At 70.1% G+C, this 55991-nt stretch carries 49 protein-coding genes and 2 pseudogenes (1 of these 51 cut by a window edge); 23 read left to right on the plus strand and 28 right to left on the minus strand.

What is annotated here, in order from left to right:
- The 7 genes from AOZ49_RS06905 to AOZ49_RS06930 all read left to right on the plus strand — a co-directional run.
- The coding region (locus AOZ49_RS06905) for a tautomerase family protein (protein ID WP_082380347.1) at positions 1-179 on the plus strand (179 nt) is incomplete at its 5' end.
- A 305-nt stretch (positions 180-484) separates the two neighbouring features.
- Positions 485-1921, plus strand: coding sequence for a cytochrome ubiquinol oxidase subunit I (locus AOZ49_RS06910; protein WP_054474707.1), 1437 nt, complete (start codon positions 485-487; stop codon positions 1919-1921).
- Between the two features lie 4 nt (positions 1922-1925).
- On the plus strand, positions 1926-2933 hold the full coding sequence (cydB, locus tag AOZ49_RS06915; protein WP_054429041.1) for a cytochrome d ubiquinol oxidase subunit II: 1008 nt from the start codon (positions 1926-1928) through the stop codon (positions 2931-2933).
- On the plus strand, positions 2933-3073 hold the full coding sequence (locus AOZ49_RS31655) for a DUF2474 family protein (protein WP_006391468.1): 141 nt from the start codon (positions 2933-2935) through the stop codon (positions 3071-3073). The genes cydB and AOZ49_RS31655 overlap by 1 nt, the downstream gene beginning before the upstream one ends.
- Before the next feature lie 25 nt (positions 3074-3098).
- The gene (locus tag AOZ49_RS06920) at positions 3099-4508 is read left to right on the plus strand and encodes an aminotransferase-like domain-containing protein (protein WP_054429043.1); all 1410 of its coding nucleotides are present in this window, start codon (positions 3099-3101) and stop codon (positions 4506-4508) included.
- A 102-nt stretch (positions 4509-4610) separates the two neighbouring features.
- Positions 4611-5333 carry a hypothetical protein gene (locus AOZ49_RS06925; protein ID WP_054429045.1) on the plus strand — a complete coding sequence of 241 codons (723 nt, stop codon included), beginning with the start codon at positions 4611-4613 and terminating at the stop codon, positions 5331-5333.
- Between the two features lie 54 nt (positions 5334-5387).
- The gene (locus AOZ49_RS06930) at positions 5388-5864 is read left to right on the plus strand and encodes a hypothetical protein (RefSeq protein WP_054474708.1); all 477 of its coding nucleotides are present in this window, start codon (positions 5388-5390) and stop codon (positions 5862-5864) included.
- A 60-nt stretch (positions 5865-5924) separates the two neighbouring features.
- Here AOZ49_RS06930 and AOZ49_RS06935 read toward each other — a convergent pair whose 3' ends face one another.
- The 13 genes and pseudogenes from AOZ49_RS06935 to AOZ49_RS06995 all read right to left on the minus strand — a co-directional run bounded on the left by AOZ49_RS06935 (position 5925) and on the right by AOZ49_RS06995 (position 22265).
- Positions 5925-6902 carry a Bug family tripartite tricarboxylate transporter substrate binding protein gene (locus AOZ49_RS06935; RefSeq protein ID WP_054474709.1) on the minus strand — a complete coding sequence of 326 codons (978 nt, stop codon included), beginning with the start codon at positions 6900-6902 and terminating at the stop codon, positions 5925-5927.
- An 85-nt stretch (positions 6903-6987) separates the two neighbouring features.
- Positions 6988-8194 (minus strand): annotated as a pseudogene (gene tcuB / locus AOZ49_RS06940) (tricarballylate utilization 4Fe-4S protein TcuB).
- Positions 8181-9596: an FAD-dependent tricarballylate dehydrogenase TcuA gene (tcuA, locus tag AOZ49_RS06945; protein ID WP_054429052.1), complete on the minus strand. Its 1416-nt coding sequence runs from the start codon at positions 9594-9596 to the stop codon at positions 8181-8183. The pseudogene tcuB and the gene tcuA overlap by 14 nt, the downstream one beginning before the upstream one ends.
- Before the next feature lie 55 nt (positions 9597-9651).
- Entirely contained in the window at positions 9652-10629 is a 978-nt protein-coding gene (locus AOZ49_RS06950) for a LysR family transcriptional regulator (protein ID WP_054429056.1), read from the minus strand.
- A 72-nt stretch (positions 10630-10701) separates the two neighbouring features.
- On the minus strand, positions 10702-11601 hold the full coding sequence (locus AOZ49_RS06955; protein WP_054474710.1) for a c-type cytochrome: 900 nt from the start codon (positions 11599-11601) through the stop codon (positions 10702-10704).
- Complete coding sequence (locus AOZ49_RS06960; protein WP_054474711.1) at positions 11594-12946, minus strand: c-type cytochrome; 1353 nt, start codon at positions 12944-12946, stop codon at positions 11594-11596. The genes AOZ49_RS06955 and AOZ49_RS06960 overlap by 8 nt, the downstream gene beginning before the upstream one ends.
- A 253-nt stretch (positions 12947-13199) precedes the next feature.
- Positions 13200-13898 (minus strand): glutathione S-transferase N-terminal domain-containing protein, encoded by a 699-nt coding sequence (locus AOZ49_RS06965; protein ID WP_054429060.1) that lies wholly within the window; start codon positions 13896-13898, stop codon positions 13200-13202.
- 218 nt (positions 13899-14116) lie between these two features.
- Positions 14117-15790 (minus strand): HAL/PAL/TAL family ammonia-lyase, encoded by a 1674-nt coding sequence (hutH, locus tag AOZ49_RS06970; protein WP_054474712.1) that lies wholly within the window; start codon positions 15788-15790, stop codon positions 14117-14119.
- Between the two features lie 71 nt (positions 15791-15861).
- The gene (locus AOZ49_RS06975) at positions 15862-17010 is read right to left on the minus strand and encodes an MBL fold metallo-hydrolase (RefSeq protein WP_231690261.1); all 1149 of its coding nucleotides are present in this window, start codon (positions 17008-17010) and stop codon (positions 15862-15864) included.
- Positions 17003-18343, minus strand: a complete 1341-nt coding sequence (locus AOZ49_RS06980) for an MFS transporter (protein ID WP_082380348.1) — start codon at positions 18341-18343, stop codon at positions 17003-17005. Before AOZ49_RS06980 ends, AOZ49_RS06975 begins: the two co-directional genes overlap by 8 nt.
- A gap of 50 nt (positions 18344-18393) precedes the next feature.
- Positions 18394-20049, minus strand: coding sequence for a urocanate hydratase (locus AOZ49_RS06985; protein WP_054474715.1), 1656 nt, complete (start codon positions 20047-20049; stop codon positions 18394-18396).
- Between the two features lie 10 nt (positions 20050-20059).
- Positions 20060-21152, minus strand: a pseudogene (locus AOZ49_RS06990) (DUF917 domain-containing protein).
- 216 nt (positions 21153-21368) lie between these two features.
- Positions 21369-22265: a LysR family transcriptional regulator gene (locus tag AOZ49_RS06995; protein WP_054474716.1), complete on the minus strand. Its 897-nt coding sequence runs from the start codon at positions 22263-22265 to the stop codon at positions 21369-21371.
- 101 nt (positions 22266-22366) lie between these two features.
- Between AOZ49_RS06995 and AOZ49_RS07000 the strand changes: the two genes are divergently transcribed.
- Genes AOZ49_RS07000 through AOZ49_RS07015 form a run of 4 tightly spaced genes read left to right on the plus strand, consistent with a single transcriptional unit; the run spans position 22367 to position 26294 of the window.
- Entirely contained in the window at positions 22367-23722 is a 1356-nt protein-coding gene (locus AOZ49_RS07000; protein ID WP_054429069.1) for a dihydroorotase, read from the plus strand.
- A gap of 5 nt (positions 23723-23727) precedes the next feature.
- Entirely contained in the window at positions 23728-24990 is a 1263-nt protein-coding gene (locus tag AOZ49_RS07005) for a Zn-dependent hydrolase (protein ID WP_054474717.1), read from the plus strand.
- 18 nt (positions 24991-25008) lie between these two features.
- Positions 25009-25344 carry a thioredoxin family protein gene (locus tag AOZ49_RS07010; RefSeq protein ID WP_006394163.1) on the plus strand — a complete coding sequence of 112 codons (336 nt, stop codon included), beginning with the start codon at positions 25009-25011 and terminating at the stop codon, positions 25342-25344.
- Between the two features lie 5 nt (positions 25345-25349).
- Positions 25350-26294, plus strand: coding sequence for a DMT family transporter (locus AOZ49_RS07015; RefSeq protein WP_082380359.1), 945 nt, complete (start codon positions 25350-25352; stop codon positions 26292-26294).
- Between the two features lie 46 nt (positions 26295-26340).
- Here the strand turns inward: AOZ49_RS07015 and AOZ49_RS07020 are convergent, their stop codons facing one another.
- Entirely contained in the window at positions 26341-27228 is an 888-nt protein-coding gene (locus AOZ49_RS07020) for a DMT family transporter (RefSeq protein ID WP_054432271.1), read from the minus strand.
- On the minus strand, positions 27219-27953 hold the full coding sequence (locus tag AOZ49_RS07025) for a GNAT family N-acetyltransferase (protein ID WP_054432272.1): 735 nt from the start codon (positions 27951-27953) through the stop codon (positions 27219-27221). Before AOZ49_RS07025 ends, AOZ49_RS07020 begins: the two co-directional genes overlap by 10 nt.
- A gap of 150 nt (positions 27954-28103) precedes the next feature.
- Between AOZ49_RS07025 and AOZ49_RS07030 the strand changes: the two genes are divergently transcribed.
- Positions 28104-29597 carry a MocR-like pyridoxine biosynthesis transcription factor PdxR gene (locus tag AOZ49_RS07030; RefSeq protein ID WP_054474718.1) on the plus strand — a complete coding sequence of 498 codons (1494 nt, stop codon included), beginning with the start codon at positions 28104-28106 and terminating at the stop codon, positions 29595-29597.
- Between the two features lie 62 nt (positions 29598-29659).
- Here AOZ49_RS07030 and AOZ49_RS07035 read toward each other — a convergent pair whose 3' ends face one another.
- The gene (locus tag AOZ49_RS07035) at positions 29660-30292 is read right to left on the minus strand and encodes a LysE family translocator (protein ID WP_054432274.1); all 633 of its coding nucleotides are present in this window, start codon (positions 30290-30292) and stop codon (positions 29660-29662) included.
- 297 nt (positions 30293-30589) lie between these two features.
- On the opposite strand from AOZ49_RS07035, the gene AOZ49_RS07040 reads away from it, so the two are divergent.
- Positions 30590-31420 carry a DUF72 domain-containing protein gene (locus AOZ49_RS07040; protein WP_054474719.1) on the plus strand — a complete coding sequence of 277 codons (831 nt, stop codon included), beginning with the start codon at positions 30590-30592 and terminating at the stop codon, positions 31418-31420.
- A gap of 61 nt (positions 31421-31481) precedes the next feature.
- On the opposite strand, the gene gorA is transcribed toward AOZ49_RS07040, so the two are convergent.
- The gene (gorA, locus tag AOZ49_RS07045; RefSeq protein ID WP_054432276.1) at positions 31482-32840 is read right to left on the minus strand and encodes a glutathione-disulfide reductase; all 1359 of its coding nucleotides are present in this window, start codon (positions 32838-32840) and stop codon (positions 31482-31484) included.
- A gap of 179 nt (positions 32841-33019) precedes the next feature.
- On the opposite strand from gorA, the gene AOZ49_RS07050 reads away from it, so the two are divergent.
- Positions 33020-33643, plus strand: a complete 624-nt coding sequence (locus AOZ49_RS07050; protein WP_054474720.1) for a LysE family translocator — start codon at positions 33020-33022, stop codon at positions 33641-33643.
- 71 nt (positions 33644-33714) lie between these two features.
- Here the strand turns inward: AOZ49_RS07050 and aceE are convergent, their stop codons facing one another.
- From aceE to nirK, 3 genes are all read right to left on the minus strand, one after another.
- Entirely contained in the window at positions 33715-36375 is a 2661-nt protein-coding gene (aceE, locus tag AOZ49_RS07055; protein ID WP_054474721.1) for a pyruvate dehydrogenase (acetyl-transferring), homodimeric type, read from the minus strand.
- Positions 36376-36598: 223 nt separating this feature from the next.
- Entirely contained in the window at positions 36599-36925 is a 327-nt protein-coding gene (locus AOZ49_RS07060; RefSeq protein WP_054432279.1) for a c-type cytochrome, read from the minus strand.
- A 12-nt stretch (positions 36926-36937) separates the two neighbouring features.
- The gene (gene nirK / locus AOZ49_RS07065; RefSeq protein ID WP_054474722.1) at positions 36938-38020 is read right to left on the minus strand and encodes a copper-containing nitrite reductase; all 1083 of its coding nucleotides are present in this window, start codon (positions 38018-38020) and stop codon (positions 36938-36940) included.
- A gap of 184 nt (positions 38021-38204) precedes the next feature.
- On the opposite strand from nirK, the gene AOZ49_RS07070 reads away from it, so the two are divergent.
- A complete protein-coding gene (locus tag AOZ49_RS07070; RefSeq protein WP_054432280.1) occupies positions 38205-38978 on the plus strand; it encodes a Crp/Fnr family transcriptional regulator in 774 nt (257 codons plus the stop codon).
- A 12-nt stretch (positions 38979-38990) separates the two neighbouring features.
- Here AOZ49_RS07070 and AOZ49_RS07075 read toward each other — a convergent pair whose 3' ends face one another.
- Positions 38991-39815 (minus strand): formylglycine-generating enzyme family protein, encoded by an 825-nt coding sequence (locus AOZ49_RS07075; protein ID WP_054474723.1) that lies wholly within the window; start codon positions 39813-39815, stop codon positions 38991-38993.
- 203 nt (positions 39816-40018) lie between these two features.
- Positions 40019-42304 carry a nitric-oxide reductase large subunit gene (locus AOZ49_RS07080; RefSeq protein WP_054474724.1) on the minus strand — a complete coding sequence of 762 codons (2286 nt, stop codon included), beginning with the start codon at positions 42302-42304 and terminating at the stop codon, positions 40019-40021.
- A 224-nt stretch (positions 42305-42528) separates the two neighbouring features.
- Here AOZ49_RS07080 and AOZ49_RS07085 point away from each other — a divergent pair, with 224 nt between their 5' ends.
- Complete coding sequence (locus AOZ49_RS07085) at positions 42529-42984, plus strand: MarR family winged helix-turn-helix transcriptional regulator (RefSeq protein WP_054432283.1); 456 nt, start codon at positions 42529-42531, stop codon at positions 42982-42984.
- A gap of 21 nt (positions 42985-43005) precedes the next feature.
- The gene (locus AOZ49_RS07090; RefSeq protein WP_054474725.1) at positions 43006-43713 is read left to right on the plus strand and encodes an aspartate/glutamate racemase family protein; all 708 of its coding nucleotides are present in this window, start codon (positions 43006-43008) and stop codon (positions 43711-43713) included.
- A gap of 36 nt (positions 43714-43749) precedes the next feature.
- On the opposite strand, the gene AOZ49_RS07095 is transcribed toward AOZ49_RS07090, so the two are convergent.
- Positions 43750-44460 carry a Crp/Fnr family transcriptional regulator gene (locus tag AOZ49_RS07095; RefSeq protein ID WP_054432285.1) on the minus strand — a complete coding sequence of 237 codons (711 nt, stop codon included), beginning with the start codon at positions 44458-44460 and terminating at the stop codon, positions 43750-43752.
- A 195-nt stretch (positions 44461-44655) separates the two neighbouring features.
- Here AOZ49_RS07095 and AOZ49_RS07100 point away from each other — a divergent pair, with 195 nt between their 5' ends.
- From AOZ49_RS07100 to AOZ49_RS07120, 5 genes are all read left to right on the plus strand, one after another.
- Positions 44656-46293, plus strand: a complete 1638-nt coding sequence (locus tag AOZ49_RS07100; protein WP_054474726.1) for an acyl-CoA synthetase — start codon at positions 44656-44658, stop codon at positions 46291-46293.
- A gap of 28 nt (positions 46294-46321) precedes the next feature.
- Positions 46322-48091: an acyl-CoA dehydrogenase gene (locus AOZ49_RS07105; RefSeq protein WP_054474727.1), complete on the plus strand. Its 1770-nt coding sequence runs from the start codon at positions 46322-46324 to the stop codon at positions 48089-48091.
- Between the two features lie 218 nt (positions 48092-48309).
- The gene (locus tag AOZ49_RS07110; protein ID WP_054474728.1) at positions 48310-49323 is read left to right on the plus strand and encodes an ABC transporter substrate-binding protein; all 1014 of its coding nucleotides are present in this window, start codon (positions 48310-48312) and stop codon (positions 49321-49323) included.
- Positions 49320-50138: an ABC transporter permease gene (locus AOZ49_RS07115; protein WP_231690262.1), complete on the plus strand. Its 819-nt coding sequence runs from the start codon at positions 49320-49322 to the stop codon at positions 50136-50138. Before AOZ49_RS07110 ends, AOZ49_RS07115 begins: the two co-directional genes overlap by 4 nt.
- Positions 50126-50866: an ABC transporter ATP-binding protein gene (locus AOZ49_RS07120; RefSeq protein WP_054474729.1), complete on the plus strand. Its 741-nt coding sequence runs from the start codon at positions 50126-50128 to the stop codon at positions 50864-50866. The genes AOZ49_RS07115 and AOZ49_RS07120 overlap by 13 nt, the downstream gene beginning before the upstream one ends.
- Positions 50867-50887: 21 nt before the next feature.
- On the opposite strand, the gene AOZ49_RS07125 is transcribed toward AOZ49_RS07120, so the two are convergent.
- Positions 50888-52084, minus strand: a complete 1197-nt coding sequence (locus tag AOZ49_RS07125) for an MFS transporter (protein WP_054474730.1) — start codon at positions 52082-52084, stop codon at positions 50888-50890.
- 211 nt (positions 52085-52295) lie between these two features.
- Between AOZ49_RS07125 and AOZ49_RS07130 the strand changes: the two genes are divergently transcribed.
- Positions 52296-52754, plus strand: coding sequence for a winged helix-turn-helix transcriptional regulator (locus tag AOZ49_RS07130; protein ID WP_054432484.1), 459 nt, complete (start codon positions 52296-52298; stop codon positions 52752-52754).
- 72 nt (positions 52755-52826) lie between these two features.
- On the opposite strand, the gene AOZ49_RS07135 is transcribed toward AOZ49_RS07130, so the two are convergent.
- The 4 genes from AOZ49_RS07135 to AOZ49_RS07150 all read right to left on the minus strand — a co-directional run.
- Positions 52827-53783, minus strand: a complete 957-nt coding sequence (locus AOZ49_RS07135; RefSeq protein ID WP_054474809.1) for a pyridoxamine 5'-phosphate oxidase family protein — start codon at positions 53781-53783, stop codon at positions 52827-52829.
- Between the two features lie 141 nt (positions 53784-53924).
- Entirely contained in the window at positions 53925-54569 is a 645-nt protein-coding gene (locus AOZ49_RS07140) for a glutathione S-transferase family protein (protein ID WP_369815778.1), read from the minus strand.
- Between the two features lie 87 nt (positions 54570-54656).
- Entirely contained in the window at positions 54657-55544 is an 888-nt protein-coding gene (locus tag AOZ49_RS07145) for a LysR family transcriptional regulator (RefSeq protein WP_080684470.1), read from the minus strand.
- 1 nt (position 55545) lies between these two features.
- A protein-coding gene (locus AOZ49_RS07150) for a LysR substrate-binding domain-containing protein (protein WP_231690275.1) crosses the window boundary here: on the minus strand, positions 55546-55991 show its 3' end. The gene runs 520 nt beyond the window's last position; 446 of the gene's 966 nt are visible here — the last part of the coding sequence; its start codon lies off the right edge, out of view — the gene reads right to left on this strand; it ends in the stop codon at positions 55546-55548.

Below are 55991 nucleotides of genomic sequence, written 5' to 3' on the forward strand. Positions count from 1 at the left end.
CGCGCGAGCAGAAAGCCGAGCTGATCAAGGGCGCCACCGACCTGGTGGTGCGCGTGCTCGGCAAGGACCCGCAAGCCACGTTCGTGGTCATCGAGGAAGTCGACACAGACAGTTGGGGCGTCGGTGGCGAAACCGTCACGGCGCTGCACCAACGGCAACGCGCCGCGCCATCGACTTGAACGGTCCGACCTGGCGCCGGGTGCACTCTCCAGCCGGCCGGATCAAGCGGCGCAGCTTCATTGCTGCGCCGCTTTTTTTGTAACGCCATGATCTGGCCCTTTCATGCCGTTGACGCGGTTTCCCCTGTGGCGATGCGGTCCCGGATACACCCACGCCCCAAACTGATCCGCTTTTTTCAGCGTCGTCTGAATCTGTACTGCACAGCGCCGCCGGCCTATCTTGGCGCTACAGGCATCGGCCTGTCCGCGCGCGCCGCCCGTTGGCGGCAGGATCGCGCGGGCCTTGAAGTCAGGAATCACCCGCCATGGATAGCGACGCGTTACTGCTTGCCCGAATACAGTTCGGATTCACCATTTCCTTCCACATCATCTTTCCGGCCATCACCATCGGCCTGGCCAGCTACCTGGCCGTGCTCGAAGGCTGCTGGCTGCGCACCCGCAACACCGTCTACCGCGACCTCTACCACTTCTGGACCAAGATCTTCGCCGTCAACTTCGGCATGGGCGTGGTGTCCGGACTGGTGATGGCGTACCAGTTCGGCACCAATTGGAGCTTCTTTTCCGATTTCGCCGGCAGCGTCACCGGGCCCCTGCTGGCCTACGAAGTGCTGACCGCGTTTTTCCTGGAGGCCGGCTTTCTCGGCGTGATGCTGTTCGGCTGGTCGCGCGTGGGCCCGGGCCTGCACTTCTTCTCGACCATCATGGTGGCGCTGGGCACGCTGGTGTCGGCCACCTGGATCCTGGCGTCCAACAGCTGGATGCAGACCCCCGCGGGCTACGAGATCCTGGACGGCCGCGTGGTGCCGACCGACTGGCTGGCGGTGATCTTCAATCCCTCGTTCCCCTATCGCCTGGCGCACATGGGCATCGCCGCATTCCTGGCCACCGCGCTGATGGTGGGCGCGTCCGGCGCCTGGCACCTGCTGCGCGGCGACCGCAGCCCGGCGGTGAAAAAGATGTTCGCGATGGCGATGGCCATGCTGGCGATCTCGGCGCCGCTGCAGGCGGTGGTGGGCGACTTCCACGGCCTGAACACGCTCAAGCACCAGCCCGCCAAGATCGCCGCGATCGAGGGCCATTGGGACAACGAACCGGGCGCGGGCGTGCCGCTGACGCTGTTCGGCATTCCCGACATGGAACGCGAAGAGACCCGCTACGCGCTCAACGTGCCGCGCCTGGGCAGCCTGATCCTCACGCACAGCTGGGACGGCCAGTTCCCCGGCCTGAAGTCGTATCCGCGCGAGGACCGGCCCAACGCCACCGTGGTGTTCTGGTCGTTCCGCGTGATGGCGGGGCTGGGCATGCTGATGATCCTGCTGGCGGTGTGGGCGCTGTGGGCGCGCTGGCGCGGCCGGCTGTACCAGTCGCGCGCGCTGCAGCGCTTCGCGCTGTGGATGGGGCCGTCCGGGCTGGTGGCCATCCTGGCCGGCTGGTACGTGACCGAGATCGGCCGCCAACCCTGGGTCGTCTATGGCGTGATGCGCACGGCCGACGCCGCCACCCGCCACGGCCTGGGCGAACTGACGCTGACGCTGGCGCTGTTCGTGGCGGTGTACCTGTTCGTGTTCGGCGCCGGCGTGTCGTACATGCTGCGCCTGATCCGCATGGGGCCGACGCCGGCGCCCGGCCATGCGCCGCTGTCCGGCGGCCCGGGCGAACCGCGCCAGCCGTCGCGGCCGCTGTCGGCCGCGTCCACCTCGGCGGACGCCCCGTCCGCGCAACCTGGATTCAAAGGAGCCTGACGCCATGGGCATCGACCTTGCATTGATATGGGCCGTCATCATCCTGTTCGGCGTGATGATGTACGTGGTGATGGACGGCTTCGACCTGGGCATCGGCATCCTCTTTCCGCTGATCGCCGACGCCGAGGAGCGCGACGCCATGGTCAACACCGTCGCCCCCGTGTGGGACGGCAACGAGACCTGGCTGGTGCTGGGCGGCGCGGGGCTGCTGGCCGCGTTTCCGCTGGCGTACTCGGTGATCCTGAGCGCGCTGCACCTGCCGCTGGTGTTCATGCTGCTGGGGCTGATCTTCCGCGGCGTGGCGTTCGAGTTCCGCTTCAAGGCCGACCCGCGCCACCGCGCGCTGTGGGACCGCGCCTTCGTGCTGGGCTCGCTCTGCGCCACCTTCTTCCAGGGCGTGACGCTGGGCGCCTACATCGAAGGCATCCCGGTGGTCGACCGCGTCTACCAGGGCGGGCCGTGGGACTGGATCAGCCCGTTCTCGCTGTTCACCGGCGCGGGCCTGGTGGTGGCGTACGCGCTGCTGGGCTGCACCTGGCTCATCATGAAGACCGAGGGCCGCCTGCATCGCCACATGTGCGCGCTGGCGCGACCGCTGACGCTGGCGCTGCTGGCGGTGATCGCCGCGCTCAGCCTGTGGACGCCGCTGGCGCAGCCGCATATCGCGCAGCGCTGGTTCAGCCTGCCCAACATGTTCTGGTTCCTGCCGGTGCCGCTGCTGGTGGCGGCCGCCGGCATCGACCTGATGCGCCGCGTGCGCGGCGCGCCGGCCGCGGGACCGTTCGTGCTGGCGCTGTGCCTGGTGTTCCTGGGCTACAGCGGCCTGGGCATCAGCATCTGGCCCGCCGTGATTCCGCCGGACGTGTCGATCTGGACCGCGGCCGCGCCGCCGCAGAGCCTGGGCTTCGCCCTGGTCGGCGCCCTCGCCATCATTCCGATTATCCTGATGTACACCGCCTGGTCCTACTACGTGTTCCGCGGCAAGGTGCGCACCGGCGAGGCGTTTCACTGATGGCCGCGCCGACCTCCCTGCCCTCCTGGCGCAGCCGGCTGCTGTGGCTGCTGTTGATCTGGGCCGGCGGCGTGGCGGCGCTGGGCCTGGCCGCGGGCGCGCTGCGGCTGGTGATGCGCGCCATCGGCATGTCGACCTGAACCGCCGTCTTCCCCGGATCCCCTCATGAAGCGCTATGAACGGTTGACCGAAGAAATCACCGCCTCGATCCTGTCGGGCCTGCTGCAGGCGGGCGACCGGCTGCCCTCGGTGCGCCAGACCAGCGCCAGCCGCGGCGTCAGTCCGTCGACGGTGTTCAAGGCCTACTACCTGCTGGAAGCGCGCGGCCTGATCCGCGCGCGCGACCGCTCGGGCTACTACGTGCTGCGCGCCTCGCAGGCCACGCTGCCCGAGCCCGACGACCTGTCCAGCGCCGCCGCGGGCCGCCATCCCGTCGATGTCAGCGACAACGTGCTGCAGGTGCTCAACGCCACCTTGCGGCGCGACATGCTGCCGTTCGGCTCCGCGTTTCCCAGCCCGTCGCTGCTGCCCTATGGCCGGCTGGCGCGCTACATGGCGACCACGGTGCAGCAGCTGGACCCGTGGGGCTCTATCGACGATCTCAGCCCCGGCGACCCGGCCCTGCGCCGCGCCATCGCCCTGCGCTACCTGGCCGACGGCCTGACGGTGCCGGTGGACGACATCATCATCACCAACGGCGCGCTCGACGCGCTCAACCTGTGCCTGAGCGCGGTCACGCGGCCCGGCGACGCGGTGATCGTGGAATCGCCCACGTTCTATGCCGCGCTGCAGTCGCTCGAACGCAATCAGCTGCACGCCATCGAGGTGGCCACGCATCCGCGCGAAGGCATCGACCTGCGGGCGCTGGAACAGGCCATCGTGCAACACCAGCCGCGCGCCTGCTGGCTGATGACGACCTTCCAGAATCCGCTCGGCAGCCTCATGCCCGAGGCCAAGAAGGAAGCGCTGGTCAGGCTGCTGACGCGCCACGGCGTGGCGCTGATCGAGGACGACGTCTACGGCGAACTGTATTTCGGCGCCAACCGGCCGCGGCCGGCCAAGGCCTTCGATGCCGACGGCATGGTGATGCACTGCTCGTCGTTCTCGAAGACGCTGGCGCCGGGCTACCGCGTCGGCTGGGTCGCGGCCGGGCGCTACACCCGCGCCATCATGCGCAACAAGCTCACCACCAGCCTGGCCACCGCCGCGCCGACACAGGCGGCGATTGCCGCCTACCTGGCCCAGGGCGGCTACGACCGCCACCTGCGCCAGTTCCGCCAGACGCTGGCCTTGCAGCAAGGCGAGATGCTGCAGGCGGTGGCGCGCTACTTTCCCAAGGGCACGCGCGCCACGCGGCCGCTGGGCGGCTACTTCACCTGGGTCGAACTGCCCGCGCACATCGACACCTTGCGCCTGCATCGCGCGGCGCTGGACCACGGCATCAGCATCGCGCCAGGGCCGCTGTTTTCCTCGTCCGGCGCGTTCGGCAACTTCCTGCGCTTGAACTGCGGCCACCCCTGGAACGCGGAGATGGAGCAAGGCATGGCGACACTCGGAAAGCTCATGGCGACATGAAATCCGCCATATTGATACAGATGGAAACCCCGCCCCGGCGCCCATCCCTTAGAGTGCGAAGCCTTCAACATCAGGACGGTGCCGCGTCGCGGCGCGTTGCTCATGACGGCTTCCTTTCCCCGTGTTCTACCGCGCCATGCGCTGGGTTGCTACCTCGGCGCGGCCGCGCTGCTGTACCTGTTCAGCGCGCAGCTGCTCGCCATCATTGACATCTGGCTGCTGCCGCGCGGCCTGCTGGTCGAGATGCTGCGCTATCGCGCCATGTGGCTGGTCTTCTTCCTGACGCTGCCCACCGTGGGCTACCTGCTGTGGCGCGGTTCGGACCTGGTCGCCTGGTGGCGCGCGCCCGCCGCCCTGACGCTGGATGACCGCGCGCTGCACCTGGGCGCACGCACGGTGGCGTTCAGCGACATCGCATCGCTGCGTCATCGACACAATCGCGATCATCTGCTGCTCACGCTGGCCAACGGCGAACGCGTGCGCTTGCGCCTGGCTATCTGGGAAGGCGCCGACGAACTGCTGGAGCTTCTGGACGCGCGCGTCGGCGGCGATCTCGAAGCCGACGCCCGGCGCCGCATCGATGCCGGCGCCACCGTCGCCTTCGGCGCCCTCGGCATGAACGCGGCCGGGCTGGTGCACAAGGGCCAGCAGATTCCGTGGACGGCGATCGACACGATCCGCACGCAGTCCGACAGCGAGGGCATGGAGACCGACGAAACGCTGATCATCGTCGCGCAGGGCAAGACCCACAAGATCGACCGCTCCCGCATCGACAACGAGCCCGTGATGCTGGCCTGTCTGCAGCGCTACCTTCCCGCCGCCTGACTCCCGACTCCCGCCCTTCGTGGCGGCCTCTCATCCCACCTCCGCAGCCTCGACATGGAAATCTACAGCTCCGCCTCGCATCAAGCCCAAACGCTGGCCGACCGTCCGGTGTACTACTCGCGCAACCGCCTCATCGCCGGCGCCATCATCTGGACGGTGGGCGCGGTGGCGTTCGGCGCCCTGGCCGCCCGCGCCCGCGGCAATCTCGGCGGCATGGCGTTCTTTGCCGCCATCGCCGCCATCGGCGTATGGCTGGTGATCCGCTGCCTGATGCGCGCCTTCGGCCCGGCCCAGCCGGTGTTCACCTTCACCCGCGAAGGCTTGCGGGTGAAGGACGGCACGGTCATCCCGTGGCAGGCGATCAACGAGAACACCTACGTCAACCAGACCTACGTCGGCATCCCCACGGCCCGCCAGATCCAGTTGAAGACCTCGCTGCCGAACCGCAAGCGCGTGCTGATCCAGGCGATGGCGCTGGAGATCAGCGGCGACGAATACCTGGCCTTGTGCGACGCCTACCAGGCGCGCTGAACGGCCAGCCAACGCGCTTCTAGCGGACAAAGGCCCACGGAGGCTTGTCCGCCTCGCGCCTCAATTGGCGGTCGCGCCGGAGTCCTTGACCGCCTGCGCCCACGCCGCGATCTCCTGGCCGATGAACGCGGTGAACGCGGCGGTATGCAAGTTCGACGCCTGCGCGCCCTCTTCCATCAGGCGCTGCCTGACCGCCGGCGCCGCCAGCGCGCCGCCCAGGGCCTCATTCAACCGCGCCACCACCGCGTCCGGCGTGCCCGCCGGCGCCACCACGCCATGCCACGACAGCGCCTGGAAGCCCGCCAGGCCTGATTCCGCCATGGTCGGGATCTCGGGCAACGCCGGCGAGCGCTGCGGCGAGGTCACCGCCAGCGCGCGCAGCGTGCCTGCCTTCACGTGCGGCAGCACGCCCGGAATCGTCGTGAACATGAAGTCGATCTGGCCGCCGATCAAATCGGTGATGGCCGGGCTGCCGCCCTTGTACGGCACATGCGTGAACTGCAGGCCGGCGGCGCGCTTGAACATCTCGCCGGCCAGGTGGCCCGGCGTGCCGGCCCCGGCCGATCCCATGTTGCTGCGATCGCCCCGCGCCTTGACGTAGGCGATCAGCTCGGACACGGTGGCGGCCTTCACGTTAGGGCCGACCACCAGCACGTTGGGCACGGTGGCCAGCAGCGTGACCGGCGTGAAGTCCCTGACGGCGTCATACGAAATGCGCGAGTACAGCGACGGGTTGATGCCATGCGTGCTGGCGGTCGCCAGCAGCAGCGTATAGCCATCGGGCGCGGCCGATGCCACCTGCTTGGCGGCGATGGTGCCGTTGGCGCCGCCCTTGTTGTCGATCACGATGGTCTGCCCCAGCGTCTTCGCCGCCTCGGCCGCCACCGTGCGGGCCAGGATGTCGGAGGTGCCGCCGGCCGAATGCGGCACGACCAGCGTGATGGGCTTGGCGGGATAGGTCTGCGCGTGCGCGGCCGGCAGGGCCGGCAGCAGACAGGCGGCGGCGAATGCCGCATGGGCAAGGCGATGAGGGAACATGCGAGTCTCCTGAGGATATTGGAATCGCGGCGCCTTCGAGGACGCCGTCATGCACGGGCCGGCCGGGCGGTGGCCGCCGCGCGGCTCAATCGGCGCCCAACTGCAACTTGTCGGGCTGCCGCTTTTCGATCGCCCACTTCAACAGCGCGGCCGAGCGATAGATGCCATGGGCGAACTTGCCGTAGGGCAGGGTCAGGAACAGCGCCATCACCACGCCCAGGTGCACCGCCAGCAGCAGCGCCATGGCGCCGGTATCGCGGCCGGCCAGCAGCGCCAGGCCGGTGGCGCTGGTCAGGAACAGCAAAGCGATGAAGCCCCGGTCCATCGGCTTCTGCGCCGCGTCGCCCTGCAGCGGATGGCGTTTCAGGTTCAGCCACAGCAGGCCCGCCGGCCCGATCAACAGGCCGATGCCGCCCGCCGTGCCCAGCAGCACCGGCGCGCTCCAGAACGGATACGGCGCCTGCTGCCCCCAGCAGGTAGTGATACAGCGTGGCCACGCAGGTGGCGGCGAAGCACAGCATGAAGCCGTAGAACGTGAAGTGGTGAAAGCGCCTGCGCCACGGCGTGAAGGCGTCATCGGCGTTGTTGCAACCCTGGCCGTGGCCGCCATCCAGGTAGCGCAGGCGCAGCGCATCGTGCGCGGCCTCGGCCACCGCCGCGCCGCTGGCCGCGCCGGGGCTGACGTCGCGCCAGAAGCGCGCCGCGCCGATGCCCAGCGCCAGCATGGCGCAGCCGAACACCGCGCCGAACATCAGCGCCAGCGTGTTGTGCGGGAACACCGCGTAGAAATTGCCCGCCAGCGGCGCATGGAACAGCCCGCCCGTCAGCATCACCGTCAACGCCAGGAACAACGCCAGCCCCGCCGCCGTGGCCAGCGACAGCGCCAGTCCGTTGCGCTGGTACAGCTTGCCCAGCGCGGCCGGAAACGCGTATTCGGTATAGGTCTGCAATCGCACCTTGGCCATGGCTTGCGGCACGTTCACCGCGAACTCGTGCGGCGGCGCGTACTGGCAGGCGTGCAGACAGGCGCCGCAGTTGTGGCACAGGTTGGCCAGGTAGTTCAGGTCGGCCTTGCCGAACTCCAGCCGCCGCGTCATGGCCGGAAACACGGCGCAGAAGCCTTCGCAGTAGCGACAGGCGTTGCAGATCTGCATGACGCGCGCCACCTCGGTTTCGTCCGGGCTGAGCACGGCGGCGCCACGGCCATGCCAGCGCACCGGCTGTTCGATCATCGCCGGGGCCGGCTGCGCGAACGATTGGGCCTCGCGGGCCAGGGTCTCAAGCTGCCGCATGCGATGCTCCTGCGTGATGCGATTGGCGCGCGGCGGCCGCGGCGCGGGTGCCGGCGATGCGGCCGAAGGCGGTGCCGATGGACATGCCCACCCCCGCCGTGTAGCCCTTGCCCAGCACGTTGCCTGCCATCATCTCGCCCGCCACGAACAGGTTGTCGCTGGGCACGCCGTTGAAACGGACCGCGGCGGTCTCATCCACCTTCAGGCCCAGATAGGTGAACGTGATGCCGGGCCGCAGCGCGTAGCCGTAGAACGGCGCGGTGTCGATGGGCCGGGCCCAGTGCGTCTTGGCGGGCGCCAGGCCCTCGGTGCGGCAGTCGTCCAGCGTCGTGTGGTCGAAGGTGCCGGTTCTACAGGCCTGGTTGTATTCGCGGAGGGTGCGCGCGAACGCCACTGGGTCCAGCCCCAGCCGCCGACCCAGTTCCGGCACGGAATCGGCGGTGACGCCCGGAAACACCGGTGGCATGAAGCGGCCGACGGCCTTGGCGTCGATGATGGAATAGGCGATCTGCCCCGGCTGCATGGCGGTCAGGCGGCCCCAGATGGCGTAGCGCTTGGGCCAGAAATCCTCGCCCTCGTCGTAGAAGCGTTGCGCGTCGCGGTTGACCACCACGCCCAGCGAGACGCAGTCGATGCGGGTGCAGATGCCGCCGTCGTACAGCGGCGCGCGCGCGTCGATCGCCACGCAGTGCGACTGCGACGGATCGCCGATGCGGTCGGCGCCCGCGTCCAGCATGAACTTGAGCAGCACGCCCTGGTTGTAGCGGGTGCCGCGGATGAGGAAGTTGTCGGCCGGCCATTCGCCGCGCTCGTTCTGGCCCCACGCCTCACGCAGCCAGTCGCGGTTGGACTCGAAACCGCCGGCCGCCAGCACACAGGCGCGCGCCTCGATGCGCTCGGCGCCGATGCGGGCGGCCTTGAAGCGGCCGTTCTCCAGTTCCAGCGCGTCCACCGGCGCGCCGTAGCGGATGCGCACGCCCAGGGCCTCGGCGCTGCGGTAATAGGCGTTCACCAGCGCCTTGCCGCCGCCCATGAAGAAGGCGTTGGTGCGGGCCACGTGCAGCGCGCCCGACAGCGGCGGCTGGAAATGGACGCCATGGCGCCGCATCCAGTCGCGACAGGTGGCGGACGCGCGGATCACCAGCCGCGCCAGCTTTTCGTCGGTCTGGCCGCCGGTGACCTTGAGCAGGTCCTGCCAGTATTCCTCTTCCGGATAGGCGTCCACCAGCACGTCCTGCGGCGCGTCGTGCATGCAGCGCAGGTTGCGCGTGTGCTGCGAATTGCCGCCGCGCCATTCGCGCGGCGCGGCCTCCAGCAGCAACACGCTGGCGCCGGCCTCGCGCGCCATCAGGGCCGCGCACAGCGCCGCATTGCCCCCGCCCACCACCAATACATCGACCATGTCTTCGTTCCCGGATCAAGGAACGGACTGTAGGCCGGCGCCGCGCGCCGCGATATCAGCGCGGCGTCAACGGGTCTTCATGATTCGTGAAGGGTGCGGCCTCCGATCCGGCCGCGTGCAACGTCGTCACCGCCCACCTGCCGTCGCGCGCCAGGGTGCGCGACACGTCCGCCAGCACCAGGCGCGCGGCCAGCGCGGCGGGCGACAGCTCGTCATCCGACAGGCTGGCCAGCAGGTTGGGCCGGAACAGGTCGGCGTCGTCGATCCGCGCCATGGCCAGCTGCCCCGGCGCGATGCGCGCGGTGGCCGAACTGGGCTGGATGGTGGCGGCATAGCCCAGTTGCACCACGTCCATCAGCAGCGCCAGGCCATCGACCTCGGCCACCACGCGCGGCGTCAGGCCGCGTTGCTGGAACGCCTGGCTGACCAGGGCGCGCAACCCGTGGCGGCCGCTGGGCAGCACCAGCGGCAGGCCGGCGATGGCCTCCAGGCGGGTGGTGGGGCCGGCGGGCAGGCCGGCCATGCCGCGCCCGGCGCACAGGTACAGCGGCTCGTCCAGCAGCGGCATCACGCTCCAGCGGCGCGCCGCCTCGGCGTGGAACACGACGGCCAGGTCGAGCTGGCGGCCGTTGAGCATGTCGGCCAGGTGGCCCGACAGCGCCTCGACCAGATGCAGGCGGATATCCGGATAGCGCTGGTTCATGGCCTGCACGAACGGCGCACCCAGGATGGACGCGGTGGTGGACGACAGGCCGACGCTGACATGGCCGGCCAGGCGCGCCTGCTGCGCGGCGTGGACGGCGTCGTCGGCATGGCGCAGCGCGAGCTGGGCCTGGCGGAAGAACGCCAGCCCCGCGTCGGTCGGCACCACGCCGCTGGCGCTGCGTTGCAGCAGCCGCGTGGCCAGCTCGCCTTCGAGCCGGCTGATCTGCTGGCTGAGCGCGGAGGTCACCATGCCCAGCGACATCGCCGCGCGGCCGATGCTGCCGGCTTCGACGACGCGGACGAAATAACGAAGCTGGCGCAGTTCCATGGCGGGCCCGGACGAAGGATGACCCGCCGATTGTAGGACGCGGGGCAAGCCGGCCGCTCGCCCCGCCACGCGTCAGTAGCGCGCGTCCTTCGGCTTCTTGCCGTCCGGCCAGTCCTTCTCCTTGGGCGGGAAGTCCGGCCGCGGCATGTGGGTGAAGTACTCGGCCACGTCGACCGCGTCCTGGTCGGACAGCACCGCGCCCTCGCCCCAGTTGCCATGGGTGTTGACCCCCATCGGCATGCTGTTGCGGATGAAGGCCGCCGCCTTGTAGGTGCGGGCCAGCCCGGCGCCGATGTTGAACGATTCGTCGCCCCACAGCGGCGGGAACACGATGTTGCCGGCGCCGTCGCGCTTGCCCTCGCCGTTGGCGCCGTGGCAGGCCGCGCACTGCGCCGCGTACAGGGTCTTGCCGCGCGCCGAGTCAGGCACCAGCTTGGTGTCGATGGGCCAGGCGTTCTTGATCTGCACCTGGGCGCCATGCGGCACATCCTGCGCCAGCCACTTCATGTAGGCCAGCATCGCCGCCATTTCGGGCGAGGCTTTGTCCAGCGGCTTGCCGTTCATCGAGCGTTGGAAACAGCCGTTGATGCGGTCCGCCAACGTCACTTCGCGGCCCGCGCGCGGGTTGAACTGCGGGAACGAATTGACCGAATTGATGTACGGCGCGCCCAACGGCTTCTTGCCCTGCTGCACGTGGCAGCTGCTGCAGTTGAGGCTGGCGCCGGTGTTGTTCGGCAGCAGCCGGCGGGTTTCGTTGAGCAGGCGCTGGCCGTAGCGGATCTGCTCGGCGTTGGGCTCCTTGTCGATCAGGGTGTCGGACGGAATGGTGTAGTCGGCCAGCCGCCTGCCGTCCTTGTCGAGCACGGCGAAGGTCTTGGGCTCGCCCGCCGGCGCGGGCGGAGCCGCCAGCGCGGCCAGGCCGCCGCCCGCCATCAGCGCCACCGCGGCGGCGATCTTGTACAGCTTATTCATGCTTGCCTCCCGACACGATGTTCGGCTTCTTGCTGGCCAGGAAGCCGCGGATGTGAGCGACCTCGTCGCTGGCGATCGGCGGCGCCTGGTTGGTCCAGGCCGTGCGGATGAAGTTGATGACGTCGGTGATGTCCTGGTCGCTCAGGTGGTTGAAGCGCGGCATCGCGAAGGCCATGGCGTCATGGTCGTTGGCGGGCATCTTGCCGCCTTCCAGGGTGATCTGGATGATCGACTGCGGGTTCTGCGCGAAGATCGCGGAGTTGCCCGCCAGCGCCGGGAAGATGCGCGCCATGCCCTGGCCGTCGGCCCGGTGGCAGATGACGCAATGCTCCATGTAGATCACCGCGCCGCGCGAGTCGTAGCGGCCGGCCAGCAGCGACGCGGTGGTGTTGTCCGCCTTGGCGGGGAATACCGGCGCCTTGCCCGGCACCGGTGGCAGCTGCTTCAGGTAGGCCGCGATGCTGGCCAGGTCGTCATCGGTGAAATAACGCGTGCTGTGCTCGACCACGTCGGCCATGGCGCCGAACACCGCCACCCGGTCGGTGCGGCCGGTCTTCAGGAACAGCGCGATATCGGCCGCGCTCCAGGAGGCCAGGCCGCGGGCCTCGCCACGCAGGCTCTTGGCGCGCCAGCCGTCGATCACGGCGCCCGACAGGAAGGCGTCGCCGTCGGCCATCGACAGCGCCTTTTCCTGGTAGGCCAGGCCGCGCGGCGTGTGGCAGGCGCCGCAGTGGCCCGGGCCTTCCACCAGGTAGGCGCCGCGCTTGACCTGCTCGTCGGCGCCCGCCGGCGCGGCGAAGTCGCGCTTGCCGGCGAACAGCAGCTGCCACCAGGCCATGGGCCAGCGCATGTTCAGGGGCCACGGGATAGTCGAATCGGCGCTGGGCTTGGCGACCGGCGCGACGTCGGCCATGAAGTAGGCGTAGAGCGCCTGGATGTCGCGGTCGGGCATGATGGCGTACGACGGATACGGCATGGCCGGATAGAGCGCCGCGCCGTCCTTGCGGATGCCGTACTGCACCGCGTTCTTGAAATCGGCGTAGCTGTAGGCGCCGATGCCGCTGGCCTTGTCGGGCGTGATATTGGACGAATAGATGGTGCCGACCGGCGTCTGCATCGCCAGGCCGCCCGCGAAGGGCTTGTCGCCCGGCACGCTATGACAGGCGACACAGTCGGCGGTGCGCGCGATATAGGCGCCGGCTTCGGCCAGCCGGCGGTCCTGCGGATCGACGCTGGCCGTGGTGTCCGTCTTGCGGCTGGCGGTCAGCAGATGGGCGCCGCCGATGCCGCCGCCTATCCCCAGCAGCGCCACCAGCGCCACCGCCTTGATCCCGAAATGCTTCATTTGACCCTCCGTTGCGTGCCGGGCAGCGCGCACGTCGGGTGTTCGTACTGCGTCGTCCAGCTTATGGAGGCAGCTTACGCTTTTAAGTAATAAACATATTACCGAAAAGCATGAAAGTATCGGGGTTGTTTGACCCGGCGCAAACAGGCCGAATCTTGGAGACTCGTTAACACGAGAATAGTCCGGTGTTGGGCCAATTTTGCCGGGACCGGCGGGGCGTCAGGCCCCGGCCGTCCCCGGCGCACACCGCCCGTCAGGCCGGAATCGTCAGACCCTTGGCCACCGCCGGACGCGCCACGAAGGCCTCCAGCACGCGCGCGACGTTCTTGAATTGCGAGAACTCGACCAGCTCGCCGGCGCCGTAGAAACCGACCAGATTGCGCACCCACGGCAGGATGGCGATGTCGGCGATGGTGTACTGGTCGCCCATGACCCAGTCGCGGCCTTCCAGGCGCTTGTCCAGCACGCCCAGCAGGCGCTTGGATTCGGCCACGTAGCGGTCGCGCGGACGCTTGTCCTCGTAGTCCTTGCCGGCGAACTTATGGAAAAAGCCCAACTGGCCGAACATCGGGCCGATGCCGCCCATCTGGAACATCACCCATTGCAGGGTCTCGTAGCGCCCGGCGGTGTCGGCGGGGATGAACTGGCCGGTCTTGCTGGCCAGGTAGATCAGGATGGCGCCGGACTCGAACAGCGCCAGCGGCTTGCCATCCGGACCATTGGGATCGAGGATGGCGGGGATCTTGTTGTTCGGGCTGAGCGACAGGAATTCCGGCGAGAACTGGTCCTGCGTATCGAAACTGACCCGGTGCGGCTCATACGGCAGGCCCAGCTCTTCCAGCAGGATCGACACCTTGACGCCATTGGGCGTGGGCAGCGAATACAGCTGGATGCGGTCGGGATGCTGGGCGGGCCATTTCCGGGTGATGGCGAACGAGTCGAGGGAAGACATGCGGGGGAGCTCCTGGAGATCCGGTGGCGATGAGGGGTGGCGATCGTGGCGGGCGCGGCCTCTGGCCGGCGCCCCGCGGCGCGTCGGGCAAATGTAGCGCAAATCACCCACCGGCAAGCGCCTTGTGGCCGCGCCGCGGGCACTCGCGCTGCAACGGTCTGTTCCAGGGAAAACCGCGCCGTCGGCAGGGGATTCCGGCCGGCGGCGGNCCCCGCCGCTCAGCGCGCCGCGTCGGCCCGGGCCCAGGCCGGCAGGTCCGCCCGCGCCTGCCGCAGGAAGGCGGTGGCGGTGATGACGTCGGCGTCGTTGCGGCGGTCCTCGGTCATGGCCGACACCTGCTGGCGAAAATCCCGCCACAGGCTGGCGGTGCCCTGCCCCAGCGCCGCCGCCGGGCCTTGCGGATAGCGCAGGTCGACCGCCTGGGCGCCGTGCATCAGTTCCACCGCCAGCAGCCGGGTCAGGGCCGCGATCTGGCCGGTCACGCGCAACCCGGTCAGCGGCGCATTGGTACCGACGTCCTCGATATTGCCGGCCTGCGGCTGCACGTCGGTCACGACCGGCCCGGCCAGGGCGCGCACGTCCGCCGCCAGCGACGACACCGTCTTCTGGATCGGGCCGTAGCCGATGGCGCCATTGCCCGGACTGAGAAAGCGCGGCAACCGCGTGAAGGCCGGGTCCGTCAGACGCAAGGTGCGTTGCGCCGACAGTTGCGCCACCTGCGACAGCGCCACGCCGGCGCCTTGCAGCGGCAGCACCCAGGCGCTGGGATCGAACCCGGCGCTGGGCATGACGGCGCCACGCACCGGACCCTCGGTCACGTAGTACTGGATTTCATAGTCGGGCGCGCCGGCCGCCGGCGCGGCGTCCAGCACCACCGTCGGGTTGTCGTCGGAACTGTTGATCTGCACCTGCAGCTGCCGGTCCAGCAGCGCCAGCAGGTCGCGCGCCGCGCCGTGCACCTGGCTCACCGTGCGAAAACTCAGCGGGTCCTGCAAGGGCCGCTGCGGATCGCGCTTCCACAACGCGCTGCCGCGCAGCAGGCCCAGCATGCGCTCGGCAGTCTGGCGCTGGCCGGCGTAAGGCCGTTGCGATTGCGCGGGCGCCAGCAAGGGCGCCAGGTTGCCGTCCAGGCCTTCGAGCGACAGCGCCGCCACCGCGTCGGCCTGCGCCAGCAGCGCGCGCGCATCGTGCGCGGCCAGCACCGCCAGCGCGGCGCCATAGGCGTTCGAGCTGACCATCGACAGCGCGTCCTTGCCGAACGGACGCACCGCCACCAGGCCGGCCTCGCGCAGGGCCTGCCCGGCGCTCATGCGATGGCCGCCGTGCCAGGCCTCGCCCTCGCCCATCATCACCAGGCCGATCTGCGGCAGGATGGTGATGTCGGCCTGGCCGACCGAGCCTTCGCCCAGCATCACCGGCGTCACGTCGCGGTTGAGAAACGCGGCGTATTGCTCCAGCACCGCCGGCTGCATGCCGGCGCCGCCGAACAGCGCCGTGTTCAGGCGGATCAGCATGGCGGCGCGGGTCACGTCGCGCGGCGCCTCGGCGCCGTAGGCCGCGCTGTGCGAATGCAGCAGGTTGCGGTTGAACTGTTCGGACAGGCGCCGCACCTCGGGCGAGATCTCGCCGCCCTGAAAGATGGTCTGGTCCTTGTTCAGGCCCACGCCCCGGTTCAGGCCGTACACCGGCTTGTCCAGGCGCGCATAGGCCAGCAGCAAGTCGTAGGCGCGCGCCGCCCGCTGCGCCGCGGCCGGCGCGATGGCGACGGCGCAATCCTGCCGCGCCACCGCCAGCACCTGCGCCGCCGTCAGCGATTTGCCGTCCAGCGTGACGCTGCAATCGCCGGCCGCCTGCGCGGCCGCGCCCAGCAACAGTGTCGCCAGCAGCGCCATCCGGCCGCACGCGCGCGCCGCGCGTCGGTGGGTATCAACACGCAAAGACTTCATCTTGCCTCCGGCGGTGCTTACGGTTGCTTCAAGGGAATACGCATCAAATCCTGGCCCAGCACCACCGGACCCTTGAAGGTCTCGCGGGCATGCAGCCAATGGTCGGCCGGGGCATCGCCCGGCACCAGGTGCGACAGCACCAGCTTGCGGACGCCTGCCTGCGTCGCCGCCTCGCCGGCCTGCTGCGGCGTGGTGTGCGCCCCCAGCAGTTGCCGCGCCAGCGCCTGCTGGCGCGCGTCCCAGGGCTTGGGGCCGACGATGTGGTCGACCCAGGCGGGATCGATGGCCTCGTGCACCAGGATGTCGGCGCCGCGCGCCAGCTTGACCAGGTTGGGGCTGAGCGCGGTGTCGCCCGAGAACACCACCGAGCCCGACGCGGTGTCGAAGCGGTAGGCGAAGTTGGGATACACCAGCCCGTGCGGCACCAGGATCGCGCTGACCGTCACGCGCTCGTCGCGCCAGACCTCGAAGGGTTCCATCGGCGGCGCCGGGTCGGCGTTCGGGTCTTTCACCACGCCGGCCGGCACGGCGATGTCATGCGCCTGGAAGAAGCCGCGCACGTCCGGCACGCCTTCGCTGCGCACGCGGATGTTGAGGTCCGCGGCCATGCCGGCGACCACCGAGTCCACCAGGTCCACGGTGCCCGCGCCCGGGTTCTCGGCATGGATCACCGGATCGCCCGCCAGGCCCGGCGCCAGCGGCGGCAAAGCGCCGCGGCGGCCCGGCCCGTAGATCTGCAACGACGCCTTGGCGCGGCGGCGCGCGCTGGGGTCGTACATCAGCAGGCTGGCCAGGTCGATGATGTGGTCGGTGTGCAGGTGCGTCAGGAACACGGCCTGCTCGACGCCGGGCTTGATGCCGGCGCGGCGCAGTTGCCGGTAGGCGCCCGAGCCCAGGTCGACGAGGTAGGCCTTGCCGTCCACCACCAGCGCCGACGAGATGCCGTGGGGCGCGTCGTTGCCGTACCAGGTCGGCCCGCCGGCCACGCCCAGCAGCACCAGTTCGGCGCCCTGCCCCGCTTGCGCGGCTGGCGCGGCCAGCATCGCCGCCACGCCCAGCGCCGCGGCGGCGCGACCCAGCCAGCGGCGCAGGCCGCCGACGGCCGAACGGCGCGCCGGCAAGCCTGCATGCGCCACGTCCGCAAACCGCTTGCCGGCCTCAGACATGGTTCTTCTGCGGCAGCACGGTCAAGGCCACCAGGGCCACCACGCAGGCGCCCATCACGTACAGCGCCGGCGCGAAGGCCACGCCGGTGGTGTAGGTGATCCAGGTCAGGATGGCCGGCGCGAAGCCGCCCAGCACCGTCACCGCGGTGTTGTAGGCCAGGGACATGCCGGACGAGCGCACCGCCGTCGGGAACACTTCCGACAGCGCCGACGGCGCGGTGCCGACGTACAGCGCCACCAGCAGGCAGAACGACGACTGCACCACGATCAGCGCGAACTGCGTGTGGTTGGCCTGCAGCCACATCATCAGCGGATACACCGCGATCAGCAGCAGCAGCGCCGACGCGCGCAGCACGGTGCGGCGGCCGTAGCGGTCGGACAGCGTGCCCGAGAAGAAGCAGCCGCCGATCAGGAACAGATTGCCCACCAAGGCGCCCAGGAAGGCCTGCGAGCTGGTGAAGCCCATGCTCTTCTGCACATAGATCGGCATGAAGATGATCAGCGCGTACGGCCCGATGGCCCACAGCACCGACATGCACAGACCGGTGAACAGCTCGCGCGGATAGTCGCGCAGCACGCTCAAGAGCGGCGCCTTGGCGGGCTTGCCGCTGGCGGCCTGGCGCTGCTGTTCCTCGCGGAAATGCGGCGTCTCGTCGAGCGTGCGGCGCATCCACAGGCCCACCGGCGCGATCGACAGGCCGACGATGAACGGAATGCGCCAGCCCCATTCGCCCACCTGGTCTTCGGTCAGCAGCGTGGTCACCAGCGTGGCGACCAGCGCGCCCAGCAGGTTGGAGATGCCCATGCTGGCCTGCAGCCACGAGGCGTACTGGCCGCGCTTGCCGGCCGGCGCGTGCTCGACCAGGAAGGCGGTGGCGCCGCCCACTTCGCCGCCGGCCGAGAAGCCCTGCAGCATGCGGCCGCACACGATCAGCAGCGGCGCGCCCACGCCGATGGCGGCGTACGGCGGCGCGATGGCGATGAGCAGCGTGCCCAGCGCCATCAGCATGATGGTCAGCGTCAGCGCCGCCTTGCGGCCGGCGCGGTCGCCATACGCGCCCAGCATCAGCGCGCCCAGCGGCCGCACCACGAAACCCAGCCCGAAGGCCAGGAACGAGGCCATCAGCTGCACCGTCGGATCTTCGTTGTGGAAGAAGTTCTGCCCGATATACACCGCGAACAGCGCGTAGACCGAAAAGTCGTACCACTCCAGGGCGTTGCCGATCGAAGCGGCGATGACCGCCTTCTTGGCGCCCTTGTGCTCATCGGCGCCTGCGTGGGCGGCATTGCCCCCCACCATCCCCGCGCCCGGGTTGATTGCGATGTTTTTCATTGACGTTCCCGTTGATTCGCCCCGTGTCCGGGGCTGTTATGTCCTGCCGTTCAAACCCGCGCCGCCATCGTGTCGATGCGGTCGATACCCTTCTTTCCGACTTCGTCCAGCGCTTCTTCGTAGCCGGCGTCGGCATAGCGCAGTACGCCGCTGGCGGTGTCGTTGGTCAGCGACAGCGACAGGCGCTGCGCCGCCGCGTCGGTGCCGTCCGCCACCACCGTCACGCCGGCGCTGGTCATGTAGCCGCTGTAGCCGCCGCCGCCCGAGTGGATCGCCACCGGGTCGGCGCTGGACGAACAATTGATCATCGCGTTCAGCAGCGGCCAGTCGGCGATGGCGTCGGAGCCGTCGCGCATGTTCTCGGTCATGATGTTCGGATGCGCCATGGCGCCGGCGTCCAGGTGGTCGCGGGTGAACGCCACCGGCGCGGCCAGGATGCCCTCGCGCACCATGCGGTTCACTTCCAGCGCCAGTTCCGTGCGCTCGCCGTGGCCGAGCCAGGCGATGCGCGCGGGCAGGCCCTCGAACGGCACCGACTCGCGCGCCAGCCGGATCCAGTTGGACACGATCAGGTTGTCGGGGAAGCGCCGCAGCAGGAAGTCGTCGATCTTGCGGATGTCCTCGGGATCGTTGGACAGCGCGATCCAGCGGAACGGGCCGATGGCGCGCGCGAACAACGGGCGCAGGAAGGCCTCGGTGAAGACGGGGATCTCGAAGGCGCGCTCGACGCCGCCCTGCTTCGCATGGGTGCGGATCAGGTTGCCGTTGTCGAACACCACCGCGCCGCGGTCCTTAAAACCCAGCATCGCGGTGACGTGGCGCACGATCGAGCGGCGGCTGGCGTCCATCAGGCCTGCCATGTCCTCGCGGCGCATGCGCGCGACCTGCTCCAGCGTGTGGCCGGCGGGCACGTAGCCGTAGACCAGGTCATGCGCCGAGGTCTGGTCGGTGACGATGTCGGGCACGATGCCGCGCGCCAGGATCTCGGGATACACGTCGGCGGCGTTGCCGAGCAGGCCCACCGACAGCGGGCGGCGCGCCGCCTGCGCGTCGCGGATCAGCGCCAGCGCCTCGTCCAGCGTGTCGGCGCGGCATTCCAGGAAGCCGGCCTTGATGCGTTTCTCGATGCGTTCCGGATCGATCTCGACCGTCAGGATGGCGGCGTTGGCCATGCGGCCCGCCAGGGGCTGGGCGCCGCCCATGCCGCCCATGCCCGCGGTCAGGATGAAGCGGCCGCGCAGGTCGTTGTCGAAATGGCGCTCGGCGATGCGCGAGAAGATCTCGTAGGTGCCCTGGATCACGCCCTGCGAGCCGATGTACTGCCAGTCGCCGGCGGTCAGGCCGCCCCAGCAGATCAGGTTGTCGTCCTGCATGCGGTAGAAATTCTCGGCATGCGCCCACTGCCCCACCATGTTGCAGTTGGCCATGATCACGATCGGCGCCTGCGGATGGGTGCGCAGCACGCCGATGGGCTTGCCGGACTGCACGATCAGGGTCTGGTCCTCTTCCAGCGTCATCAGCGCGCGCACGATGGCGTCGTGCGACGGCCAGTCGCGCGCGGCGCGGCCCAGCGCCGCGTAGACCACCAGGTTGGCGGGGTCCTCGCCCACCGCCAGCACGTTCTCCAGGAGGCGCAGCAGCGCTTCCTGGCGCCAGCCCTTGCAACGCAGCGTGGTGCCGCCCGGCACCTTGAATTCACGTTTCATCAGCGCCCCCTCAGCGACCCAGCGCGTAGCCGGTGAAGTCCATGCCCAGCGCCTTCTCGACGATCGGATAGACCGAGGCGTCGGTGACGCTGGAGGACAGCGGGATGTGCTGCTTGGACACGTGCAGGATGGACACCTGCAGGCCCTCGCGCAACTTGCCGGCGCTGACCGGATTGCCGTCGGCGTCCAGCGTGGTGATGACGTCCGGATAGCAGGCGATGCGCTCGCCCTGCGCGTCGGTCACGGCCATATGCTCGTTCATGACGTGGATGACGCGCTTGCCCGCGCCCTCGCCGATCTCGACCGTGCCGATGTCGAAGGCTTCCTCGGTGTACTTGAGCGTGTTGCGCACCACCTTGCCGGAACCGATGATCTCGCCCTGCGTGGCCTTGCAGATGGCGTCGATCACGGCGCTGCCGCCCTTGGGCTGCGCCGCCAGGATGGCTTCGCCCAGCGCCAGCGCGCGGCTGATGCCGCCCAGCGCGGCGTGGCGCCGCACGTACGAGGCGCGGATCGGATTGCGGCAACTGGCGATGAAGCCGCCGGCCATGTCGGCGGCGCGGCGCAGCACCGGCGATACCTTGCCGGTGGCGCCGTGCACGGTCAGTTCCATATAGGCGTTGTTGGCGCGGTTGCCGCCCACGGCGCACTGGATCATCGGCTCGGGGCTGCCGGCCAGGCCCAGCGAGCCCATGTCGCCGGTGGGATGGGCGCGGATGTCGCCCACCGCGTCCACCACCTTGGTGCCCAGCACCGCCGACGGCAGCCAGCCGTTGAGCGTGCTGGACATGCCGTTCTGGCCAATGATGAGGCCATACAGGCGCTCGCCCAGCGCATCCTGCAGGCGCTCGGCCGCCTTGACGTAGTCGATGCCCAGCATCTGCCAGTCGGTCAGGCCGCCGGGCGCGCCGATGGCGGCGGCGGTGGCGATCCAGGCGTCATCGGGCACTTCGTCCATCGACACCAGTTCGGGCCGGCCGATGGTCACGGCCAGCGATCCCAGTTCGCGGCCATGCTCGGCCCAGCCGCCCCCCGCCACAGGCAAACACCGAACCGCCCCTGACCGCGGCCTCGACATCCTGCATCGTCAAGATTCTTCCCATTGCTGCGCCCTTCCTTTCCCGATTGCGTTTAGCGGCTCCAACGGCATGCGCGCTGGATAGACGAGGGCATCATAGGAACCAATCCCGTTAATGTCGTATTACCTTTTATGCCTTGTTCATAACATTGGGTTAATAGCGGGGTGCGCCCCGAGAGAGGGGCAATCCGGGGGCAGAACGGACCTAGGGATATCCCCAGGCGCCGGCGGGGGGAAAAGATCAGGCGCCGGCGGGCTGGTCCAGCGTCACCAGCACGTCGATGAAGGCCTGCGCCAGGCGCGACAGCGGCTGCAATTGCAGGTGGAACACATTGACCGGCGCGTTGACCGTATCGGCGATCGGCACCGTCACCACGTCCGACCAGATCGGGCCGGCCACGGTGATCTCGTCCACCAGCGCCACGCCGGCGCCGGCCTGCACCAGGGCGCAGGCCACGTGCGCCTGCTGCACCTCGATGCGCGGCTCGGGCTGCGCGTCCTCGGCGCCGAACAGCTTGTGCACCAGCATGCCGAAGGGAATGTCGGCGCTGTAGCCGATCAGCGGCTCGCGCGCCAGCTCGGCGGCGGTGACCTGGCGGCGTCCGGCCAGCGGATGGCCGGCGGGCAGCACCGCCACGATGCGGTTCTCGTACAGCGGCCGGGTCGCCAGGCTGGGATGGTTCACCGGCATGTAGGCCACGCCCAGTTCGACCTGCTGGGTCAGCAGCGACTGCTCCATCACCGCCGGGATCAGCGTCTGCAGCACGATGCGGATTTCCGGGTGTAGTTGACGAAAGCGGGCGATGGCGCGCGGCAGCAGCGACTGGCCCAGGCTCGGGCTACAGGACAGGCGCAACTGGCCCTCGCGGCTCTCCGCCAGGTTGTCGGCCACCTCGTTGACGCGCTGCACGTTCTGGTAGAGCGCGGTCACTTCGACGAACAGCCGCCGCGCTTCCGGCGTGGGGTAGAGCCGCCCCTTGATGCGCTCGAACAGCATCAGGCCCAGGCGCTGCTCGGTGTAGGCGATCAGCCGGCTGACGGCCGGTTGCGACACGAACAGCAGCTTGGAGGCGCCGCTGATCGAGCCGCTCAACATGATGGCGCGGAAGACCTCGATCTGGCGCAGATTCAATTTCATATGCTTAACCTGATGTTAATTCCCATGCACATATAAGCATAAGACGTTTTGAATCGTGCTTACTACACTGCCCTTCAGTTCTTCATTGGATGGAAGTGGTCATGAGCGATTTCGATTGGGTGGTGCGCGGCAATATCGTCGATCCGCACGGCATCGTGGAAAACGGCTGGCTGGCCGTGCAGGGCGGCAAGATCGCCGCGCGCGGCACCGGCGCGGCCCCCGCGGCGCGTGACAGCGTCGACGCCAGCGGGCAGTGGATCATCCCCGGCGTGGTCGACGGCCAGGTGCACTCCGGCAGCCAGGCCAACCAGGAAGGCCTGGGCTGGGCCTCGCGCGCCGCCGCCGCCGGCGGCGTCACGGTCATGGTCGACATGCCCTACGACGATCCCGAGCCGGTCGCCTCGCGCCCGCACCTGGACGCCAAGATCGCCGAGGTCGAGCGCGACTGCCACGTCGACGTGGGGCTGTTCGGCACCCTGAACAAGGAACACGGCCTGGCCGCCGCCGCCGGCCTGATCGAGGGCGGCGTCTGTGCCTTCAAGTTCTCCACCTTCGAAGCCACGCCCGGCCGCTTCCCGCGCATCGAGGAAGACGACCTGTACGAGGCCTTCCGCCTGATCGCGCCGTCCGGCCTGGTGTGCGGCGTGCACAATCAGATGCAGGAGATGACGCGCAAGAACATCGCCCGCCTGATCGAGGCCGACGACACCGGCTGGGACGCCTTCATGCGCGCCCACACGCCGCTGATCGAGAACCTGGCCACCGCGCTGATCTACGAGATCGGCGCCGAGACCGGCGCCCGCGCCCACGCGGTGCACGTATCGACCTCGCGCGGCTTCGAGATCTGCAACATGTTCCGCCGCAACGGCCACCGCGCCAGCATCGAGACCTGCGTGCAATACCTGATGCTGAACCACGAGGAACACACCCGCCGCTTCGGCGCCAAGACCAAGCACTATCCGCCGATCCGCCCCAAGGCCGAGGTCGAGCTGCTGTGGACCCACATCGCCAACGACGAATGCACCTTCGTGTCGTCGGATCACGTCAGCTGGGGCCTGGAGCGCAAGCAGAACCCAAACGTCTTCAAGAACTCGTCCGGCGGCCCGGGCCTGGAAACGCTGCTGCCGGCTTTCTGGACCGGTTGCGAGGAACATGGCATCTCGCCGTCGATGGTGGTGCGCCAGCTGTGCGATAACCCCGCGCGCCATTTCCTGCTGGACGACCGCAAGGGCACGCTGGAAGTCGGCAAGGATGCCGACATCGTCATCCTGACGCCGGAGCGCTACGCCTACGACCCGTCCACCAGCCTGTCGGCGGTGCAATGGAGTTCGTTCGAGGGCCGCGAGTTCACGGTGCGCGTGGCCGGCACCTGGTGCCGCGGCCAGCAGGTCTATGATGGCCGCCGCATCGTCAACAACAAGGGCGACGGCCGCTTCCTGCGTCCGCGCAAGGCATGAACGGCATGGCCATGTCCTTTCCTCCGTTGAACGCCGAACGCCTGTGGTCGCGCGTCGAGACCCTGTCGCGCTACACCCTGCCCGACCAGCCCTGGACCCGCCACGCCTTTTCGCCGCTGTTCCTCGAAGCGCGCGACTGGCTGCGCGGTGAATTCGAGGCCGCGGGCCTGGCCACGCGCCTGGACGCCGGCGGCAACCTGATCGGCACCCGCGCCGGCCGCAACGCGCAGCGCAAGCCCATCGCCACCGGCTCGCACTGCGACACCGTCATGAGCGGCGGCCGCTTCGACGGCATCATCGGCGTGCTGGCCGGCATCGAGGTCGCCCACACGATGCGGGAACATGGCATCGAACTGGAACACCCGTTCGAGGTCATCGACTTCCTGTCCGAAGAACCCAGCGACTACGGCATCTCCTGCGTCGGCAGCCGCGCTTTGAGCGGCCAGCTCAGCGCCGACATGCTGGCCGCCCGCAACGCCGACGGCGAGACGCTGGCGCAGGGCATCGCCCGCATCGGCGGCGATCCGGTCGCGCTGGCGCGGCCCCTGCGTGGCCCCGACGGCACCGCCGCCTTCGTCGAGCTGCACATCGAGCAAGGCCCCGTGCTGGAAAGCCGCCAGCTGCCCATCGGCGTGGTCACCAACATCGTCGGCATCCGCCGCGTGCTGATCACGGTCGAAGGCCAGCCCGACCACGCCGGCACCACGCCCATGGACATCCGCCGCGACGCCCTGGTGGGCGCGGCCCGCATCATCGACGCCGCCAGCCGCCAGGCCAGCGCCGCCAGCGGCAATCCGCACTACGTGGTCGCCACCGTCGGCAAACTCGCCATGACGCCCAACGCCGCCAACGCCGTGCCCGGCCGCGTCGAGCTGACGCTGGAAATGCGCAGCGACAGCAACGCGGTGCTGGACGCCTTCCCCGAAACGCTGATGGCCGGCGTGGCCGCCGACCTGAAGGCGCTGCGCCTGACCGCCGGCTTCGTGCCACTGAGCCGGGCCCAGCCCACCGACTGCACCCCGCTGGTGATGGACGCGGTGCAGGCCGCCGCCGACCTGCTCGGCTACGCCAACATGCGCCTGCCCAGCGGCGCCGGCCACGACGCTGTCTACATGGCGCCCACCGGCCCCATCGGCATGATCTTCATCCCCTGCCTGAACGGGCGCAGCCACTGTCCCGAGGAATGGATCGAGCCGGCGCAACTGCTGGACGGCACCCGCGTGCTGTACCAGACCGTGCTGGAACTGGATCGCAGATTGTCCCGCTAACCCCACCCCGACGCCGCCATGGACCAGATCGAACTGAACGACAGCACCGCCGACCGCTACCTGCTGGACACCCCCGGCCTGACGCTGCTGGTGTTCCACAGCCGCACCTGCGGCACCTGCCGCATCGCGCGCGAACAGCTGCCGAAGCTGGACCTGCCGGTGGAACGGGTGTGCTGGGTCGACGCCGGCGAGAACGGCGGCCTGGTGGAACGCTACGAGGTCTTCCACCTGCCGGCCATGTTCGTCACGCGCGACGGCGCCTTCTTCGGCCCGGTGCAGGCCAGCCTGGCCGAATGGGATCTGCGCCAGCAGATCGGACTGGCGCTGGACAGCTACCCGGCCGAATTGCCGTGAGCGCCATCGCGGGCCTGGCCCCCACCCGCCGCCCCCTGGACACGCTGGCCACCAGCGTGATGCTGCTGCTGTGCGTGTGCTGGGGCTTCCAGCAGATCGCCATCAAGCTGGTGGCCGCCGACATCTCGCCCATCATGCAGGTGGGCCTGCGCTCGGCCTTTGCCGCGCTGGTGCTGGGCGTGGTGGTGTGGCGCGGCGAAGGCGCGCGCGCATTGCGCGACGGCACGCTGGGCGCCGGCGTGCTGGTGGGCCTGCTGTTCGGCTTCGAGTTCCTGGCGATCGCGCAGGGGCTGGTGTACACCACCGCCTCGCACATGTCGGTGTTCCTGTACACCGCGCCGATCTTCACCGCGCTGGGCCTGCACTGGCGCGTGCCGGAAGAACGCATGGCGCCGCTGCAATGGCTGGGCGTGGCCGTGGCGTTCGGCGGCATCGCCGTGGCCTTCCTGGGCAACGGCCAGCAGCCGGCGGCCGCGGCCGCCAGCAACATGCTGCTGGGCGACAGCCTCGGCCTGCTGGGCGGGCTGCTGTGGGGCGCCACCACGGTTGCGATCCGCCGCACCGCGCTGTCGGAAGCGGCGCCGTCCAAGACGCTGTTCTATCAGATGGCGATCGCCGCGCTGGTGCTGCTGGTCTATGCCGCGGCCACCGGCAACGCCGGCATCCGCTACACCCCGTCGGCCATGTTGAGCGTGGCGTTCCAGTCGGTGGTGGTGGCGCTGTCGAGCTATCTGGCCTGGTTCTGGCTGCTGCGGCGCTACCTGGCCTCGCGCCTGTCGATCCTGTCGTTCATGACGCCGCTGTTCGGCGTGTCGTTCGGCGTGCTGATCCTGGACGAACCGCTGGACGGCGCGTTCGTGGCCGGCGCGCTGATGGTGCTGGCCGGCATCTCGCTGGTGAGCGGCGCCGGCCTGCTGCGCGAGAAGCTGCGGCGCGGCCGGCGGGCCTGACCGGCGCCAGGCGCCAGACCCAGGCACCAGACCCACGCGCCGGCCTTCAGGCCCGGCGCGCGCCGCCCAGGTTCAACACGATCAGCGCCGCGCCCGCCAGCACCAGCGCGAAGCCCCACCAGTCGGCCGCCGCGGGGCGATCGCCCACCAGCGCCATCGCGCCCAGCACGCCCACCACCGGCACCATCAGCGTGGTCAACGCCGCCACCGTGGCGCTGACCCGCTCGCTCAGCACGAACCACAGCCAGTACGCCACCGCCGTGCCCAGCACGATGTGGAACGTCAGCGCCGCCGCCACCCGCGGGCTCCAGCCCTGCGCCGGAAACGCCTCGCCCGCCAGCAGCACGCCGGCCAGCGCGCAGGCCGCGCCCACCGCCAGCTGCCAGGCGGTCACCACGATGCGGTGCCCCATCACCGGCCAGCGCTTCAGGTAGACCGTGCCGGCGGCCCACCCGAAGGCGGCGGTGAGCGGAAACACCAGGCCGCGCGCGGCGGCCAGGTCGTGATCGGCAAAGATGGCGCGCAGCACCGGCCAAGCCAGCACCGCCACGCCCAGTCCGCCCAGCAGCAGCGCCAGGCCGCGGCGGCGGTCCAGCCGCTCGCCCAGCACGGCCCAGGCCAGCAGCGCCGACATCATCGGCATGGTGAAAGTCAGCACCGCGGCGCGCGAGGTGCTGGTGCTGAGCTGGGCCCAGGCCACCGCCAGGTTGAACACCGCCACGGCCAGGATGCCGCCGATGACGATGCCCGGCCACGACGCCCGCGGCGGCAGCAGCGACAGCCCCTTGGCGCGCGCCAGCGCCAGCAGCAGCAAGGCGCCGCTGCCCAGCCCCAGCAGGCGCAGGGTGAACGGCGGGCAGATCGACAGCACGATCTTGACCGCCGGCCAGTTCAGGCCCCAGAACAGCGCCAGCGCAACGGGAATCAGGCGCACGCGGCCTTTTCCTGGGCGATCAGGTCCGCCAGGCCGTGGCGCTGGTTGCCTTCGGCGTCGAAGTTGTCGGGACTGAGCCAGCGCTCGTAGGCGGCGCGCAGGGCCGGCCATTCGCTGTCGATGATCGAGAACCAGGCGGTGTCGCGGCTGCGGCCGCGATACACGATGGCCTGGCGGAAGATGCCCTCGAACTGGAAGCCGAGACGGGTGGCGGCCGCGCGCGACGGCGCGTTCAGGCTGTCGCACTTCCATTCATAACGGCGGTAACCCAGTTCGTCGAAGGCGCGGCGCATCAGCAGGAACTGCGCCTCGGTGGCGATGCGGGTGCGCTTGAGCAGGCGCGAAAACGCCACATGGCCGACCTCGATCACGCCGTGCGCGGGTTCGATGCGCATCAGCGACAACGAACCGATGGCGCGGCCGCTGGCCAGGTCGATGACGGCATGATGGAACGGGTCGCTGCCCGGCTGCGCCTGGGCCTGTTCGGCGAACTTGCGGTAAGCGGCCTCGTCGGCGAACGGGCCGGCGGACATGTAGGTCCAGTCGCTGCCGTCGGGCGCCTGGTTGAAGGCATGGAACAGGTCCGCGGCATGGCGTTCGGCCGACAGCGGTTCGAGGCGGCAGTAGCGGCCCTGCGCGATCGCCATGGGCGGACGCGAACGCGGCGTCCAGTCGGGCAGGGCGGGACCGACGGGTTGTTGGTATTCGTTGACGCGGGGTTGCATGCTGCGAGGCCTCATCCAGGTTGGGGAACGCCGCCGCCAGTGGCGGACGCCCGCCAGGGCTTTTCCGTCGCGGCGGGCCCTGGCATGCTCCCACGATAGCCAAACCGTGGCATGATAAAAAGCACCACGACCTCTTGATTTAATAGAGCCATGACCGACCAAGCCGCCCTGCTCTCCAGCCCCCTGGCACGCGGGCCAGGCGCCCTGCCGCGCCAGCGCCAGCTGATCCAGCGGCTCAAGCAGGCCATCCTGGCGGGCCAGCTGCCCGCCGGCGGCAAGCTGCCGGCCTCGCGCGTGCTGGCCGACGAGCTCGACATCTCGCGCAATACGGTGCTGATCGCCTACGAGCAACTGACCGCCGAAGGCTACGTCATCGCCGACCGCCAGGGCACCCGGGTGGCGCCGCTGTCGGCCACCGCCGCCAGCGCCGCCAAGCAGGCCGCCAGGCAAGCCGCCGAACCGCCGCCCCCACCGGAGGCGCCGGCCTTTCGCACCGCCACGCGGCTGTCGCGCATCGTCTCGACGCGCGCGCCCAATGACGGCTCGCTGCCGCTCACGCCGGGCACGCCGGCCCTGACCCAGTTTCCCATCAACGCCTGGCGCCGCGCCCAGGACCGGGCGCTGCAGGCCGCCCCCCCCGCCGCCACCCTGGGCTACGGTCCGCCGGTGGGCGAGCCGGCGCTGCGCGAGGCCATCGCCCAGTACCTGCGGGTGTCGCGCGGGGTGCGCTGCGACGCCTCGCGCATCGTCATCACCGAAGGCGCGCAGGGCGCGCTGGCGCTGTGCGTGCAGTTGCTGACCAACCCCGGCGACACCGCCTGGCTCGAGGAGCCCGGCTACCGCGGGGCCAAGTCGGCCTTCCACGCGGGCGACCTGAACGTGGTGGCGATGCGGGTCGACGCCGACGGCGTCGCCATCCGCGACGAGGACTGGCGCACCCGGCCGCCGCGCCTGATCCAGACCACGCCGACGCATCAATACCCCACCGGCGCCGTGCTGTCGCTGGCGCGCCGCCTCGACCTGCTGGAGCGGGCGCGCCGCGCCGGCGCCTGGATCATCGAGGACGACTACGACAGCGAATTCCGCCACCAGGGCGAGCCGATCGCCGCGATGCAGGGCCTGCTGCCGGACGCGCCGGTGCTGTACGTGGGCACCTTCAGCAAGACCATGTTTCCCGCCCTGCGGCTGGGCTTCCTGGTGCTGCCGCAGGCGATCGCGGAACCGGCCATGCCGTCGATCTCGGAAATGCTGCGCGGCGGGCACCGGCTGGAGCAGCTGACCATGGCCGCCTTCATCGACAACGGCCAGTTCTCGCGCCACCTAGGCCGCATGCGGCGGCTGTACCGCGACCGCCAGGCGGCGCTGCGCGAGGCGCTGGCGCAGCACCTGGGCGTCGACCATGAAGTGCTGGGCGGCCACAGCGGCCTGCACCTGACGGTGCGGCTGCCGCCGGACATCCCGGACCGCGCCATCGTCGAGCAGGCGCGCCAGCTGGGCATGAATCCGAACGCGCTGTCGAGCTTCGCCATCACGCCGCAGCCGCAAGACAACGGCCTGGTGATCGGCTACGGCAACACCAGCGCCGACCGGTTTCCGGCGCTGGTCCGGCAATTGGGCAGGCTGGCCGTCACGCTGCGGCGCTGACGCGCGGGCCGTCACGGGCCGGGGCGGCCTGCGTCTGGCAACGCGTCTTCAGCGGCAGGCGCTCAGCGGCGCGAGTCCAGCGCCATGCGCACGGCCAGGCCGGCCAGCACCGTGCCCATCAGCCAGCGCTGGATCACGATCCACAGCGGGCGGCCGGCCAGGAAACCGGCGATCGAGCCGGCCATGATGGCGATGACCGCGTTGACCGACAGGCTGATGGCGACCTGCGTCAGGCCCAGCGCGATCGACTGGGTGAACACGCTGCCGTGGTCGGGCTGGATGAACTGCGGCAGCAGCGACACGTACAGCACGGCGATCTTGGGATTGAGCAGGTTGGTCACCAGGCCCATCGTGAACAGCGTGCGCGGGCTGCTGGCCGGCAGCTCGCGCACCTGGAACGGCGAGCGGCCGCCGGGACGCACCGCCTGCCAGGCCAGGTACAGCAGGTAGAGCGCGCCGCCGAAGCGCAGCGCGTCATAGGCATAGGGCACCGACATCAGCAGCACGGTCAGGCCGAAGGCCGCGCACAGCACGTAGAAGATGAAACCCACCGCCACTCCGGACAGCGAAATCAGGCCGGCCTTGGGCCCCTGCGAGATCGAGCGCGACACCAGGTAGATCATGTTGGGCCCGGGCGTGAGCACCATGCCCAGGGCGACCAGGGCGAACGTCAGGAGATTGGCAATGTCAGGCATGATGCGCCGGCGCGGGCCGGTCGATGGTGAAGGGATGAAGCATCACGTTATCTGAAATCTGTATCGGAACAGCGGGATTTTTCACGGCCGCGGCATGCGTGTTGCGCGCCCGCCGCAGGCCGCGCTGCAACGGCGGCGACGGCCGGCATCGCGGCCCGGATACAACAGCCGCGCCGCTTTTAAATGTGACCGGATGGGAGCGGCCGCCGGACCGGGATACAGTGGTCGGATCGGCGCGCCCGCCAGGCCCGCGCGCGGCGCCGTTGAATGTCGATACGCCCCAGGGAGGACCCGCCCATGCCGCCACGCTCATCGTCCCCGCCCGCCCCGCGCGACGTCGCCATCCGCGTCGGCGTCGGCGGCTGGACCTACGCGCCCTGGCGCGGCCCCTTCTACCCGGAAGGCCTGCCGCATGCGCGCGAACTCGAGTACGCCAGCCGCCAGCTCAGCGCCATCGAGATCAACGGCACCTATTACAGCAGCCAGAAGCCGGCCACTTTCGCCAAGTGGCGCGACGAAACGCCCGACGGCTTCGTGTTCTCGCTCAAGGCATCGCGCTACGCCACCAACCGCCGCGAGCTGGCCGGCGCCGGCGAATCGGTGCACCGCTTCGTGCATGGCGGCATCGCCGAGCTCGGCCCCAAGCTGGGACCGATCGTGTGGCAGTTCGCGCCCACCAAGGTGTTCGACGCCGACGATTTCGGCGCCTTCCTGGCGCTGCTGCCGGACCAGGTCGACGGCCTGCCGCTGCGCCACGTGATGGACGTGCGCCACGCCAGCTTCGCCTGCCAGGCCTACCTGGACCTGGCGCGGCGCCACCACGTGGCCACGGTCTACACCGACAGCGAGGACTATCCGTCGCTCGCCGACCGCACCGCCGACTTCGTCTATGCCCGGCTGATGCGCGCCAGCACCGCCTTCAAGGCCGGCTATGCGCCCAAGGTGCTGGACGCGTGGGCCGACCGCCTGCGCACCTGGGCGCGCGGCGGCGATCCGGCCGATCTGCCGCGGGTCGACCCGCGCAAGCCGGCCGGCGCGGCGCATGCGCGCGACGTGTTCGCGTTCTTCATCAATGGCGCCAAGGAGCGCGCGCCGGCGGCGGCGCGCGCCATGATCGAGCGCCTGTAGCCGGTGCGCGCACCGGCCGGGCGGCGCGTCAGGCCGGCCCCGCGCTGGGCCGGCGACCGCCTCAGTCGGCGACCGGCGTGCGCAGCGTCACGAATTCTTCGGCCGCGGTCGGGTGGATGCCGATGGTGTCGTCGAACACGCGCTTGGTGGCGCCGGCCTTGAGCGCGATGGCGATGCCCTGCACGATCTCGCCGGCTTCCGGGCCGACCATGTGCACGCCCAGCACCTTGTCGGTGTCGGCGTCGACGATCAGCTTCATCAGGGTCTTTTCCTGCGACCCGGTCAGCGTCAGCTTCATGGGCCGGAAGCGGCTTTCGAACAGCTTGATCTTGTGGCCGGCGGCGCGCGCCTCTTCGGTCGTCATGCCGACGGTGCCGATGTTGGGCAGGCTGAACACGGCGGTCGGGATCAGCTTGTAGTCGACCTTGCGGTATTCCTCGGGGCGGAACAGGCGGCGCGCCACCGCCATGCCCTCGGCCAGCGCCACCGGCGTCAGCGGCACGCGGCCGATGACGTCGCCCAGCGCCAGGATCGACGGCTCGCTGGTGCGGTATTCGTCGTCCACCGCGATGAAGCCCTTCTCGTCGAGCTTGACGCCGGTGTTCTCCAGGCCCAGGTTGTCCAGCATCGGGCGGCGGCCGGTGGCGTAGAACACGCAATCGGTCTCGATCACGCTGCCGTCCTTGAGGGTGGCGGCCAGGGTGCCGTCGGCGCGCTTGTCGATGCGCGCCACGTCGGCGTCGAACTTCAGGTCGATGCCCTTCTTGACCAGCTCATCGCGCAGGTGCTCGCGCACCGCCTGGTCGAAGCCGCGCAGGAACAGCGGGCCGCGGTAGACCTGGGTGGTCTGGGCGCCCATGCCGTTGAAGATGGAGGCGAATTCGACCGCGATGTAACCGCCGCCCACCACCAGCACGCGGCGCGGCAGCGCCTTCAGGAAGAAGGCCTCGTTCGAGGTGATGGCGTGTTCCTTGCCGGGGATGTCCGGCACCTGCGGCCAGCCGCCGGTGGCCACCAGGATATGGGCGGCGGTGTAGGACTTGCCGTCGACCTCGACGGTGTGCGGATCCTTGATGCGGGCGTGGGCTTCCAGCAGCGTCACGCCGCTATTGACCAGCAAGTTGCGGTAAATGCCGTTAAGACGCTCGATCTCGCGGTTCTTGTTGGCGATCAGCGTGGGCCAGTCGAAACGGGGTTCATCCACGCTCCAGCCGAAGCCGTGGGCCTGCTCGAAGTCTTCGCTGTAGTGGGCGCCGTAGACCAGCAGCTTCTTGGGCACGCAGCCCACGTTGACGCAGGTGCCGCCCAGATAGCGGCTTTCGGCCACCGCCACGCGGGCGCCGAAACCGGCCGCGAAGCGGGCCGCGCGCACGCCGCCGGAGCCCGCGCCGATCACAAACAGGTCGAAATCGAATGCCATGGTGTTTCCTTCGCCGTCCCGCTGCCGGGACGCGTTCACTGTCGGGAGAAGCGTTATTTTGCACCAGTGCGCCGGCGGCCGCAGGCTTGCCCCCACGGGCAATGGGCGGTTGCAGCGCCTTGGGCTACAGTAACCGCCTGGGACGCGATCGCCGCCCCATTCTCCATGGAGCCGTCCCCATGTCGCTCGAAACCTGGCTGGCCTTCGTCGGCGCATCCGCCCTGCTGCTGATGCTGCCCGGCCCCACCATCCTCACCGTCATCAGCTATTCCCTCACCCATGGCAAGCGCGCCCGCCTGCCGCTGGTGCTGGCCGTGGCGCTGGGCGATTCCACCGCCCTGGCGCTGTCGCTGCTGGGCCTGGGCGCGCTGCTGTCGGCGTCGGCCTTCTGGTTCACCGTGGTCAAGACCGTGGGCGGCCTGTACCTGCTGTACCTGGGCGTCAAGCTGCTGCGCGCGGGCGTCGCGCCCGCCACGCTGCCGCGGGCCGGCGCGGCCGGCTCGCGCTGGAAGCTGTTCGCCAACACCTACCTGGTGACGGCGCTGAACCCCAAGGGCATCATCTTCTTCGTGGCCTTCCTGCCGCAGTTCATCGACCCGGCGGGCGACGTCACGCGCCAGCTGTGGACGCTGTCGGCCACCTTCGTGGCCTGCGCCGGCCTCAATGCCACCGCCTACGCGCTGTTCGCCGGCTCGGCGCGCCGCCTGCTGGCGTCGCCGCGCGCGCAGCGCGGCTTCAACCTGGGCGGCGGCGCGCTGCTGTCCGCCGCCGGCATCTGGGCGTTGCTGGCGCGCCGCGCCTGAACGTCGACGGGGCGCGGGCGGCGGCGCTTGCGGCGCCCCCCCCTCCCGCCGCCTGGCCGCCGCGCCCCGCCTTACGGCAAGGCCGCCGACACGGCTTCCGGATCCAGGCCGTAGCGCCGGATCGCCTCGGCCGCCCGCTCCGCCGGCAACACGCCCTCGTCCGCCAGCGCCTTGAGCGTGGCCAGCACGATGTGGTGCCGGTCCACCTCGAAGAACGCCCGCAGCGCCTGGCGCGTGTCCGAGCGGCCGAAGCCGTCGGTCCCCAGCGTGACATAACGGCGCCCGACGAAAGGACGGATCTGCTCGGCCACGGTCTTCATGTAGTCGGTGGCCGCGATCACCGGCCCCCGGGTGTCGGCCAGGCGGGTCTCGACGAAGCCCCGGAGCGCCGCGTCCAGCGGATGCAGGCGGTTCCAGCGCTCGGTCTCCTGGCCGTCGCGGCGCAGCTCTGAATAGCTGGTGACGCTCCAGACGTCGGCCGCCACGCCGAAGTCCTGCCGCAGCAGGTCGGCGGCGGCCAGGGTCTCGCCCAGGATGGCGCCGCTGCCCAGCAGTTGCGCGCGCGCCTCGCCCGGACCGCCCTCGCGCAGGCGGTACATGCCCTTGAGGATGCCGGCCTCGGCGCCTTCCGGCATCGGCGGATGCGCGGTTTTCTCGTTGATCAGCGTCAGGTAGTAGAAGACGTCTTCTTCCTCCTGGTACATGCGGCGCATGCCGTCCTGCACGATCACCGCGATCTCGTAGGCATAGGCCGGGTCATAGGCGATGCACGACGGGATCACCGAGGCCAGCACGTGGCTGTGGCCGTCGTCGTGCTGCAGGCCCTCGCCCTCCAGCGTGGTTCGGCCCGAGGTCGCCCCCAGCAGGAAGCCGCGCGCGCGGATGTCGCCGGCCGCCCAGGCCAGGTCGCCAACGCGCTGGAACCCGAACATCGAATAGAAGATGTAGAACGGAATCGTCGCCACGCCGTGGGTGCTGTAGGCGGTGGCGGCGGCGATCCACGAGGCCATGGCGCCCGACTCGTTGATGCCTTCCTGCAGGATCTGGCCGCGCCGGTCCTCGCGGTAGACGCTGAGCTGGTCGGCATCCTGCGGCGTGTACAGCTGGCCCACGTGCGAATAGATGCCGACCTGGCGGAACATGCCGTCCATGCCGAAGGTGCGCGATTCATCCGGCACGATGGGCACCACGCGCGCGCCGATCTGCGGGTCCTTGAGCAACTGCGCCAGGATGCGCACGAACGCCATGGTGGTCGAGAATTCGCGGCCGTCGCTGCCCTTCAGGTGCGCGGCGAACGCCTCCAGCGCGGGCGTGGCCTGCGGCCCGGGGCCGGCCGGACGCAGCGGCAGGTGGCCGCCGGCGCGCCGGGTGGCGGCTTCCAGGTAGGCCTGTTCCGGCGTGCCGGGCTCGGGCTTGATGTACGGGATCTCCTCCAGGCGCTCGTCCGGCACCGGCAGGTCGAAGCGGTCGCGGTAGGCGCGCACCGCCGGGTCGGCCATCTTCTTCTGCTGGTGGTTGGTGTTGGCGGCCTCGCCGGCCGCGCCCATGCCGTAGCCCTTGACCGTCTTGGCCAGGATCACCGTGGGCTGGCCGCGATGCGCCAGCGCCGCGGCGTAGGCGGCGTGCATCTTGACCGGGTCGTGGCCGCCGCGGTTGAGCGCGCCGATCTCGTCATCGCTCAGGTGCGCCACGCGCTCCAGCAGCACCGGATCGGCGCCGAAGAAATGCTCGCGCACATAGGCGCCGCCGCGCGCCTTGAAGACCTGGTATTCGCCATCCACGCATTCCATCATGCGGCGCCGCAGGCGGCCGTCGTGGTCCTGCGCCAGCAGCGCATCCCAGCCGCCGCCCCAGATCACCTTGATGACGTTCCAGCCGGCGCCGCGATAGACGCTTTCCAGCTCCTGGATGATCTTGGCGTTGCCGCGCACCGGGCCGTCCAGGCGCTGCAGGTTGCAGTTGACCACGAAGATCAGGTTGTCGAGCTTTTCGCGGCCGGCCATGGCGACTGCCGCCAGCGTCTCGGGCTGGTCCTGTTCGCCGTCGCCCAGGAAGCCCCAGACGCGCCGGTCCTGCGCCGCGATCAGGCCGCGGTCTTCCAGGTAGCGCATGTAACGCGCCTGGTAGGCCGCCATCAGCGGCCCCAGGCCCATCGACACGGTCGGGAACTGCCAGAAGCCGGGCATGGTGCGCGGATGCGGATACGACGCCAGCCCACCGCCGCCGATCTCGCGGCGGAAGCGGTCCAGCTCGGCCTCGGACAGGCGCCCTTCCAGATAGGCGCGGGCGTAGATGCCGGGCGCCGAATGGCCCTGGATGTAGAGCATGTCGCCCAGGTAGTCCGGCGTGGCGGCGCGGAAGAAATGGCGGTAGCCGGTTTCGTACAGGGTGGTGGCCGAGGCATACGTGGCGATGTGCCCGCCCACGCCGGAATGCTTGCCGGCGCGCAGCACCATGGCCATGGCGTTCCAGCGCAGGTAGGCGCCCAGCCGGGCTTCGATGCGGGTGTCGCCGGGGAACGGCGCCTGCGCCGGCAGGCCGATCGTGTTGACGTAGGGCGTGACGCCGGCTGCGGCATAGCCGCCGCTGCGGGCGCGGTCCTGGTCGATCAGGCGGTCCAGCAGGTAATGCGTGCGCGGCAGGCCTTCGTGCGCCAGCACCGCCTGCATCGCGTCCAGCCACTCGCTGGTTTCTTCGGGGTCGATGTCGACGCAGTCGATCTCGGGTTCCATGGGCATCCTCCTTGTGGTGCGCAAGCGGCGCCTGGACACGCAAGGCCGGCGCCATCGTTTCACATCGTGAATTGCATTTGCATAATGTGCAATTGCAATCGTATGGAGGTTTTTGAACAATTGCAAGTGCAACTATTCAGAAGGATCGCCAGGAAACGGCCGCTGGCCGCAAAAGACGCGGGGCCACGACCCGACTGGCGGACCGTGGCCCCATCGCGCCGCGCTAGCGCGCGGCGGCCATCATGTACGCCACGGCGGCGCGCAGCGTGGCCTCGTCGGCGGCGGTGCCGCCGCGCGGCGGCATGGCGCCCTTGCCCTTGAGCACCGTGGCCAGCAGCGCGTCGGCGCCCTGCGCCAGGAACGGCGCCCAGGCCTGCTTGTCACCCAGCTTGGGCGCATTGGCCACGCCGCTGGCGTGGCACACCACACAGGCCGAGCGGTACAGCTTCTCGCCGGCCGGATCGAGCTGCGCCGGCGAGTCGGCCACGGCGCTGGCCATGCCGCCCAGGGCCAGGCCGGCCGCCAGCAAGGTTCTGGATACGGAGGACATGGCGGCCCCCGGTCAGCGCGGGATCGGCGCGGGCGCCTTGATCTGCTTCATCAGGTCGTCGTTCCACTTGCCCTCGACCTTGATGTGGCCCGCCGCGCCCAGTTCGAACGCCTCGATCAGGTTGTGGTTCAGGTAGGCATACACGCCGGGCTGCTTGAAGGTGTAGAGCGCGGCGCCGGCCGAGCCGCCACGAATGAACCAGGTCTCCAGGTTGCGTTGCGGCGGGTTGGCGAACTTGCCGGTCTCCCAGACCCAGTCGCCATGGCCGCCGATCAGGTGCGGACGCGTGTCGCGGTTGGCCTGCGAGTGGATCAGCAGCACGGTCTCGCCGACCTTGGCGGTGAGCGCGTTGGCGCCGGTCAGCGCGCCGACCTTGCCGTTGAAGACGATATGCGACGGCGTCAGCGTGCGCATCACCTGCACCGTGTCGCCATAGCTCTCGGCCAGCGTGGCATAGTCCTTGTACTTGCCGTCCGGACCCTTGGGGATGTACAGGTCGAACTCGCCGATGGTGTAGGCGCGGTCATAGCGCAGCGGCTTGCCCTGCGGATCCTTCAGGCCGTCGCGCGGCAGCACCATCAGCGTGCCGCTCATGCCCGACACCACGTGCCACGGCACCATGCCTTCAGGCGCACAGTGGTAGACGAAGGTGCCGCTGCGGTCGGCCTTGAGGCGCAGCGTGGCCTGCTCGCCCGGGTTGACGTTGGTCAGCTTGGCGCCGCCCAGCGCGCCGGTGGCCGCGTGGAAGTCGACGTTGTGCGGCATGGCGTTGGTGGCCGGGTTGACCAGCGTCAGCTGGACATAGTCGCCTTCGTGCACCACCAGCGTGGGGCCGGGCATGGAGCCATTGAACGTCATGGCCTGCAGCGTCGTGCCCTTGTCGTCGATCACCATCTTCTTTTCCTCGATGGTCATGGTGAATTCGACGACCTTGGGGCCCGACTTGGTCGCCTGCTCGTGCGGATGCACCTGGGGCGGGGCGACCAGCGTGACCTGGGTGTGGGGCAGCTTGTCGGCGTCCTGCGCCCAGGCGGTCCCCGCGGCCATCGAGAAAGCCAGCGCCGCCGCCAGCAAAGTGGGCCGTAATGCGTTCATGTCCAGCTCCTTATCGGGTTTTCAACTGCCGTGTAGGTCGGCAGCCCTATTGAAAGACGCGCGCCCTCCCCGTTCTTTGCTGTAGCGCAAACTCGGCGCCAGCCTGGCGCGGCGCGCGCATTGCCAGGGCCGGACGCCGATGCCACCATGAAAGCGGAATCCTCCTCCCCGTCCGGAGTCCGCCATGTCGTCGCCCCTTTGTCATGCCCTGCTGCGCAATCTGAACCTGTTCAAGCCCCTGTCCGACGCGCAGCTGGAATCCGCGCTGCGCGGCGCGCAGCCCTGCCGGCTGGAAGCCGGCGCCGTGGTCTACCATCAGGGCGCCAGCGCCGCGCACTTCTTCGTGCTGCTCAGCGGCTGCCTGAAAGTGGCGCAGGTCACGCCCGAGGGCGGCCAGGTGGTGGTGCGCTACGTCAATCCCGGCGACCTGTTCGGCCTGGCCTGCGCCATGCGCCAGCCGCGCTACCCCGCCACCGTGCTGGCGGTGCAGGAGAGCGTCTGCCTGGCCTGGCCCGATGCGCTCTGGGAGCGCTTCACCAGCCATCATCCGCAACTGGCGTCGCTGGCGCTGCAGACCATGGGCCAGCGGTTGCAGGACGCGCACCTGCGCATCCAGGAACTGTCCAACGACGAAGTCGAGCAACGCGTGGCGCGCGCCATCCTGCGGCTGGTGGACAGCGCCGGGCAACCCACCGCCGACGGCATCGGCATCGCCTTCCCGATCACGCGCCAGGACATCGCCGAGATGACCGGCACCACGCTGCACACCGTCAGCCGCCTGCTCAGCGGCTGGAAGCAGCGCGGCATTGTCGACAGCGGCCGCAAGCGCATCGTGCTGCGCTCGCCCGCCGCGCTGGCGCGGGTCGGCGCGCATGCGGCGGCGCCGACCTGTGCGGGCTGCGCGTCCTGTATCGACGGCGCGCCCGGGCAGGCGGCGACCACCGCCGGCGAACCCTAGGACCCTGCCGCGTCAGGCCGGCCCCTCCTCCCGCACCAGCCGCAGCCCCAGGTTGGCCGGCGGCACCCCGACCGAGCAGGCGCCGCCCTTGGGGTCGCGGATGAAATCCGGCAGATAGGCGATGTGCCTCCCCGCCGCCACGCGGATGCCGCAGTTGCGATCGGCGCCGTCATCGACGCCGGCTGCCCCGCCGTCTTGCGTGAGCGCCAGGATGCGCCGCGTGTAGCAGTCATCGGTCCATTCCCACACGCTGCCCGCCACGTCCACCAGCCCCGAGGCATTGACGCCATAGGCGCCGAATTCACGCACCTCGGTGGCCTCCTGGCCGCGCCGCGCCTGCGCCTCGTATTCGGCCAGCCAGCGTTGCGCCGGATCCGCGTCCGATGACGGCAACGGCGTTTCCTCGCGGTAGGCGTCGCCCGCCGCGTAGACCCATTCGGCATAGGTGGGCAGCCGCCAGCGCTGCCCGGTGCGGGCCGACAGCCAGGCCGCGTAGGCCGACGCGTCGGTCCAGCTCAGGCCCACCGCCGGCAGGTCCGGCGCGCGCAACTCACGGAAGGCCGGGTCCAGCGGCTTGCAGCCGCCGGCGCGGACACAGGCCGCGTATTCGGCCTGGCTGACCTGGCGCTTCATGATGAGCAGACCGCGCGCCACGTCCGCGGTCAGCGGCGCCGGCGAGACCGGGTAACCGTTGCGCAGCGTTTCGCCCGGCGGCAGGTAGGCCACCTGGCCGGGCGGCAGCCGCGATACTTCGGGGGCAACGGAATGGGCCCGCTCGGCGGGCCCGCAGGCGGACAACGGCAGGACGAGAAAGGCGGCGGCCAGCAGGCGGCGCATGACGGCGCTCCGGTTGCGCCCCGGGGCCACGATGGCCCGGGGTCCGCTGTCATTGAAGCCCCGCCCGGCCCCGCCCTCTTTGCGCTGGCGCAATGAGCGGGATGGACCGGGCGCAAACAACCTGGCCGGCGTGCCGCCCCGCGACGACGCATCCCGCGCGCCGCCCTGGGGCCGCGCGCGAGTGCCGCGTGTGGCGCGCGCGGCTAGCGGCGCGCGGGTTCGACCCGCAGCACCGGTTCGGCCGCGGCCGGCTTGCCGCTCAACAGGCCCAGGATGACCTGCACCACCATCGCCAGCGCCCCCAGCAGGAACACCACGTCGCCGAAGGTGCGGCCCCAGCGCAGCGTCTTGAGGATGTCCTGCTGCATGAAGGCCTCGCTGCGCGCGCACCACATGCCTTCGCTGACGCTGGCATGGAACTGGATCAGGCCGATCGGCAGCAGGCTGGTGAAGATCATCAGCGCCAGGCCCAGGTTCAGCCCCCAGAACGCCAGCTTCATCAGGCCCGGGCTGAGCGCGTATTGCGGCCGGATGTAGCGCAGCACCAGCAGCGTGAAGCCCAGCGCCAGGAAACCGTAGACCCCGAACAGCGCGGCATGCGCGTGCACCGGCGTGGTGTTCAGGCCCTGGATGTAGTACAGCGACACCGGCGGGTTGATCATGAAACCGAACACGCCCGCGCCCAGCATGTTCCAGAAAGCCACCGCCACGAAACACATCAACGGCCACTTCAGGTTTTCCATCCACGGCGCGCGCGTCTTCAGGCGCCAGTTCTCCCAGGCCTCGTGGCCCAGCACGATCAGCGGCACCACTTCCAGCGCCGAGAAGCTGGCGCCCACCGCCATCACCGGCGTGGTGGTGCCGGCGAAGTACAGGTGGTGGAAGGTGCCCGGAATGCCGCCCAGCATGAACAGCGAGGCCGAGGCCAGGCTGGCGGTCGTCGCCATGCGACGCGACACCAGGCCCAGGGTCGAGAAGATGAAGGCCAGCGCGGTGGTGGCGAAGACCTCGAAGAAGCCTTCGACCCACAGGTGCACGATCCACCAGCGCCAGTACTCCATCACGGTCAGGTGGGTGCGCTCGCCGTAGAAGAAGCCGGCGCCGTAGAACAGGCCGATGGCGCCGACCGACGCGGTCAGCAGCGCCAGCAGGTTCTTGTCGCCGCCGGGCGTGCGCAGCGCCGGCACGATGCCGCGCAGCATCAGCACCAGCCAGAAGCAGATGCCGGCGAACTTGCCGATCTGCCACAGGCGGCCCAGGTCGACGTATTCATAGCCCTGGTGGCCGAGCCAGAAGTTCAGGTCCGGCGGCATGATCTGCGCGATCGCCAGGTAGTTGCCGGCGAACGAGCCGACCACCACCAGCACCAGCGCCCAGAACAGGATGTCGACGCCCGCCTTCTGGTATTTCGGGTCGCGCCCGCCGTTGATCAGCGGCGCCAGGAACAGGCCCGCGGCCAGGAAGCCGGTGGCGATCCAGAACAATGCGCTCTGCAAGTGCCAGGTGCGCACCAGCGAATACGGAAACCACTGCGACAGGTCGATGCCGTAGAACTTCTGCCCCTCGACCGTATAGTGCGCGGTGAAGCCGCCCAGCAGCACCTGGAAGCCGAACAGCGCCACCACCAGGAACAGGTACTTGCCCAGCGCGCGCTGCGACGGCGTCAGGGCGAAGGTGGTCAGCGGGTCCTGCGCCGGCGCCTCCGGCTCGGGTTCCTCCTTGCCGCGCAGGAAGGCCCAGGCCCACACCAGCAGGCCGATGCCGGCCAGCAGCACCACCACGCTGATGATCGACCACATCACGTTCTCGCTGCTCGGGTGGTTGCCGATCAGCGGTTCGTGCGGCCAGTTGTTGGTGTAGGTGACCACGGTGCCCGCGCGCTCGGTGGCGGCGGCCCAGGCGGTCCAGAAGAAGAAATGCGTCAGCTGCTGGCGGCGCCTGGCGTCGGGCAGCGTGTTCTCCTTCATGGCGTAGTGCTCGCGGCTGGCATGCAGGGCCGGCGCGTCCGAGAACAGCTGGTCATAGTAGGCCCCGGTCTGCGCCACCGCCTGCGCCCGGCGCGGGCTCAGCACCAGCTTGCCGCCGGCCGCGTCGGCGCGGTTGGCGCGGTACTCGGCCTTGAGCTGCTCGCGCAGCGCAGCCTGCGCGGGCGCGTCCAGCTGGCCATAATCGCGGCCATGGGCGTCGCGCGCCGCCAGGTCGAGCCAGGCCATCAGCTCGCGGTGCAGCCAGTCGGCGGTCCAGTCGGGCGCCTGATAGGCGCCGTGGCCCCAGATCGAGCCCAGCTGCATGCCGCCGATCGACTGCCAGGCGGTCTGGCCGTCGAGGATGTCGTCGCGGCCGAACAGGCGCGTGCCGTCGGCGCTGGCGACCTCCAGCGGAATCGGCGGCGCCTGGCGGTAGACTTCGCCGCCGTAGAAGCCGAGCAATGCGAACGTGACCGCCAGCACGGCGATCAGCGTGAACCATAACTTTTTATACGGGCCCATGATGGGGACACCCTCCTGTGTTGCGTTGTGAGGTATGTCCTGCATCGCGAAATCCGTGCCAGGAAAAATCCGCGCGAAATCAGTGGGTTGAAACCCGCCCGGTGGTTTCTACCCGGCCGCGGCAAGGTATAAAGCACCTGCGCGCGGTGTTTTTCACCCCGCCCTTGGCGGTCCGGGCCTCTACAATCCGGGCTGCGACAACCCAAGACAAAGGAAGCGACCGCATGGCCACGGGCAAGCCCGACGCGTGGAGCCTTTTCCTGACCGCGCATGCGCTGGTGGTGGAAGAGATCGAAAAACGACTGTCCGCCGCCGACCTGCCGCCGCTGGCGTGGTACGACGCGCTGTGGGCGCTGGAACGCGCGCCAGAGGGCGCCGCGCGCATGTTCGAGATGGCCGAGCGCATGGTCATCGCACGCTACAACCTGACACGCCTGATGGACCGCATCGAGGCCGCCGGACTGGTCGAGCGCTTCCGTTCCGACGAGGACCGCCGCGCCACCTACGCCCGCATCACGCCGGAAGGCCTGGCGCTGCGCCGCAAGATGTGGAAGGTCTACGGCCCGGCCATCGACGAACTGTTCCTGTCGCGGCTGCCGCAGGCGCAGCAGGACGCCATGGCCGAGCAGTTCCGCCAGATCGCCCGCCATGTGCGGGCCTTGTCCAAACCCGCAGCTTGACCTGACCGCCACGGAGTCCGCATGCCCGCCCATCCGCCCCTGCACATCGGCATCGTCGCCTGCTCGGCCGAGGGCGCCGCGCTCTGCTACCGCACGATCTGCGCCGAGGGCGCGCAGCGCCTGGGGCCACACGCGCACCCCGAGGTGTCGCTGCACAGCCTGTCGTTGGCGGACTACGTGGCGTGCCTGGAGCGCAACGACCTGGCCGGCGTCGGCGCGCTGATGCTGACCTCCGCCGACCGGCTGGCGCGCGCCGGCGCGGATTTCCTGATCTGCCCCGACAACACCATCCACCAGGCCCTGGACCACGTGCTGCCCCATTCGCCCCTGCCGTGGCTGCACATCGCCGAGGAAGTCGCGGCGGTCGCCGCCGCCCGCGGCCTGCGCCGCATCGGCCTGCTCGGCACGCGCTGGCTGGTCGACAGCGCGGTGTACCCCGACAAGCTGCGGACCCGTGGCCTGGACTTCGTGCGCCCCGACCCGGCCGACCGCGACCTGCTGGCGCGCGTCATCATGGACGAACTGGTCTACGGCGTCTTCAAGCCCGAATCGGTCGCCCTGCTGCAAGGCGTGGTGGCGCGGCTGCGCGAGGCCGGCTGCGACGCGGTGGTGCTGGGCTGCACCGAACTGCCGCTGGTGCTGAACGACGCCAACTGCGCCTTGCCGACGCTCGATTCCACCCGCATCCTGGCGCGCGCCGCGCTGGACCGCGCCCTGGCTCACGCCTGACCTGGCGTTCCGGCCCCGCCTGAACCCCGCCCGCGGTCAGAGCTGATCCAGCCCGTACTGGCGCAGCCGATCCAGCGTCAGCACCTTGATCTGGTTGTACGACAGCGCCAGCATGCCCTGGTCCGCCAGCGTCTGCAGCGCCTGGTTGACGCGCTGGCGCGACAGGCCGGTCAGGTAACCCAGCTCTTCCTGTGAAATCGCCAGCGTCAGGTCGGTGGACGGATACAGCTGCGGGTTGAACAGCTGCGCCAGCGACTGCGCCACGCGCGCATCGGCGTCCAGCAGGCGATGGTTCTGGATCGAGGCGATGAACTCGCCCATGCGGTCGTTCAGCTGGCCGATGACGAAATGCGAGAACGGCAGGCTGGCCGCCAGCAGCGCATGAAAGGTGGCGGCCGGCACCAGCAGCACCAGCGACGGCTGGATCGCCACCACGTCGTACTTGCGCAGCTCGCGCTTGATGACGCTGCCCTCGCCGAACCAGCCGCCCGGCGGCACCCCCGAGAACGTGCAGCTGCGCCCCGATTCGTTGTAGATCGCCAGTTTCAGCAGGCCGCTGTGCACCCCCAGCCAGTAATCCGACGGCGCATTGCGGCGCGCGATCCAGGCGCCGCTGGCCACGTGTTCGGCGCGCGCCGTGGCCAGCACCAGGTCCTGGTGCGGCGCATCCAGCGCGGCGAACCAGGCGCAGCCGCGCAGCAGTTCGGCCAGCTCGGTCTGGGAAACAATGTTTGAAACATCGGACATGGAAAGAACCGTGTAAAACTGCGGGTTGGACGCCCGAAAAAAGGTCTGTCATGCAGGCGACAGACACCATTTTCCGGCGGCCGATAAGCTCTAGCAAGCAGCGGGATTCCTGCCAACGATCAACCCCGGCGATCCAGATCAAGTTTCCCGCATAAAAGCATATCCGGGCGCCCCCGCGCCCCACAGGAGACAAGCATGAGCAGCCTGTTCGACCATGGCCTGGCACGCCGTGACGCCAACTACGAACCCCTCACCCCGGTCGACTTCATCGCCCGCGCCGCGCAGGTCTATGGCAACCGCCTGGCCGTGGTGCATGGCGCCGTGCGCCGCACCTGGGCCCAGACCTACGAGCGCGCGCAACGCCTGGCCGGCGCGCTGGCCGCCGCCGGCATCCAGCGCGGCGACACGGTGGCGGTGATGCTGCCGAACATCCCCGCCATGATCGAGGCCCACTTCGGCGTGCCGATGCTGGGCGCGGTGCTCAACACCCTCAACACCCGCCTGGATACGCCCAGCGTCCTGTTCATGCTGGGCCACGGCGAGGCCCGCGCGCTGATCGTCGACACCGAATACGCCGAGGTCGCGCAGCGCGCCCGCGCCGAATTCCCGCACCTGAAAGTGATCTCGGTGCACGACCTGGACGGCGCCCCGGCCACCCTGCCCGGCGCCACCGACTACGAGGCCTTCCTGGCCGCCGCCCCCGCCACATTCGACTGGCGCCCGCCGGCCGACGAATGGGACGCGATCGCGCTGAACTACACCTCCGGCACCACCGGCGATCCCAAGGGCGTGGTCTACCACTACCGCGGCGCGTATCTCAACGCCGTCAGCAACATCCTCGAATGGGACATGCCCAAGCATCCGGTCTACCTGTGGACGCTGCCGCTGTTCCACTGCAACGGCTGGTGCTTCGCCTGGACCGTGGCGGCGCGCGCCGGCGTCAACGTCTGCCTGCGCAAATTCGATCCCAAGACCGTGTTCGACCTGATCCGCGCCGAGGGCGTGACCCACTACTGCGGCGCGCCCATCGTGCAGAGCGCGCTGGCCAACGCCCCGGCCGAGCTTCGCGCCGGCATCAGCCACACCGTGCGCACCATGGCGGCCGGCGCCGCGCCCGCCCCGGCGGTGATCGCCAAGATGAAGGAAATCGGCTTCGAACTGACCCACGTCTACGGCCTGACCGAGGTCTACGGCCCGGCCGCGGTGTGCGCCACCCAGGACGCCTGGAACGACCTGGAAGACGAGCAGCGCGCGCTGCTGACCGCGCGCCAGGGCGTGCGTTACCACCTGCAGGCCGGCGTCTCGGTGCGCAACCCCGACACCATGGAGGAAGTGCCGGCCGACGAGCAGACCGTGGGCGAGATCATGTTCCGCGGCAACATCTGCATGAAGGGCTACCTGAAGAACGAGCGCGCCACCGACGAGGCCTTCGGCGGCGGCTGGTTCCACACCGGCGACCTGGGCGTGATGACGCCCGACGGCTACATCCGCATCAAGGACCGCAGCAAGGACATCATCATCTCCGGCGGCGAGAACATCTCCAGCATCGAGGTCGAGGACGCCCTCTATCGCCATCCGGCCGTGGCCGCCGTGGCGGTGGTGGCCATGCCCGACCCGAAATGGGGCGAGACGCCGTGCGCCTTCGTCGAGCTCAAGCCCGGCCACAGCGCCACCGCCGAAGAGATCATCGCGCACTGCAAGCTGCTGCTGCCCGGCTTCAAGGTGCCGCGCGCGGTGCGCTTCGGCGAACTGCCCAAGACCTCGACCGGCAAGATCCAGAAATTCGAACTGCGCGCCGCGGTGGGTTCCACCCGCGCCATCGACGCCACCTGATTCCCTTCCTACCCGGAGCTCCGACGCCATGACGTACCAAGCCCCCGTGAAAGACATGCTGTTCGTGCTGAACCACCTTGCCGGCCTGCCGCAGGTGGCGGCGCTGCCGCAATATGCCGAAGCCACGCCCGACACCGCCCAGGCGGTGCTGGAAGAAGCCGCCACCTTCGCCGGCGACGTGCTGGCGCCGCTGAACCACCCGGCCGATCGCGAGCCCAGCGCCTGGCGCGACGGCGCGGTCACCACCTCGCCCGGCTTCAAGCAGGCCTTCCGCCAATACGCCGAAGCCGGCTGGCAAGGCATGACGCACCCGGTCGAATACGGCGGCCAGGGCCTGCCCGGCCTGCTGGGCGCGCCCTGCTCCGAAATGCTCAACGCCGCCAACCTGTCGTTCGCCTTGTGTCCGCTCTTGACCAACGGCGCGGTCGAGGCGCTGCTGACGGCCGGCTCGCCCGAACTGCGCGAGCGCTTCATCGGCCCGATGCTGTCAGGCCAATGGACCGGCACCATGAACCTGACCGAGCCGCAGGCCGGCTCCGACCTGGCGCTGCTGCGCAGCCGCGCGCAGCCGGTCGGCGACGGCACCTACCGCATCTCCGGCACCAAGATCTTCATCACCTACGGCGAGCACGACCTGGCCGAGAACATCGTCCACCTGGTGCTGGCGCGCCTGCCGGACGCGCCCGAGGGCGTCAAGGGCATCTCGCTGTTCCTGGTGCCCAAGTTCCTGGTCAACGACGACGGCTCGCTGGGCGCGCGCAACGACGTCGCCTGCGTGTCGATCGAGCACAAGCTGGGCATCAAGGCCAGCCCCACCGCCACGCTGCAGTTCGGCGACGCGGGCGGCGCCATCGGCTACCTGGTGGGACAGGAAAACCGCGGCCTGGACGCCATGTTCATCATGATGAACGCTGCCCGCTTCGCCGTCGGCGTGCAGGGCATCGCGGTGGCCGACCGCGCCTACCAGCACGCGCTGGCCTACGCCGCCGAACGCGTGCAGAGCCGCCCGGTGGACGGCTCCTCGCGCGAGGCCGTGCCGATCATCCAGCACCCGGACGTGCGCCGCATGCTGGGCACCATGCGCGCGCTGACCGAGGCCGGCCGCGCGCTGGCCTACTACACCGCCGGCCATGCCGACCTGGCGCACGCCAGCGCCGATCCGGCGGCGCGCGCGCGCCACCTGGCGGTGCAGGAATTCCTGGTGCCGATCGTCAAGGGCTGGTGCACCGAGGCCTCCATCGACGTCGCCAGCCTGGGCGTGCAGGTGCACGGCGGCATGGGCTTCATCGAGGAGACCGGCGCCGCCCAGTACTACCGCGACGCGCGCATTCTCACCATCTACGAAGGCACCACCGCGATCCAGGCCAACGACCTGGTCGGCCGCAAGACGCTGCGCGACGGCGGCGCGGTGGCGCAGGCGCTGATCGAAGAGATCCGCAAGACCGAGGAAGCGCTGCAGGCGCGCAGCGAACCGGCGGCGCGCCTGGTGCTGACGCCGCTGCGCCAGGGCCGCCTGGCGCTGGCCAACACGGTCGACTTCGTGGTCGCCAACGCCGCCGCGCACCCTAACGCGGTGTTCGGCGCCGCCGTGCCCTACCTGCTGCTGGCCGGCACGGTGCTGGCCGGCTGGCAGATGGCGCGCGCGCTGCTCGCGTCGCTGGACCACCTGGACGAGGACCCGGCCTTCCACCAGGCCAAGATCGCCACGGCCCAGACCTACGCGCTGCACAAACTGACGCAGGCGCCGGGGCTGGCGGCGGTGGTGGCGGGGTCGAACGAGTACGCCGTGCAGCCATGATGCCCGGCGGCGGCCGCGCCAGGCCGGCCGCGCCCCTGCCCCCGAAAGACCGCCACGGCGGTCTTTTTTCATGGGGCGCGACGCCGTTAAGCATATAACCAAAATGAATAATAAAAAGGCATAAACATATCTAAAATTACTAAGCAGATCCGGGAAGCCCGGACCCGCGGGCAAGCCGCCAGCCGCACCAAGGCGCCGTCGTTCAGGACCCCTCTTCCATGTTCCGCAAGCTGTTCACCGCCGCCGTCATCGCCGCCGCCACGTCCCTCGCTCCCGCCCACGCCGCGCCGCCCGCGCTGGAAATCGGCTACCTGCCGATCCTGCCGGACGCGCAGTTGTTCGTGGCGCTGGAGGAAGGCACCTTGCAGGCCAAGGGCGCCCCGGCGCCCAAGCTGGTGCAGTTCCAGAGCGGCCCCGCGCTGACGCAGGCGCTGCTGGCCGGCCAATTGGACGTGGCCTACGTCGGCATCGGCCCGGCGCTGGTGGCCAGCGCCAAGGGCGCCGGCATCAAGGTGGTGGCCTCCAACATCGTCGAGCAGGTCAACGTGGTCGCGTTGGGCGCGCTGGCGCCGTATTTCGCCTCGGGCGATCCGGCCACCGCGTTCGCCCGCTTCGCCAAGGACAAGGGCAGGAAGCCCGTCATCGCCAGCTACCCCAAGGGCGCGGTGCCCGAGGCCGCGCTGCAATACTGGCTGCGCAACCGCCTCAAGTCCGATCCGGCCAGCCTGGAACTGATCTACCAGGGCGAGGCGCAGATCCAGCAGTCGCTGCTGACCGGCGCCATCGACGGCGCCGCCATCCTCGAACCCACCGTCACCACCGTGCTGACCCGCGCGCCCGATTCGCGCGTGGTGGCGCGCGGCTCGCAACTGTTCCCGAACCAGCCCGGCGCCGTGCTGCTGGTGCGCGACAAGCTGATCGCCGAGCACCCCGAGGCCGTGCAGCAGCTGGTCGACGCGCAGCTCGCCGCGACCGCCCAACTGCGCGACGATCCGGCCCGCGCCGCGGCCCACGTGCAGAAGTACGTCGGCGGCGGCCGCCTGGATCGCGCGCTGGTCGAAAAGGCCATCCGCAATTCGCATGACCAGTTCGTGGCCGATCCGCACGCCATCGTCGACGCCACCGCCGAGCTGCAGACCTTCCAGGCCAGCCTGGGCACGGTCGAGGCCGCCAAGGTCGACGTCAAGCAGCTGTTCGACACCCGCTTCTACGACAAGGCCAGCAAGCAATGAGCCAGACCGCCCCCGCCCTGGCCGCTCCCGCGCCGCAGGCCCGCAAGGGCGCGCCGCCGGGGTTCGCCGCCGCGCGCCGCGCGGCCTACGGCATCGGCGGACTGGCCCTCTTCATCGCCATCTGGAAGGCCGCGCTGATCTGGCAATGGGCGCCTGCGGGCACCCTGCCCGACCCCTTCGCGCTGCCCGCCACGCTGGTCCAGGAATGGCAGTCGGGCCGGCTGCTGCCGGCCATCGGCTCCAGCCTCGTGCATTACTTCTGGGGCCTGGCCGCGGGCACCGCGCTGGGCTTCGGCGTGGGCCTGGCGGCCGCGACGCTGCCGCGCTTCGACCTGGCGCAAGCCTATCTGGCGCGCATCCTGCGGCCGATCCCGCCGCTGGCCTGGGTGGTGTTCGCCATCGCCTGGTTCAAGGTCAGCCATGCCGGCGCCGCCTTCGTCATCGCCATCGGCGTGTTCTGGGTCAACTACTTCGCCACCTACAGCGCGGTGCGCAACGTCGATCCGCGCTACTACGAACTGGCGCGCGCCTTCGGCCACGGCGGCTACCTGGCGCGCGCGCTGGGCGTGACGCTGCCGGCCATCGCGCCCGGCGCGCTGTCGGGCGTGCGCACCGGCATCGGCCAGGCCTGGATGACGCTGATCGCCGCCGAACTGCTGGGCGTGCCCGGCATGGGCCAGGAAATGAATGCCGCCGCCGGTGTCGGCGCCTACGACGCGGTGGTGGTCTACATGCTGATCATCTCGCTGGTCTACACGCTGTGCGACCTGGCCTTCTCCACGTTCGAACGCAAGGTGCTGCAATGGCGTCCGTAATCGAGTTTTCCAAGCTCTCGTACCAGCATCCGGGTGCCGACGCGCCCGTGATCCAGGGCCTGTCGCTGGTGATCGAGGCGGGCAGTTTCGTGGCCGTGGTGGGCGGCTCGGGCGTGGGCAAATCGACGCTGCTGCGCGCGGCGGCCGGCCTGGCCGACCCCGCCAGCGGCGAGGTGCGCTTCCAGGCGCCCGCGCGCCCCGGCCGCCGCAGCCGCGCGGTGGTGTTCCAGGACAGCCGCCTGATGCCCTGGCGCACGGTCGGCGGCAACGTCGGCTACGGCCTGGAGGGCCTGGGCCTGGATCGCCAGGAACGGCAACAACGCGTCGACGCCGCGCTGCAATTGACCGGCCTGGGCGACTACGGCCGCCGCTGGCCGCACCAGCTGTCCGGCGGCCAGGCGCAGCGCGTCGGCATCGCCCGTGCGCTGGCGGTCAAGCCCGACCTGCTGCTGATGGACGAACCCTTCAGCGCGGTCGACGCCATCACCCGCCGCAACCTGCAGCAGGAACTGATCCGCGTGTGGCAGGCCTCCGGCGCGGCGGTGCTGTTCGTCACCCACGACATCGAGGAAGCGGTGTTCCTGGCCGACAAGGTGGTGGTGCTGGGCGGCCGCCCGGCCAACATCGCGGGCCACTACGACATCGACCTGCCGCGCCCGCGCGACCGCGCCGATCCGGCGTTCGCGCGACAAGTGGCGGCCATCGCCCATACGCTCGAACATCACTGAGCGGGCCGCGCCGGCGTTCCGTCACGCCCGCGGCGCAACCGCGCAGCTGGGCGCCGGCGCCGCCTTGCGCGGCAGCGTCAGCGCCCAGAACAGCGTCGCCGCCAGGCTCAGCCCCAGGCCCAGCGCGCAGACGCCCAGCCAGCCCGCACGCGCATAGACGAAGGTCGAGGCGATCGACCCGAGTCCGCTGCCCACCGCATAGAACATCATATAGCCGCCGACCAGCCGGCTGTGCGCCTGCGCGCTGATGGAAAAGATCATGGCCTGGTTGGTCACGTGCAGCGCCTGCGCCGCGATGTCCAGCACCAGCACGCCCAGCGCCAGCGCCCACAGGCTGCGGTCCAGGAAGGCGATCGGCACCCAGGCCAGGCACAGCAGCGCCAGGCCCGCGCCGGTGGTCAGTTGCGCATGGCCGCGATCGGCCAGCCGCCCCGCCCGCGCCGCCACCAGCACCCCGGCCACGCCCACCAGCCCGAACGCGCCCACCGCGGTATGCGTCAGCGAATGCGGCGGCGCGCTCAGCGGCAGCACCAGCGCCGTCCAGAACGCGCTGAAGACGGCGAACATCAACAGCGCGATCATGCCGCGCACCCGCAGCACCCGTTCACTCGCCAGCAAGGTGAACATCGAGCGCAGCAACGCGCCATAGCCCAGCCCCGCGGTCGGCAAGGCGCGGCGCGGCAGCCAGCGGGCCAGCGCCAGGGCCAGCAGCGCGGCCAGGCCGGCCGACACCAGGTAGACCGCGCGCCATCCCCACAGGTCGGCCACCGCGCCCGCCAGGGTCCGCGCCAGCAGCAGGCCGATCACCACGCCTCCCTGCACCGCGCCCACCACCCGCCCGCGTTCGCCCGGCGCGGCCAGCGCCGCCGACAGCGCCAGCAGGCCCTGGGTCATGGCGGTGCCGAGCAGGCCCAGCGCCAGCATCCCGGCCAGCAGCCACGGCGCGGCGGACGCCAGCGCCACCGCGGCCAGCGCCAGCACCAGCAGCCCCAGCTGCGCCAGCATCAGGCGGCGCCGGTCGAGCAGGTCGCCCAGCGGCACCACCAGTACCAGCGCCAGCGCGCAGCCCAGCTGCGTCGCGGTGACGACGATGCCCACCGCGCCCTCGTCCAGGCGGAACTCGCGGCCCATGGCGTCCAGCAGCGGTTGCGCGTAATACACGTTGGCCACGCTCAAGGCGCAGGCCACGGCCAGCAGCAGCACCAGGGCGGCGGGCATGCGGCCGGCGGATGCGGAGGCTGCCGCGGATGCCGGAGATAAAGGCGATGAAGGAGATGGCGGAGCAGCAGGGGCAGGATCGGTCCGGTCTGGCATGATGGCCTCAAGTAGTTTTATTACGAAACCAGAATGCTATTCCTTGAAGTTTTATAATGCAACTACACATTCGACATCTCTCCCCGCCGCGATGCGCGGCAAAGGTCAGGACGACATGGTCAAACGCACCAGCCTCGAAGGCGCCGCCTGCCCGGTGGCGCGCGCGCTCGACGCCATCGGCGACTGGTGGTCGCTGCTGATCGTGCGCGATGCCTTCGATGGCGTGCGGCGTTTCGGCGAATTCCAGAAAAGCCTGGGCGTGGCCAAGAACATCCTCAGCGACCGCCTGCGCACGCTGGTGGCGCACGAGATCCTGGCGGCGGCGCCGGCCTCGGACGGCAGCGCCTACCAGGAATACGTGCTGACGGAAAAGGGCCGGGCGCTGTTTCCCGTCATCGTCGGGCTGCGCCAGTGGGGCGAAGACCATTACTACGGCCCCGCCGAACCGCACTCCACGCTGATCGACCGCAAGCGCGGCCAGCCGGTGCAGCGCCTGGAGATTCGCGCCCAGGACGGCCGCGCGCTGACGCCGGACGACACCGTGGTGCGCAAGGTCGGCGCCGACCGCGCCTGACCCAGGCGCGCGCCCGCCGCCATTGGCCGATCCTGCGGCCACCGCGCGCAGCGACCGGCGGGCGGCCCCGCCTCAGGCCGCGGCGGCCCGCGGCCATTGCCCCGTGGCCAGCGCGGTCGGTGAATAGCCGCCGAAGCGCCAACGCAGCGCCAGCGCGCCCGGCCTGGCCCGCACCCGTTGCACATGAACGCGCCACAAGCGCTCGGCCCCCGCGAAGGTGGCGATCTCCGGACTGTCCAAAACCACCTCGGCGCGGCCCGACACCTGCAAGACGTCGCCGCGCTCGAAATCGATGAACAGCAGCCCCGCGCGCGGATTGAGCACCATGTTGCCCAGCGTGTTGAAAAAGCGGTTGCCGGAGAAATCCGGAACCGTCAGCGTGTCGCCGTCGATCCGCACGAACCCCGGCTTGCCGCCACGGTGCGAGACATCGACCCGGCGCCCGGCCTCGTCCGTATCGGCGTAAGTCGCCACGAACAGCGTGTCGGCGCGCGCGATCAGCGCCCGGTCGGCATCGGCCAGCCCCGTCCGCTCGCGCGCCGCCCCCGGGAAGCGCAAGGCCGGCGAGCGCGAGAAATGGAAATCGCGCGCCTGGATGTACTGCGGGCAGTTGCCGAACGACTCGGCCACCGTGACCGCGAAACGCTTGCCGTCCCACGCGGTGATGCGGCCGTTCATGCGGTTGCGGCGGCGCGTGTGCAGTTCGATGCCCAGCAGGCCCACCGGCTGGTCCGGCCCCAGGCCGGCGCGCAGCGGATCATCGGCATCCGGCAGCGCGGCCACCTGCAGGGTCTGCGGGTCCGGCGACACGGCGAAGCCCGGCTCGCCCTCCAGCACGCCGGCCCAGGGATCGCCCTGGCCGTCGACCGCGCCCATCAGCAGGAACGGCAGCTGCGCGAAGAAGGCGCGATGCTGGTCCGGCATGTATGGGCGGATCACTTTCGCGCCCACCTGCGCCATGCGCTCGGCCATGCCGATATGCGCCTGCAACTGCAGTTCGCCTGCGTGCCAGGGCGCGGCGGGCGCCATGCCCGCGGATCCTGCGGTGGCCGGACCGGCGGTCGCCGGCGTGACGGCTGTCGAACCGCCGGCCGGCGCGGCGCCAGCCGGGCTCATCGTGGTCGCATTCATGTCAGGCTCCTTGCGCGGGCATGCCGCGCGCGCTTCGGTTCACGCCGCCCGCAATCCGACCGGCGACGCCACCATCGGCACGAAGCGCGGCAGCGCCTCGATCCGCGCCAGCCAGTCGCGCACCCGCGGATAGTCCGCCAGCGACACGTTGCCTTCCGGCGCATGCGCCACGTAGGTGTAGCAGGCCACGTCGGCGAGGGTCGGCGCGGCGCCGGCCAGATAGCCGGTGGCGGCGAGCTCCTGCTCCATCACCGCCAGCAAGGCATGCGCGCGCGCCAGCGTGGCCGGCACGTCATACGGAGCGCCGAACACCGTCACCAGACGCGCGGCGGCGGGGCCGCCCGCCAGTGGGCCGGATGCGGCCGACAGCCAGCGCTGCACCGCCGCCGCGCCCACCGCGTCCTCGGGCAGCCAGGCCTGGCCGTTGTAGCGCTTGCACAGGTACACCAGGATCGCGGTGGAGTCGGCCACCACCACGCCGTTGTCGTCGATCACCGGCACCTGGCCAAAAGCGTTCAGCGCCAGGAACTCGGGCCGCTTCTGCGCGCCGCTGCGCAGGTCCACATCGACCGTGCGGTGCGGCACGTCGAGCAGCGACAGCATCAGGGCCACGCGGTGCGAATGGCCGGACAGGGGAAAACTGTAGAACGTCAGGGGAGCGGCGGACATGGCGGCATCTCGGATAGAGGAAACAGGCCTCCATCTTGAACCGCCCGCGCCCGCCGGGGAACGGCCACGGCGCGCAAGACACCATTGCCGCCAGTGAAAGGATCAAGCCGGCAGGGCCGCCAGGTCGCGGCGCAGCGCGTCGACGCAGAAGTCGACGAAGCTGCGCACCTTGGCCGAACTCTTGCGCCCTTCCGGATACACCACGTGCACCGGCAGCGGCGCCATTTCGTAATCGCGCAGCACCACCTGCAAGGCGCCGCTGGCCAGGTCGCGCGCCACCTGGTAGGACACCACCTGGGTCAGCCCCCAGCCCTCGCAGGCGGCGGCCACCGCGGCCTGGAACGAGGTCACCGTCAACTGCGATGCCAGCGGCAGGCGCCGCGGCTGCCCATCCTGCAGGAAACGCCATTGCGCGCCGCGCCCTTCCATTGCCGCCGTGATGGTGCAAAAGCGCGCCAGCGCGTCGGGACTGTCGGGCGTGCCGTGGCGTTGCAGGAAGTCGGGCGAGGCGCACACCACCCGCCGCACCTGCCCCACCGGCACCGCCGTCAGAGTCGAGTCGGGCAAGGCGCCGATGCGCACCGCCACGTCCACGCCCTCGTCCAGCAGATTCACCACGCGGTCCACCAGCAGGGCGTTCACCGACACCTCGCGGTGCTGGCGCAGGTAGCCCAGCACCGCCGGCATCACGTGCAGTTCACCGAAGCGCGCCGGCGCGGTGATGTGCAGCGACCCGCGCGGCGCCGCCATCGCCCCCGCGGCGGCGTCGTCGGCCTGCTCCACGGCTTCGAGAATGGCGCGGCAATCGGCCGCGTAGCGCTGGCCGGCTTCGGTCAGGCGCAGGCTGCGGGTGGTGCGCACCAGCAGCAGCGTGCCCAGCCGGCGCTCCAGCGCCGCGACGCTGCGCGTCACGCTCGGCGCCGACATCGCCAGCCGGCGGGCCGCGGCGGCGAAGCTCTGCGCCTCGGCCACTGCCAGGAAGACAGTCATTTCATGGAATCGGTTCAAGGCGCTCGGCCTCCTCGGAAGGGATGCGCGCCGGCAGGCCCGGCATGGCCGGCAGCGCCGCGACGCTGTCGCGCACGCCACGCCGCACGATGTCGGCCAGGGCCGCGGCCACCGGGCCGGGCCGGCCTTGCGCGTGATACAGCGACAACGACAACGGCGGCAACGACGGCAGGCCCTGCTCGCCCGGCGCCAGCACCCGCAAGCCGGCGGGCAGCCCCAGCGGCGTGCGCACCATCAGCCCCAGCCCCGCGCTGGCCGCCGCCCACAGGCCCGCCAGGCTGGGACTGATGAAGGCCGCGGTCCAGGCGATGCCGGCGCGGTCCAGCGCATCGGTGGCGCGGCTGCGGAACAGGCAGGGCGCCTCGAACGCCACCAGCGGCAAGGCGCCGTCGGCATCGCGCGCCGGCGCGGCCCCCGCCGGGTCGGTGA

Source organism: Achromobacter sp. 2789STDY5608615 (assembly GCF_001298995.1).
GTDB lineage: Bacteria > Pseudomonadota > Gammaproteobacteria > Burkholderiales > Burkholderiaceae_B > Achromobacter > Achromobacter insuavis.

What these genes read in the sequence shown, in the direction of transcription:
- AOZ49_RS06910 (WP_054474707.1), top strand. Translation starts at nt 485, where the DNA reads ATGGATAGCGACGCGTTACTGCTTGCCCGAATACAGTTCGGATTCACC.
- cydB (WP_054429041.1), top strand. Translation starts at nt 1,926, where the DNA reads ATGGGCATCGACCTTGCATTGATATGGGCCGTCATCATCCTGTTCGGC.
- AOZ49_RS31655 (WP_006391468.1), top strand. Translation starts at nt 2,933, where the DNA reads ATGGCCGCGCCGACCTCCCTGCCCTCCTGGCGCAGCCGGCTGCTGTGG.
- AOZ49_RS06920 (WP_054429043.1), top strand. Translation starts at nt 3,099, where the DNA reads ATGAAGCGCTATGAACGGTTGACCGAAGAAATCACCGCCTCGATCCTG.
- AOZ49_RS06925 (WP_054429045.1), top strand. Translation starts at nt 4,611, where the DNA reads ATGACGGCTTCCTTTCCCCGTGTTCTACCGCGCCATGCGCTGGGTTGC.
- AOZ49_RS06930 (WP_054474708.1), top strand. Translation starts at nt 5,388, where the DNA reads ATGGAAATCTACAGCTCCGCCTCGCATCAAGCCCAAACGCTGGCCGAC.
- AOZ49_RS06935 (WP_054474709.1), bottom strand. Translation starts at nt 6,902, where the DNA reads ATGTTCCCTCATCGCCTTGCCCATGCGGCATTCGCCGCCGCCTGTCTG.
- tcuA (WP_054429052.1), bottom strand. Translation starts at nt 9,596, where the DNA reads ATGGTCGATGTATTGGTGGTGGGCGGGGGCAATGCGGCGCTGTGCGCG.
- AOZ49_RS06950 (WP_054429056.1), bottom strand. Translation starts at nt 10,629, where the DNA reads ATGGAACTGCGCCAGCTTCGTTATTTCGTCCGCGTCGTCGAAGCCGGC.
- AOZ49_RS06955 (WP_054474710.1), bottom strand. Translation starts at nt 11,601, where the DNA reads ATGAATAAGCTGTACAAGATCGCCGCCGCGGTGGCGCTGATGGCGGGC.
- AOZ49_RS06960 (WP_054474711.1), bottom strand. Translation starts at nt 12,946, where the DNA reads ATGAAGCATTTCGGGATCAAGGCGGTGGCGCTGGTGGCGCTGCTGGGG.
- AOZ49_RS06965 (WP_054429060.1), bottom strand. Translation starts at nt 13,898, where the DNA reads ATGTCTTCCCTCGACTCGTTCGCCATCACCCGGAAATGGCCCGCCCAG.
- hutH (WP_054474712.1), bottom strand. Translation starts at nt 15,790, where the DNA reads ATGGCGCTGCTGGCGACACTGTTGCTGGGCGCGGCCGCGCAGGCGGCC.
- AOZ49_RS06975 (WP_231690261.1), bottom strand. Translation starts at nt 17,010, where the DNA reads ATGTCTGAGGCCGGCAAGCGGTTTGCGGACGTGGCGCATGCAGGCTTG.
- AOZ49_RS06980 (WP_082380348.1), bottom strand. Translation starts at nt 18,343, where the DNA reads ATGAAAAACATCGCAATCAACCCGGGCGCGGGGATGGTGGGGGGCAAT.
- AOZ49_RS06985 (WP_054474715.1), bottom strand. Translation starts at nt 20,049, where the DNA reads ATGAAACGTGAATTCAAGGTGCCGGGCGGCACCACGCTGCGTTGCAAG.
- AOZ49_RS06995 (WP_054474716.1), bottom strand. Translation starts at nt 22,265, where the DNA reads ATGAAATTGAATCTGCGCCAGATCGAGGTCTTCCGCGCCATCATGTTG.
- AOZ49_RS07000 (WP_054429069.1), top strand. Translation starts at nt 22,367, where the DNA reads ATGAGCGATTTCGATTGGGTGGTGCGCGGCAATATCGTCGATCCGCAC.
- AOZ49_RS07005 (WP_054474717.1), top strand. Translation starts at nt 23,728, where the DNA reads ATGGCCATGTCCTTTCCTCCGTTGAACGCCGAACGCCTGTGGTCGCGC.
- AOZ49_RS07010 (WP_006394163.1), top strand. Translation starts at nt 25,009, where the DNA reads ATGGACCAGATCGAACTGAACGACAGCACCGCCGACCGCTACCTGCTG.
- AOZ49_RS07025 (WP_054432272.1), bottom strand. Translation starts at nt 27,953, where the DNA reads ATGCAACCCCGCGTCAACGAATACCAACAACCCGTCGGTCCCGCCCTG.
- AOZ49_RS07030 (WP_054474718.1), top strand. Translation starts at nt 28,104, where the DNA reads ATGACCGACCAAGCCGCCCTGCTCTCCAGCCCCCTGGCACGCGGGCCA.
- AOZ49_RS07035 (WP_054432274.1), bottom strand. Translation starts at nt 30,292, where the DNA reads ATGCCTGACATTGCCAATCTCCTGACGTTCGCCCTGGTCGCCCTGGGC.
- AOZ49_RS07040 (WP_054474719.1), top strand. Translation starts at nt 30,590, where the DNA reads ATGCCGCCACGCTCATCGTCCCCGCCCGCCCCGCGCGACGTCGCCATC.
- gorA (WP_054432276.1), bottom strand. Translation starts at nt 32,840, where the DNA reads ATGGCATTCGATTTCGACCTGTTTGTGATCGGCGCGGGCTCCGGCGGC.
- AOZ49_RS07050 (WP_054474720.1), top strand. Translation starts at nt 33,020, where the DNA reads ATGTCGCTCGAAACCTGGCTGGCCTTCGTCGGCGCATCCGCCCTGCTG.
- aceE (WP_054474721.1), bottom strand. Translation starts at nt 36,375, where the DNA reads ATGGAACCCGAGATCGACTGCGTCGACATCGACCCCGAAGAAACCAGC.
- AOZ49_RS07060 (WP_054432279.1), bottom strand. Translation starts at nt 36,925, where the DNA reads ATGTCCTCCGTATCCAGAACCTTGCTGGCGGCCGGCCTGGCCCTGGGC.
- nirK (WP_054474722.1), bottom strand. Translation starts at nt 38,020, where the DNA reads ATGAACGCATTACGGCCCACTTTGCTGGCGGCGGCGCTGGCTTTCTCG.
- AOZ49_RS07070 (WP_054432280.1), top strand. Translation starts at nt 38,205, where the DNA reads ATGTCGTCGCCCCTTTGTCATGCCCTGCTGCGCAATCTGAACCTGTTC.
- AOZ49_RS07075 (WP_054474723.1), bottom strand. Translation starts at nt 39,815, where the DNA reads ATGCGCCGCCTGCTGGCCGCCGCCTTTCTCGTCCTGCCGTTGTCCGCC.
- AOZ49_RS07080 (WP_054474724.1), bottom strand. Translation starts at nt 42,304, where the DNA reads ATGGGCCCGTATAAAAAGTTATGGTTCACGCTGATCGCCGTGCTGGCG.
- AOZ49_RS07085 (WP_054432283.1), top strand. Translation starts at nt 42,529, where the DNA reads ATGGCCACGGGCAAGCCCGACGCGTGGAGCCTTTTCCTGACCGCGCAT.
- AOZ49_RS07090 (WP_054474725.1), top strand. Translation starts at nt 43,006, where the DNA reads ATGCCCGCCCATCCGCCCCTGCACATCGGCATCGTCGCCTGCTCGGCC.
- AOZ49_RS07095 (WP_054432285.1), bottom strand. Translation starts at nt 44,460, where the DNA reads ATGTCCGATGTTTCAAACATTGTTTCCCAGACCGAGCTGGCCGAACTG.
- AOZ49_RS07100 (WP_054474726.1), top strand. Translation starts at nt 44,656, where the DNA reads ATGAGCAGCCTGTTCGACCATGGCCTGGCACGCCGTGACGCCAACTAC.
- AOZ49_RS07105 (WP_054474727.1), top strand. Translation starts at nt 46,322, where the DNA reads ATGACGTACCAAGCCCCCGTGAAAGACATGCTGTTCGTGCTGAACCAC.
- AOZ49_RS07110 (WP_054474728.1), top strand. Translation starts at nt 48,310, where the DNA reads ATGTTCCGCAAGCTGTTCACCGCCGCCGTCATCGCCGCCGCCACGTCC.
- AOZ49_RS07115 (WP_231690262.1), top strand. Translation starts at nt 49,320, where the DNA reads ATGAGCCAGACCGCCCCCGCCCTGGCCGCTCCCGCGCCGCAGGCCCGC.
- AOZ49_RS07120 (WP_054474729.1), top strand. Translation starts at nt 50,126, where the DNA reads ATGGCGTCCGTAATCGAGTTTTCCAAGCTCTCGTACCAGCATCCGGGT.
- AOZ49_RS07125 (WP_054474730.1), bottom strand. Translation starts at nt 52,084, where the DNA reads ATGCCCGCCGCCCTGGTGCTGCTGCTGGCCGTGGCCTGCGCCTTGAGC.
- AOZ49_RS07130 (WP_054432484.1), top strand. Translation starts at nt 52,296, where the DNA reads ATGGTCAAACGCACCAGCCTCGAAGGCGCCGCCTGCCCGGTGGCGCGC.
- AOZ49_RS07135 (WP_054474809.1), bottom strand. Translation starts at nt 53,783, where the DNA reads ATGGCGCCCGCCGCGCCCTGGCACGCAGGCGAACTGCAGTTGCAGGCG.
- AOZ49_RS07145 (WP_080684470.1), bottom strand. Translation starts at nt 55,544, where the DNA reads ATGACTGTCTTCCTGGCAGTGGCCGAGGCGCAGAGCTTCGCCGCCGCG.